Source organism: Amycolatopsis sp. NPDC043885 (assembly GCF_056435685.1).
The window spans coordinates 57,672-115,342 of record NZ_JBWKEA010000013.1 but is presented as its reverse complement, the minus strand read 5'-3'; the positions used below and the strand labels follow the sequence as shown (position 1 = coordinate 115,342).

Here is a 57,671-nt window from a genome sequence, read left to right as displayed (position 1 = left end):
TCCTATGTCCATTGTGGACACTGACGAATCGGAGACGGGCGCGGCGGTGGCGGCCGAGATCCGGCGGCCGTTCGCGCTGGACGCCGCGCCACCGCTGCGCGTGATCCTGTTCCGGCTCGCACCGGACCACCACGTGCTGACCCTTACCTGCCACCACATCGCCACCGACGCGGTCTCCCAACGGCTCCTGCTGTCCGAAGTGGACCAGTTCTACCGCACGGAACCCGACGACTGGCCGTCGCCACCGGCGATCCAGTACGCCGACCACGCCACGTGGGAACGCGAACAGGACCGGTCCGAGGGGCTCGACTGGTGGGAACGGCGGCTGGCGGACTTGCCCGCGTTGCGCCTGCCCGCCGACCGGCCCCGCCCCGCCATCGCCGACTGGACGGCGGACGAGGTCCCGATCCGGCTGTCCCCGGTCGTCACCGGCCGGGTCCGCACCCTGGCGAACGACGCCGGGACCACCCCGTTCACGATCCTGCTCGCGGCCTGGCAGCTGTTGCTCGCCCGGCTGGCCGGAGTACGGGACCTCGCGGTCGCGGTGCCGCACAGCGGCCGCCGCTCCGCCGACCTGGCCAGGATGGTCGGCTTCTTCGTCGACACCGTGGCCGTCCGTGCCGACCTCGGGGCCGACGCCCGGTCGGGCCTCGACCTCGTGGCCAGGACACGCGACGCGGTACTCGACGCGTTCGCGCACGCCGACGTGCCGTTCGACGAGGTCGTGCGGCGGCTCGCGCCCGAGCGGGACGCGGCGAGCACCCCGGTGTGCCAGGTGATGATGAACGTCCTCGACGAGCAGCCGACCGCGGCGCTCGGCGACCTGGCCGTGACGGTGCTGCCGCAACCGGTCGCCACCGCGTTGTACGACCTGAACCTGGACCTCGCCCGCACCGGCGACGGCTACACGGGCAGGCTCGTGTTCCGCACCGACCTGTTCGACCGGACCACGATCGAACGCTGGGCCCGCTGGTACGGCGCCCTGCTGGACCGGCTCACCGCCGATCCGGGCGCCGCACTGTCCACAATAGACATACTGGACGACGCGGACCGCGCCGAACTGCTCGCCTGGGGCACCGGTAAACCTTTGCCCGCCACGCGAACCGTGGTCGCCGACGTGCTCGCGCAACCACCCGGCGCGGTGGCGACGTCGTCGCCCGCCGGACGACTGTCCTATGCGGACCTGGCCACCTGGTCGGCACAGGGCGCCCGCGGTCTGCTCGCCGCGGGTGTCACCACCGGGGAGGTGGTCGGCGTGTGCCTGCCCCGCGACGAATACCTGCCCGCCGGGCTGCTCGCGGTGTGGCGGGCGGGTGGTGCGTATCTGCCACTGGATCCCGGCCATCCCGCGGACCGGATCGCGGCGCTCGCCGCCGACGCCGGAATCCGGGTCGTCGCCGCCCGCGGCCGTGCACTGGACGTGGCCCGCGCCGCACTTCCGCACCTGACCGTCGTGGACCTCGACTCCCCCGTCACGGACACTCGCCCGCTGCGGGAGCCGGACCAGGACGACCTCGCCTACGTCCTCTACACGTCCGGCTCGACCGGCAGGCCGAAGGGCGTCGCGGTCACGCACGGGAACCTCTCCGCGCTGGTCCACGCCTTCCGCGAAGTCACCGACGTGCGGCCTGCCGACACGTGGCTCGCGGTGGCGCCGCTCGTGTTCGACACGGCCACCGGCGAGATCTGGACGACGCTGACCGCTGGCGCGCACTGCGCGATCGCCGACCGGGACTGTGCCGTCGACGGACACGCGCTGGTACGGCGGCTCGTCGCGACCGGCGCGACCCGGTTCAACCCGACCCCGACCACCTTGCGGATGCTCGTCGCCGCCGGACTTCCCGATCTGCCGGGACTGCACGTGCTCTCCGGCGGTGAAGCCCTCGACGTCGCACTGGCGCGGCAGCTCACCGCCCGGGTCGCGAGCGTGCGCAACTGCTACGGCCCCACGGAGACCACCATCACCGCGACCACCCATCTCGTGACCACCACCGACCTGTCCGCCGACCGGCCGCTACCGATCGGCGGACCGATCGCCGGCACCCTGCTCACGGTCGTCGACCCGTTCGGCCAGGCCGCGCTTCCCGGCGCGGTCGGCGAGTTGTCCATCGGCGGCGCCGGCGTGACACCGGGCTACCGGGACCGCCCGGAGCAGACCGCGGCCGCTTTCGGCGTCGACCCGCTGCACGGGGTTCGCTCCTACCGCACCGGCGACCTGGTCCGCTGGCGCGCCGACGGCGTGCTGGAGTTCCACGGCCGCACCGACCACCAGGTGAAGATCCGCGGCAACCGGGTGGAACTCGGCGAGGTGGAGCATGTGCTGCGCACGGTCGCCGGAGTGACCGACGCGGTGGTCGTGGTGCGTGCCGGGGAAGGCGAACCACATCTCGTCGGCTACCTCACTCCGTCCATTGTGGACACCGACGCGGTGGCGGCCGTGCTGCGCGGACGACTCCCCGACTACGCGGTGCCGCACCGGTGGGTACCGCTCGACGCGTTCCCGGCCACGACGACCGGCAAGGTGGACCGCGCCGCGCTGCCCGCACCCACGGCACCGGCGCGACCGGACAGCCCACCGGCCTCGGCGGTCGAGGAGCTCGTCGCGGTGATCTGGGCCGAGGTGCTCGGCCGAGAGCGGGTCGGCGCGCTGGACGACTTCTTCGGCCTCGGCGGACATTCGCTCGCCGCGACCAAGGTCGTCGGCCGCCTCGGCGAGGCGCTCGGTTTCGCGGTCCCGGTGCGGTGTCTGTTCGACCGGCCGGTGCTGCGGGAGTTCGCCGCGGAACTGGAACGGATCGCGATGACCGCACTGGCGGAGGACGACGCCATCGATGTCCCGTCGGGGAGCACGGTATGACCGACTCGCTGGTCACCCCCGCACAGCGGCGCATGCGTGAGCTGCTCGCCGACCGCGCCACCGCCGCACTGCGTGGCGGCGCCCCCGCCGCGGAGCCGGCCATCCCCCGGCTCCCCCGCGACGGGTCGCCGGTGCCGCTGTCGCCCGCGCAGGCCAGGCTGTGGTTCCTGGCCCGCTTCGAACCCGGTGGCCACGCCTACAACCTGCCGCTCGTGCTCGAACTGACGGGACCAGCCGACGAGACCGCGCTGCTCGCCGCGGTCCGCGACGTCGCCGACCGCCACGACGTGCTCCGCGGCGTGTACCGGGAGATAGACGGCGAACCGATGCGGTGCGCCGGACCCACCGTCCCGGTGTCCACTGTGGACGTCACGGCGGCGGAGCTGGACGCCGCGGTGGCCGCCGAGGCCACCCGTCCGTTCGCGCTCGAAGACATGCCACCGATGCGGGCCGTGGTGTTCCGGGTCACCGCCGACCGGCGGGTACTGGCGTTGACGTTCCACCACATCGCGATGGACGCCCCGTCGGTCGCCGTCGTGCTCGACGACCTCGCCGCCTGCTACACGGCCCGCCTCGGCGTCCGCGACATGCCGCCGCCACCGGCTCTCCAGTACGCGGACCTGGTGGCGTGGAACGGTTCCAGGCCGGGCACCGCCGAGGCCGACCTGGACTGGTGGTCCGAGCGGCTCGCCGGGCTCCCGCCGGTGCTGGAGCTGCCGACCGACCGGCCCCGTCCGGCCGTGGCCGGGGACGAGGGCGCCGAGGTCGAAGTCGAAGTGCCCGCCGCGCTCACCGCGCGACTGCGGGAGATCGGCCGCACCACCGGCGCCACCCCGTTCATGGTGTTCCTGGCGTGCTGGCAGACCCTGCTCGCCAGGCTGGCCGGGACGACCGACGTGCCGGTGGGGGTACCGGAGTCGGGCCGGCGCCATCCGGACGCCGAACGGGTCGTCGGCTGCTTCGTCGACACGCTGGTGCTGCGCACCGACCTGGCCGGGGCGACCACCGGCCGTGAACTGCTCGCCGCCGCCCGGGACACGGTGCTCGACGCGTTCGCGCATACGGACGTGCCGTTCGAGCGGATCGTGGAGCGGGTCGCGCCCCGGCGCGGGCTCGACGCGTCGCCGGTCTTCCAGGTCATGCTCAACGTGCTCGACGAACCGTCGCGGGCACCCGAGCTGCCCGGTCTGGCCGCCCGGGTCACCGAACCGCCGGTGCGCAGCGTCAAGTACGACCTGAACCTCGCGCTGTCCCGGTCCGGCGATGGCTATTCGGGCGGGCTGGCCTACCGCACCGACCTGTTCGACCGGGGCACCGCGGAGCGGATCGCCCGCTGGTTCGTCTCGCTCGTCGACGGGATCACCGCGGACCTCGACCGACACGTGGCCGACGTGCCCCTCGAAGTCGTCACTACCCCGGCGCTGGCGGGCCCGGAACCGGAGTGGACCGGACTCCGCCCGGTGCACACGCTGATCGAGGACACCGCCGACCGGTACCCCGACCGCGTCGCCGTGGTCGGCGCGACCGGCACGCTCACCTACCGGCGGCTCGACGAACGCGCCAACCGGATCGCGCACCGGCTGCGAGCGCTCGGAGTCCATGCCGACGAGCCGGTCGGGCTGCTGCTCGAACAGGGCACGGACGTGGCGTGCGCGGTGCTGGGCATCATGAAGTCCGGCGGCGCCTACCTGCCGATGGACACCACCTATCCGCAGGCTCGGGTGGCCGCCATCCTCGCCACCGCGGGCGCGCGGATCCTGCTCGCCGAACCCGGCATCGACATCACCGTTCCCGGGGTCACGGTGCTGACCGTCGACGATGCGGTCGCTGCCCAGCCCAGCACCCGGCTGGACGTCCCGGTCGCGGGGCACGACCTGATCCACGTGATCTTCACGTCCGGTTCGACCGGTGCGCCGAAGGGGGTCGCGGTCGAGCACCGCAACGTCGCGCACTACCTGTCGGGCATGCTGCCCCGGCTCGGCGACGTGGCGGGCGCGTCGTTCGCGGTCGTCTCCACCCCGGCGGCCGACTTCGGTCTCACCTGCGTGTACGGCGCGCTGACCACCGGCGGCACCGTCCACCTGGTCGACCGGGACACCGCGATGGATCCGGAAGCCTTCGCCGGGTATCTGGCCGAGCATCCGGTCGACGTGCTCAAGTGCGTGCCCAGCCACCTGGAACTCCTTGCCCGGCATGGAGATCTGGCCTCCGTGCTGCCGAGGCGGCTGCTGATCCTCGCCGGCGAGGCGTGCCCGTGGTCGCTCGTCGAGCGGGTCGAGGCGGCCCGTCCCGGTCTGCGGGTGCAGAGCCACTACGGGCACACCGAGAGCACGATGATCTCGATGACGTGCGACGTGGCGGCCGTCCCGCCGCACGAGCGCACCGGATACGTGCCACTCGGCACGCCGCTGCCCGGGGTCGTCGGCCATCTCGTCGACGCGCGCGGCGAGGTCGTGCCCGACGGCATGACCGGCGAACTGGTGATCGGCGGGCCGCAGATCACCCGCGGCTACCTGGGCGACGACACGCAGACCGCGGCCCGGTTCGTACCCGATCCGCTGGGCACCGGCGTGCGGTGCTTCCGCAGCGGCGACCTGTTGCGTGTCCGTGCCGACGGCACCGTGCAGTTCCTCGGCCGCGCCGACGACCAGGTGAAGGTGCGCGGCCACCGGGTGGAACTGGGCGAGGTCACCGCCGCCCTCCGCGACGTCGACGGGGTGGCCGAGGCCGTGGTGCTGCCGGTCGGCGCCGGTCTGGACCGCAGGCTCGCGGCGTGGTTGGTGCCCGCGCCGGGTGCCGATCTCGCGGTCCCGGCCGTGCGGCGGGCGCTGCGTGACCGGTTGCCGGACTACATGGTGCCGGGCTCGCTCTCGGTCCTGGACCGCTTGCCGCTCAACGCGAACGGCAAGATCGACCGGGCGGCGCTACCCGACGCGGCCGAGCGGGAGCCTGCCGCGCGGCGGCCGGTGGCGACCCCGGCCGAGCGGCTCGTGGCGCGGGTCTGGGGCGACGTGCTCGGTGTCGCCGACATCGCCGCTGACGACGACTTCTTCGCCGTGGGCGGTCATTCCTTCGCCGCGGTGCGCGTGGCGGGACGGCTGGGAGAGGCGCTGCGCCGCGACGTCGCCGTGCGCACGGTGTTCGAGCACCCGGTGCTGGCCGACCTCGCCGCCGCGCTGGCCGCCGACCCGGGCGGCGTGTTCGGCGGGGCGCCCATCCCCGTGCGGCCGGACCCCGAAGCACCCGCGCCGCTGTCGTCCGCGCAGGCGCGGCTGTGGTTTCTCGAACTACTCGGCCCGGGGTCGGCCTATCACGCCGATCTCGTGCTGCGGCTGCGCGGGCCGCTGGACTCGACGGCGATGGCGCTCGCGGTCCGGGACGTCGCAGCACGGCACACCGTCCTGCGCAGCGTGATCGAGGAGCGGGACGGCACCCCGGTGGCCGTGCCAGTGCCCGCCGACCGCGTGCCCGTGTCCATTGTGGACATCGCGGCCGACCGGGTGGACGCGGCGTGCCGGGCCGAGCTGGCGCGGCCGTTCGCGCTGGACCGGCAGCCGCCGCTGCGGGCTTCGCTGTTCCGGATCGCCGCCGATGAGCACGTCCTCGCGCTCACCGTGCACCACATCGCGACGGACAACTGGTCGCGCGGCGTCATCGGCAAGGACCTCGCCGACGCGTACGCCGCCCGGCTCGCGGGATCGGCACCCGACGCGGCCCTGCCCGTCCAGTACGCGGACTACGCCGCCTGGCTGGCCGCCCGCGGGCGCGACGAGGACCTGGACTGGTGGTGCGACCGCCTGTCCGGGCTGCCGCCGCTGCTCGCGTTGCCGACCGACCGGCCCCGCCCGGCGGTGGCCGACTGGTCCGGCGGGCACGTACGGTTCGCCCTCCCCGCCGAGCTCACCGCACGCGTCCGGCAGGTCGCGGCCGAAGCGGGTGTGACGCCGTTCATGGTGCTGCTGGCCTGCTGGCAGGAACTGCTCGGCCGCCGCGCCGGGACCGACGACGTCGCGGTCGGCGTACCGGAGTCCGGACGGCATCACCCGGACGTCGAGTCGACGGTGGGCTGTTTCGTGAACACGCTCGTATTGCGCACGGACCTCGGCGGCGACCCGACCGTGCGCGAGTTGCTCGGCCGGTCCCGCGAGACCGTGCTCGGCGCGTTCGCGCACGCCGAGACGCCCCTCGAAGGGATCATCGAGCGGCTGCGGCCGGAGCGGTCCGTGGCCGCGACGCCGATCTTCCAGGTAGTGCTGAACGTCCTCGACCAGCCGGCGACACCGCCCGCCATCCCGGGTGTCGAAGTGACGGCCGTCCGCGACGCGGGCGAGCAGGTGAAGTTCGACCTCAGCATGGTGCTGGTCAACGACGGCGACACCTACCTCGGTGGCCTCGCCTACCGGGCCGACCTCTTCGACGCCGACACCGCGGAAGGGATCGTCGCCGACTTCCAGTCACTCCTGACCGGCTTGCTGTCCAATGTGGACCAGCCGGTCGCCGCGGTCGGCCCGGCCCGCGCCGGGTCCCGCCCGGTCACCGAGCCCACCGACAGGCCCCTTGCCGCGCCGGTGACCGGATCGGGCGCGCCGGAAACGCCGACCGAGCAACGCGTCGCTAAGGTGTGGGCACAGGTGCTCGATGTACCCGAGGTCCGTGCGGACGACGACTTCTTCGCCCTCGGCGGCCATTCGTTCACCGCGGTCCGCGCGGTCCGGCTGATCGACGAGCGGCTTCGGGTCATCGACCTGTTCCTGCACCCGACCGTCCGCGAACTGGCGGCTCATCTCGACGCCGGGCAGGAGACCGGCGACGGGCGCCTGCTGCACCGTCTCTCCCCCGCCCGCGCGGGCACACCGGACGTGACGCTCGTCTGCGTGCCCTACGGCGGCGGCTCGGCCGCGGTGTTCCAGCCTCTGGCCACCGAACTCGCTGCCGCCACACCGGACATCGACCTGCTCGCCGTCGAACTGCCCGGACACGACGTGGCCCGGCCCGACGAGGCGTTCCGCACCGTCGACGAGGTCGTGGACCTGCTGGCCGACGAGATCGGCCGGACCGTCACCGGCCCGGTCGCGGTGTACGGGCACTGCGTCGGCTCCGCGGTGGCCACCGCGCTCGCCGCCCGGCTCGAAGCCGACGGCCGCACCGTCGCCGGAGTGATCGTGGCGGGCAGCTTCCCCTCCGCACGCCTGCCGGGCAAGCTTTCCGCCTGGCTGCAGCGCCGGTTCCCGCGCGAACGCTGGGTGGCGGACCGGCTCTACCGGGACACGCTGCGGGCCACCGGCGGACTGCTGGACGACATGGACGAGGCCGCGAGCGCGGCGATGCTGCGTGCGCTGCGGCACGACGCCGGACAGGCGCAGGCGTGGTTCGGCGGCGCGCTCGACCCGGACGCCGGGCGGACGCCCCGGCTCACGGCGCCGATCCTGTGCGTGGTCGGGTCGAGCGACCCGGCGACCGAGCTGTACCAGGAGCGGTACCGCGAGTGGGGTGTGTTCGCCGACCGGGTCGAGCTGGCCGTGCTGCCCAGGGCCGGGCACTACTTCCTGCGCCACCAGGCCGCCGACGTCGCCGCACTGCTGCGGGACCGGCTGCCCCGCTGGGCCGCCGGTGACCTGCCGCCGGAAGTCGGCGACGTCCCGGTCGCCGCGACCGCGACCCGGCGCGGGCTCCGCGCGTTCTACACCGTGGCGGGCGGCCAAGCCGTGTCGATGATCGGCAACGAACTGAGCGCGTTCGCGCTCGGCGTGTGGGCCTACCAGCTCAGCGGACGCGTCATCGACCTCGCGCTGGTCGTGTTGCTCGCCCGCGTGCCGAGCATGCTCCTGACCCCGGTCGGCGGCGCGCTCGCCGACCGGGTGGACCGCAGGCGGATCATGCTGTGCTGCGACCTGACGAGCGGCGCGGCGATGGCCGCGCTCGCCATGCTGGTCGCCTTGGGACGGCTCGATCTCGTGGCCGTCTGCGTGATCGTCGGGGTCATGTCGGTGGCGTCGGCGTTCCACCGGCCCGCCTACCTGGCGGCGATCGCCCAGCTGGTGCCGAAGCCGTACCTGCCGCAGGCCAACGCGCTCGCCGACATGGGCGCCGGGCTCGGCACGATACTCGGGCCGGTCCTCGGCGGTGTCCTCATGGGACTGTCCGGACTGACCGCGGTCGTCGTGGCCGACGTCGCCACGTTCGCGATCGGGGTGACCACCCTGGTACTGGTGCGGTTCCCGAACCGGATGTTCTTCACCCAGGCCGAACCGTTCGCGAGGGCGGTCACCGGCGGATGGAAGTTCGTGCTGCGCCGCAAACCGCTGCTGGTGATGATCGGCTACTTCGCGGTGGTCAACTACTTCACCGCCGTGATGTGGGTGGGGCTCACCCCGCTGGTCCTGTCGATCGGCTCGACGGGCGAACTGGGTGTGGTCAGTGCCGTCGGCGGGATCGGCGCCGCGGTCGGCGCACTCGTCGTGGTCACCTGGGGCGGCACCACCCGCCGTGCCACCGGCATGATCGCGTTCGTCATCGGCTCCGGGCTCGGGGTGGCGCTGATGGGGGCGTGGCCGTCGGTGTTCGTGGTCGCCGCCGGCCTGTTCGTGCGGCTGGCGTGCATGAGCATCGGCAACGCGCACTGGCTGTCGATCATCCAGACGAAGGTCGGCCAGCAGCTGCAGGGCCGGGTGCTGGCGATCAACGTCATGCTGGCGACCGCCATGCAGCCGCTCGGGTTCCTGACCGCGGGACCGCTCGCCGACCGGCTCGGCGGCTTCGCCACGCTGATGGTGGTCTCCGGTGCCGTGCTGATGGTGTGGGGTGTGCTCGGGCTGCGGTACCGGCCGCTGCGCGACATCGAGGACCTGCTGCCGGACGCGGCGCCACCGGCGGAGATCGACGCCGATCTCGACCGGGTGCAGGCGCTCGCCGACCGGAATCTGGCGCGGTGACGGCGATGTCCTCTCTCGTCACCCCGGCCGACCTGCGCTCGGCCGCCGAGCGGATCCGGCACGCCGTGCACCGCACTCCCCTGCTCGGCCCGGTCGGCGACCTGTGGCTCAAACCGGAGCACCGGCAGCGCACCGGTTCGTTCAAGGCACGAGGCGCGCTCAACGCGGTCGCCCGGCTCTCCGCGAGCCACGTCCTCGCCCAGTCGTCCGGCAACCACGGTCGTGCGGTGGCCTACGCGGCGGCACAGCACGGCCTGCGCGCCACGGTCGTCCTTCCCGCCACCGCGCCCGCGTTGAAGGTGGACGCGGTGCGCGCGCTCGGCGCGCACGTCGTGGTCGTGCCACCCGCGCTGCGCGAACGGACCACGGCCGATCTGGCGGCGCGGACCGGCGCCACCGTCGTCGGTTCCGCCGACTTCGACGTGATCGCCGGGCACGGCACGGCCGGCACCGAGATCGTGGCGGATCTGCCGGAGGTGCGCACCGTCCTGGTGCCGGTGTGCAACGGCGGCCTGCTCGCCGGAGTAGCCGCCGCCGTGAAGGCCGTCTCCCCCGGCACCCGTGTCGTCGGTGTCGAGCCGGCGCTGGCCGGGGACGCGGCCGAGTCGCTGCGACTGGGCAGGCTGGTGCGGTGGCCGGTGGAGCGGACCTACCGCACGATCGCGGACGGGCTGCGCGCGCCGGTGCTCGGCGAGCTCGCCTGGCGGCATATCAAGGTGCTCGTGGACGACATCGTCACCGTCGACGAGGACGGCATCGTCGCCGCGCGGGAGTTCCTGTCCGACCGGTTCGGTGTGCTCGCGGAGCCGAGCGGCGCGGTGGCGACCGCCGCCCACCTGACCGGACGGTGGCGGGGCGCGACCGTGGCGATCGTGTCCGGCGGCAACGTCGCGGCCACGGTTCCGGTGGCCAGGGGAGAGTGGGTGTCCGTTGAGCACGGGTGACTTGAGCGGAGTGCTCGCGACGATCGGCGACACCCCACTGGTCGCACTGGAGCGGGTCGTGCCGATCGCGGACGTCCAGGTGTTCGCGAAGATGGAGAAGTTCAATCCGGGCGGCAGTGTCAAGGACCGCACCGCGCTGCACATGCTGCGCGGCAAGATCCAGGCCGGTGAGCTGGTACCGGGCCGGTCGGTGGTGGTGGAGTCGACCTCCGGCAACCTCGGCGTCGGCCTCGCCCAGCTGTGTGCCTACTTCGGGCTCGAGCTGATCTGCGTGGTCGACACCCGGACGACCGCGCAGTCCGTCGCGCTGTTGCGGGCCTACGGCGCGGAGGTGGAAGTCGTCTCCGCACCGGGCGGCGACCTGCTCGGCGCGCGGATCGCGCGGGTGCGGGAACTGGTGGCGCTGCTGCCGGACGCGTTCTGGCCCAACCAATACGAGAACCCGCTCAACGCGGCCGCGCACGAGCGGACGATGGCCGAGATCGTCACCGCGCTGGACGGACGGGTCGACTACCTGTTCTGCTCGGTCAGCACCGGCGGGACGCTGCGCGGCTGCGCCGACCACATCCGCGACCACGGCCTGGCCACGAAACTGGTCGCGGTCGACGCGGCGGGCAGCGCCATCTTCCACACTCCGACCGAGCACCGGCTGATCCCCGGGCACGGTGCCGGGTGGCGGCCACCGCTGGTCGGCTCGGTCGATTCCGCCGGTGCGGTCAGCGAAATCGTCCACGTGACGGACCTGGAATGCGTGCGTGCCTGCCGGCTGCTGGTGGCGCGTGAAGCGATCCTGGCAGGCGGGTCGTCGGGCGCGACCGTATCCGCGCTCGGCAAGCTGCGCCACCGCATCCCCGCCGGATCCCGTTGTGTGCTCGTCTTCCCCGACGACGGCAACCGCTACCTCGACACCATCTACTCGGACTCCTGGGTACTCGAGCACTTCGGCGAAGTACCCGAGGTCAAGACCCGGCCGTTGACCGCCGCCCGGTAAGGAGAAACCTTGCGCCACCTCATTTCGCTCGACGACCTCACCGACGAAGACCTGCGTTCCGTCGTCGCCCGGGCGACGCGACTGGCCGACGACCCGCGGCAAGCGGCCACGGCGCTGTCCGGTGAGGTCATCGGCATCTACTTCAGCAAGACCTCCACGCGCACTCGCACGGCGTTCTCGTCGGGCGCGCTGCGGCTCGGCGCGCGCATCGTCTCCTATGGGCCAGGAGATCTGCAGATCAACACCGGGGAGACCATCGCGGACACGGGCCGGGTGCTGTCCACCATGCTCGACGCGCTCGTGGTGCGCACCGCGGGCGATCCGGCGGAACTGCGGGCCATGGCCGACCAGAAGCGGATGTCGGTGGTCAACGCCATGACCGCGGACGAGCACCCCACCCAGGCGCTCGCGGATCTCACCACGCTGGTCCGCCGGTTCGGGCGCGTCGACGGGCTGCGGGTGCTGTATCTCGGCGAGGGCAACAACTCCGCGGCCGCGCTCGCGTTGGCGCTCACCCGTTTCCCCGGCACCGAACTGCACCTGCGCACCCCGCCCGGCTACGGCCTCGACCCCGGAGTGCTGACACGTGCGCGGTCGCACGCCGCGCGCCATCATGCGTCCATTGTGGAGCGTCACGACACGGACGACCTGCCCGTGTCCGACGTCGTGTACACCACGCGGTGGGAGACGACGGGGACGACCAAACCGGACCCCGACTGGCGCGAGGTTTTCGCGCCGTTCCAGGTGACGCGGGCGTTGTGGCGGACCAGCCCGGACGCGGTGTTCATGCACGACCTGCCCGCGCACCGCGGCGAAGAGGTCACCGCGGAGGTGCTGGACGGCGGGGACAGCCTCGCGTTCGCCCAGGCGGAGAACAAGATGTACAGCGCGATGGCGGCACTGGAATGGTGCCGCGGCAAGGATTCGGCATGAGCGAGCAGTGGTACGACCAGGCGGACACGGGACTGGCGGGCGCGGGCCGGGTGACCGTGCTGTCGCGCGCGGACGTCCGGCGCTGCCTGGCGAGCATCGACCCGGTCGAGGTCGTCCGGCGGACGCTGGCCGACCACGATCGCGGTGAGAGCCTGCTCCCCGCCGAGGCGTACCTGCGGTGGGAGAACTCGCGGGGCGCGTACACCCGGTCGATCGGCATGCCCGGCGCGGTGGGGCCGCACCACGGCATGAAGATCATCAACGCCAGCGTGTCCAATCCGGCGGCGGGCCTGGAACGCGCGGGCGGGCTGGGCCTGTGCTTCGACGCCGAGACCGCCCGGGTCACGTCGATCATGGAGGCGGGCCTGCTGAGCGCGGTGCGCACGGCGGCGGTGAGCGCGGTCGGCGTCGACGCCACGGGTTATGCCGGCGCCGGTTCGCTCGCGATCGTGGGCTGCGGGGCACAAGGACGGATGCACGCGGCGCTGCTGACCCGCAGGTTGACGGCCCTGCGCGCGGTGTCGCTGCACGACCGCGACCCGGCCGTCGCCCACCGTCTCGCGGACCTGCTCTCCCGCGACGGCCTCGATGTGACCGTGCACGGCAGTGCCCGCGACGCGGTCGCGGCCGGCGAGATCGCGGTCTTCACCACCACCGCCGACGAGGGCTACGTGACCCCCGACTGGGCGCGGCCCGGCGCGCTGCTGGTCAACGTGTCCTTGGGCGACCTCGCGGACGAGACGTTCCTCGACGCCGCGGCGCTGTACGTGGACGACCTCGACCTGGTGGCGGACAACCCCCGTCGCCCACTCGGCCGCCTGATGGGCGCCGGGCTGGTCACCCGCCCGTCGGACGGCACGGCGAAACCGATCGACGCCACCTTGGGCGGGCTGCTCACCGGCCGGTACACCGGCCGCGGCACCGCCAGGCCGCACGTCGTGCTCAACCCGTTCGGCATGGGTGTGCTGGACGTGGCGCTCTACGGCGCCATCGCCGCGAAAGCCCGTCACTGGGGCATCGGGTCGCTCGTCGATCTCGGCTGATGGCCGGTTCGGCGTTTTCGAACAACTTCGATCAAGGTCGTCGCCCAAGATCACTAGTCGGCTCCGCGCGGGGCCGATAATATTTGCCGTGACCAGGTAATCGGCTGATGGAAAATCACTTACGCGGCCGACCTATCGAATTACCAGAAAGAGATGAACGTTGAAGAAATGGACGACACGGGTCACGACCGGCCTGGTGGCCGCGGGCATGGTGCTCACCGCGCAGACCGCGCCGGCGGTGGCTGACGAGCAGGCGGACACCACCACGGTCACCGAATCGGAGGTCGACGACAGCACGGCCGCGGTCGAGCTCACCGAAGAGGCCGCGGAGAGCGGCGACGTCACCGCCGCCGACTGCGGCGACTGGCGTCGCGCCTTGGCCGGCTTCGGCGAGTGGAAGGTGAGCAAGGCGAGCTGTGGCTACATCAGCCCGGATTCGAAGAAGAACCCGCAGCACCGCCGCTACACGTGGAAGATCCCGGCAGGCAGCAACGGCCGGGTCTGCGTCCAGGCGGAGGGCCACTACTGGAGCACCAAGAAGAAGAAGAGCGTCACGACCTGGACGACGGCGGGCTGCGGAACCGGCGGCACCGTTGTCGTGCGCTGGTCGGGCCCGCCGAAGAAGGGCGGCGGTTATCTCGGCCTCGCCTCGACCCCCCGGGTGCGGGCGAAGGTCCAGCCGGGCTTCGGCGGCGCCGCGTACGTCTGGAAGTGAGCCGGTCACCACGGATCCGGACATCGCCACTCCCCCCTCGATGGCGGCCCCGGATCCGTGGTGCGGCGGCACCTAGCGCAAGCCGATCTCGGTGAGCAGGGCCCGCGCCTTCCGCCCGTGATCGTCGGCCACGCCGGTGTCGCCGGTGACGGCGGCGCCTTGTTCGATCCCCTTGTGCGCCCGTGCCTGCTCGTAGCGGTCGCCCAGTTTCTCGGCGACCGCAAGCGCTTCCCGGTGCCCGGCGATCGAGCCCGCGGCGTCACCCAGGTCGCCGAGTGCGATGCCGATGCCGTTGAGCGCCTTGATTTCGAACTCGCCCAAGCTGTTCCGGCGCGCGAGGTCCAGCGCCTCGGTCAGATGCGCCAGAGCGTCGTCGTACTCACCCAGCCGCGCGAGCAGCACTCCGATGTGGAGCAACGCCTCGGTCTCCGGGAACGGGTAGCCGAACTCGCGTGCGGTGACGAGCGCCCGCCGGTAGTGGTCGAGTGCCTCGGTGAGGTGCCCCTGCTGCTCGTGCACCGTGCCGAGGTTGCCGTAGGTCAGGCATTCCCCGACCCGGTCCCCCATCTCCAGCATGATCGCCAGTGCCTCGTCCAGGTACGTCGCGGCCTTGTCCCAGTCGCCGACGCGCATCGCGCTGTTCCCGAGGTTGCCCAGCGCGCGGCTCTCGCTGGTGCGGTTGCCGGTCGCCCGGTGCACGAGCAACGCCCGCCGGTAGCAGTCTTCGGCCGCCGCGAAGTCGCTGAGCCGGTCGAACGCGTTGCCAAGGTTGTTCAGCGCCCGCGCCCAGCTGGCCCGGTCCCCGCCCGCGTCGTACCGCGCGAGCGCCTGCTTGAACTGGTCGATGCTCTCCTGGTAGCGGTTGGACCGCAGATAGACCGCACCGAGGCTCATCCGCGCACTCGCCTGGACCAGCGGATCGGCGGCGCGGACCGCGATGCCGTGCACGATCTCCGCGTCGGCGAAGTGCAGCGCGTTGTACAGGTACCGGTTCAAGATCGGCGACATCGTGGCCGCGTCCTCGCGTCCGCCCTGCTCTTCGGCCAGCGCGGTGATGCCGACCAGGTTGTGCCGCTCGGCGTCCAGCCACTCGGTCGCCGCCGCGACGTCACCGAAGTCCGGCGACGGAACGTCCGAAGTGGACACTTCGGGCCGTCGGTCGCGTTCGTGCGGGGCGTAGCGGTCCATGGCGCGGGAGGCGGCGTGCCGGTAGTAGCCGAACAACCGGCCGAGCGCGGCCTGCCGCGCGGAGGCGGCGTCCACGTCCCGCGCCAGCCCCGCCGCGTAGAGGCGGACCACGTCGTGCAGGCCGAACCGATCCCGGACGGGCCGCTGCACCAGGCTGCCCGCGACCAGTTCCCCCAGAAGTGCCTCCGCCGTGCGCAGGTCCACCCCGGCGAGCGCGGCCGCCGCGCGCGTGTCGACGTCGCGGCCGGGATGGATCGCGAGAAGTCGCAGCAGCAGCGCGGCCTCGGCGGGCAGGTCGGCGTAGGACAGGCCGATGGCGTTCTCCAGCTCGTCCTCGACCCGCAGGCTGCCCCGGCGTTCCGCGAGCCGGGCGGCGTGGTCGCGCAACGTCCAGCCGCGCCGGTTCCGGATCCGGCCCGCCACCACCGTCAACGCGAGCGGCAGATGACCGACCAGCTCGGCGATCCTCGTGGCGGCCTCGGTGTCCTCGGCGATCTCGGTCGCGCCGACCAGCCTGCGCAACATGTCGAGTGACTCGGTCCCCTGAAACGCCTCCAAGTGCACGATCCGCGCACCGGCCAGGCCGGTCAGGCGCCGTCTGCTGGTGATCAGCACGACGCCGCCCGGCGAGTCCGGCAGCAGCGGGCGCACCTGGTCGGCGTCTGCCGCGTTGTCCAGCACCACGACCGGGCGCCGGTCCGCGAGCAGTTGCCGGTACGTCGCCAGCCTGCCCGCGGGGCCGAGGCGGTGGATCTCGCCGCCCGGCACCCCGAGCCGCCGGAGGAACTCGTCCAGCACCGCGAGCGGGTCGGCGGGCGCGCGGTCGGCGTCGTAGCCACGCAGGTCCGCCCACAACCGGACCGCGGCGCCGTCCCGCTGTGCCAGCCGGTGCGCGGCCCGGACGGCGAGACTGGTCTTGCCGACACCGGCCATCCCGTCGATCACCACCACCGGTGGCCGCGCCTCGTCGTCCCCGGTGATCGCGGCCAGCTCGGCGTGCCTGCCGACGAACTCCGTGCTGTCGGCGGGCAGCTCACCCGCCACGGTCACCCAGGACGAGTCGGCGGTGAGCCCGGCGATCACCTGGCACACCTGTCGCCACCGCGCCACCACCGCCTCGTCGGCGGTGAGCGCGCGCACGATATCCGCGACGAGATCCGCATCCATCCGCCGTCTGCCCGGCTGCAGACAGCGGTAGACCGTGTTGAACACCGGCAGATCGGAGTTCCCCGCCGTCCGCCTCCCCCGCACGACACGCCGGTGCAGCTCCCGGTAGGACACGCCGTACCGGCCGCGCAGCGCGTTCAGCCGGGCCGCCAGCTCGTCGAACGAACCGGCGCCCAGCGGCTCCGGTGTCCGGTCGGGATCCATGATCGAAAAGGGTAGACCGTTCGGCCGATCGAAATGGTCCGAACAGGAGAAACCGCCGATGCTGGACCTCCGTGAGGGTGAGCCAAGTCCGTGAAGGCCTCCTTGAGGGACTCTGGGTCCCTCAAGGAGGCCTTCACGGACACGGCAATCGCCACGTGCGCCCCACCGGCACCAGCGGTCGCCGAATCTCGTCTAAGGTCGGTCAGCATTCGGTCCGGGAGTCACCGCCGGACGGATCGGTTTCACGTGTCCAGGGGGTTCCCGTGACGGAGGAACAGCCGCCGAGTCCGGTCGGCGCTCGATCGTACGACGAGCTCTCCCAGCGGCTGAGGCAGGCGTTGGCCTGGGCGGGGTTGACCCACCGGGAACTGCACCGGCGGGTGCGGCGCTTGCGCACGGCCCGGGGGTCGGCCGACCTGCCCGCCTACAACACCGTGTATCGCTGCCTCCTGCCAGGACGCAAACGCTTGGACGTCGAACTGGTCGTCGACATCGCGGCCGTGCTGCTCGGTATGGACGTCGCGGCGGAATGGCGGCAGGCGCACCGGGTGATCACCGGACACGCCACCGAGGCGGCCGTGATCAGCGTGGCCGATCACCTGCCCGCCGGGGTCGGCAGGTTCGTCGGCAGGCAGGCACACCTGCGCCGGCTGCTGGAGGCCGGGCCGGACGACGCCGGGGTGTGGGCCATCTCCGGAATGGCCGGGGTCGGCAAGACCCGGTTCGCCAGCGAGGTCGCACGGCTGCTCGCCGAGCGCGGCCGGTTCGCCGACGTACGGCTGGTGGTGAATCTCCGCGGCTTCGACGCGGATCGGCCCGCGGCGGACCCGGCCGCGGTTCTCGAAGGCTTCCTGCGCCGGCTCGGGGCGTCCGGCAGCGAGATCGGCTGCCTCACCCTCGCCGACCGGAGTGCGCTCTTCCGCCGTCTGCTGGACGGACGGCGCGCGCTGATCCTGCTGGACAACGCGGAGTCGGTCGACCAGGTGCTGCCGTTGCTGCCCGCCCTTCCGACTTGCCTGGTGCTGGTCACCAGCAGGCGCCGCCTCGCCGGATTGGAGACGGCGCGGCACGTGGCGCTCGACGTGTTCACGCCGGAAGAGTCGGTCGAGTTGCTCCGCGACGGAATCGGCGACGAACGCGTCGACGCGGAGCAGGGCGAGGCCGCCGACATCATCGAGCTGGTCGGACGGCTACCGCTGGCCCTCGCGCTGGTGACCCGCCGGTTGGCCGCCTCGGACGAGTGGACGATGGCCGACCACCGCGACCGCCTCGCCGATCTGCGGACCATGCTGCGGCTGGACGACGGGGTCGAAGTCGCGTTGCGCACGTCGTACGACGAACTGGCCGAACCGGACCGGGTCCTGCTCGGCTTGCTCGCCGCCTATCCCGGCCGAGATATCGACGACCACGCGGCGGCGGCGCTGGCAGGCGTCGAGGTCGACGTCGTCCGTCGCCGGCTCGACGATCTGGTGGCGGCCAACATGGTCACCGCCCGCGGGTCCCGGTTCGAACTGCACGACCTGGTCCGGGTGTTCGCCGAGAAACGTGTCCGGGAGAGCGTCCAGGCCAGGGTGCGCCGGGCCGCGGCGGGCCGGCTGCTCGACTTCCAGCTGGCCACCACCCGTGCCGCGCTCGTCACCTGTTTCCCCCATGAGGCGGACCGGTGGGCGGGCCTGCCCACGCCCGCGGCACGGGCTCTCGTGTTCGACGAGGCGGACGAGGCGATGGCCTGGCTGGACGCAGAGCGGGTCAACCTCGTCGTCGCGTCCGGCTGGGCGCTGGGCGAGGGGCGGGACGAGCACGTGACGCGGCTCGCGTGCGTGATGACGAGCTATTTCGAGGCCCGCGTGCACGTGAGTGACGCACTCGCCCTGTTCGGCAACGCCGTCCGGGTCGCGTCCGGCGCCACCCGAGGGCACGTGCTGAACGGGCTGGCCATGACCCATTGGCAACGGGGGAACGCGGCCGAATCACTCGCCGTCCTGCAGGACGCGATCAAGGAGTTCGACGCCGCCGGTGAATCCGGCTATGTCTTCAACCTGTCGGGGAACGTCGGCCTGTTGCTGGCCGGTCTCGGTGACTATCGCGCCGCGTTGCCTTGTTTCCGGCGGGCCATGGAATTCGCCGTCGCGAGTAACAACGAGTCGTTCCGGGCCCGGCAGTTGTGCAATATCGGCGTCGCCGAAATGCGACTGGGAAATCATTCCGCCGCCGTCGACCATCTGTCCGAGGCCCTTGACGCGACCAGGGCGAGCGGTGACCACCTCTGCGAATGCCGGACGCTCGACGGTCTCGGCACCACGTTCTGGCGCATGGGAAAGGCCAGCGACGCCTGGGCCTGTTACGAACAGGCGCTCGCCGTGGCGAGGCAGGCGCACAACCGGGCCGACGAGGGCAAGGTCCTCAACCATCTCGGTGTCCTGCTCGTCGAGGCAGGACGGTTCGACGAGGCGTTGGCACATCACCGGCAAGCCATCGATCTGGCCAGGGAGATCGGCAGCAGGGAAGGAGTGCTGGCGGCGAACAACGACATGGCGGCGACCCTGCTCGCCGCCGGGCGGGCGGCCGACGCCGTGCACTGCCTGCGGCAGTCGATCGAGTCGGCGACGGCGGCGGACAGCCGCTACGAACTGGCCAGAGCCCAAAGTGGACTCGGCGACGCGCTGTTCGCCGCCGGGGATCCGGTCACCGCGCGGAAACACTGGCAAACCGCGCACGCCGCGTACACCGAGATGGGGGTGCCGGAGGCCGTCGAGGTCCGCGAGCGTCTCATGTCGGACGCGACGCGAGTTCGATAGCGGGAAGTCAGCCCTTCACGGATCCGGTCAGCCCACCGACGATGCGGCGTTCGGCGAGTACGAAGAACGCGAGGGCGGGGATCATCGACAACGCGGTGAACGCGAGCACGCGTGCGGTGTCCTGGGAGTACTGGGATTGGAAGGTCGCCACGCCGAGCGGCAGCGTGAAGTTCGCGGAGTCGTTGAACACCAGCAGCGGCAGCAGGTAGAAGTTCCAGCTCGTCACGAAAGCGAGCACGGCGACGGTGGTCAGCGCGGGCGCGGACAGCGGCAGCAGGATCCGCCAGAAGAACCCGAGCCTGCTCGCGCCGTCGAGCACGGCGGCGTCCTCGATCTCGCCGGGGATCGCCCGCATGAACGGCCGCAGGATCACGATGGTCACCGGGAGTGAGAACGCCGCTTCGGGGATCGCCACGCCCCAGAAGCTCTCCAGCATCCCCAGCTGACGCAACCACAGGTAGAGCGGCAAAGTCGCCACGCCGAGCGGGAACAGCAGACCGAGCGTGAACAAGGTGTAGAAACCCTCGCGGCCCTTGAAGGTGTAGCGGGACAAGGCATACGCGGCCATCGATCCGAACGCGACGGTCAGCGTCGTGGCGATGACCGCGATCAGCGCGCTGTTTCCCAAGAACGTCCAGAACGACGAGGAGCCGAGGATGGCCGCGTAGTTGTCCCAGACCCACGGGCCGGGCAGGCCGGCGGGCGAGGCGTTGATCTGCGCGGTGGTGCGGAACCCGCCCAGTACCACGAACAACAGCGGCACCACGGTGATCCCGAGGACGGCGATCGCGGCGACGTAACCGATCGGTGTCCCGGCGCGGCGCATCAGTCCACCATCCTGGTCAGCGCGCCGTCGGTGTCCCGGCGCAACGCGAACCGCTGATACAGCAACGCGAACACGAAACAGATCACGAACAGGATGACCGCGACCGCGCTGCCGAAACCGAATTCGTACCGTTTGAACCCGTGGTCGACCAGGTACGTCGCCATCGTCGCCGACGAGTTGGCCGGACCGCCGAGGGTCATGATCCACACCAGGTCGAACAGCTGCAGCGAGCCGATCACCGACAGGAACACCCAGATCCGGATGGTCGGTCCGAGCAAGGGCAGTACGACGTGCCGAGTGGTCTGCCAGGCCGACGCGCCGTCGAGCGCGGCCGCTTCCCGTAGTTCGGCGGGCACGCCCTGGAGCCCGGCGAGCAGCAGGATGATGCCGAAGCCGATGTACTTCCAGGTGATCACCGCGAACAGGGTGTAGAGCACGATCCCCGGGTCGGCGAGCCAGTGCTGGACCAGCCCGCCGAGGCCGACACCGCGCAGTATCTGGTCCACGAAGCCGTTCGGCTGCAACATCAGCAGCCAGATCACCGCGGTGATCGCCTCCGACAGCACGTAGGGCGCGAACACGAGCGCGCGGAGGACGGCGCGCCCGCGCAGTTTGCGATTGAGCAGCAGCGCGAGCCCGATGGACAGCGGCAGCTGGACCACAAGGGACAGTCCCGCGATGATCAGGTTGTGCCCGATGGCGCCCTGGAACACCGAGCCGGACAGGGCGTCGGCGTAGTTGCCGAGGCCGACGAAATCGTCGAGCGGCCCGAAACCGTTCCACTCGTAGAGGCTGTAGAACGCCGCGATCCCGATCGGGACCAGCACGAACCCGGCGAACAGCACCAGCGCCGGGCCGAGCAGGAAGGTCAGTTCCAGCTTCTTGCGCACTCCCGGCGTCCGCCCCCGGACAGCGGTGGGCGCGGACGGCCGCGCCGCCGCCCGCACCCGCGTGGCCGTCGCCGTCACTTGTCGCCCGCCGCGGCCTTGTTCACCGCTTCGACGATGCCTTCCGGCGTGCCTTGCCCGGCGAAGAAGTTCGCGACGGCGTCGTTGAGCGCGGCCCCCACCGCGGTCGGGAACGCCTTGTCGAAGTACATCTGCACGTACGGGGCCTTCTGCCCGTAGTCGAAGACGGTCTTCAGCGACTCGGTCTTGAGGGACTTGGCCGCCGACGCGGTCATCGGCAGCCCGGCGCCCTTCGCCGCGAGCTGGTTCTGCACCGGTTCGCTGCCGAGGTACCGCAGGAAGTCCGCGCACGCCTTGGCCGCGCGAGTGGTGCAGGAGAAGCCGTCGCCGCCGCCGAGCACCGCGGCGGGATCACCTTGACCACCGGGGACCGACGGGAACGGGAACCAGCCGACCTTCGAGTCGAGGTCCTTGTCCTCGGTGAGCGAGGACATCGTGCCGGGCTCCCAGTCGCCCTGCAGTTCCATCGCCGCCTTGCCGTTGGCCACCAGCCCGGCCGAACTGCCCGCGCCCTGTTGGGCGGGAGTGCCGGTGAAGCCGGGCTGGAACGGCTGGGTGGCCAGGAAAGCCTGCAGATCACGCCCGGCCTTGGTCCAGCAAGGATCCTCGAGTTTCACCGCTTTCACCGACTGCTTCAGCGTGTCCGCCGAGCAGGCCCGCAGCGCGAAGTAGTTCCAGTAGAACGCGTCCGGCCAGCGATCCTTGCCACCGACCGCGATCGGCGTGATCCCGGCCTGCTTGAGCTTGGCGACCGCGGCGTTGAGCTCGTCCAAAGTGGACGGCGGAGCGGTGACGCCCGCCTGCGCGAAAAGGTCCTTGCGGTACCAGAAACCGACGAAATGCTGCTCCCACGGGATCCCGTACTGCTTGCCGTCGACCTGCCAGCTCTCGGCGAGTTTGCCCACCGAGGAGAGCCAGTCCTTGACCGCGTCGGTCAGGTCCGCGACCTTGCCCGAGGTGGCCTGCGACGCCAGTTCGCCGCCGCCCCAGGACTGGTAGACGTCCGGCGGCTCGTTCGACTGCAGGGCGAGCGGGACCTTGGTGGTGAACTCCTCGTTCTGCAGCGGCTGCCCCTTGATCGTCACCTCGGGATGCGCCTTCTGGTAGTCGGCGACGACCTGGGCCCAGATCGATTTGATCGGGTCGGTGGTGCCGTTGTGCCACCAGGTGAGGGTGACCGGTCCGTTGGGCTCGGCCGCGGTCTCGGTGCCCCCGGAGCAGCCGGCGAGCGCGAGCGGGACGGCCGCCGCCAGCGCGGCGGCGGCGGGGATTCGGCGGTTCGAAAGCATGGTGAGTCCACTCCTGACGACTTCGGCCGAGTAGGACGGGGCGTGACCGCGCCCGGACTGGCGATGAGTTTGCGCGCCCGAAATTCCGATGTCAATCGTTGTCGATAACGTTTTACATGGCTAGTCTGACCGTATGCAGCCCAGTTCGAGGGTCACTATCCGTGACGTCGCGGCCCGCGCCGGCGTCTCCGTGGCCACGGTTTCCAAAGTGATCAACGACCGCTACGGCGTCGCCGCCGCGACGCTGGCCAAGGTCCGCGCGGTGATCGACGAACTCGGCTACGAGGCGAGCCTGGTCGCCCAGAGCCTGCGCAATCACAAGACCAACGTGATCGGGATCCTGGTCGCCGACCTCGAACCGTTCTCCACCGAATTGCTCAAGGGCGCGGCCGACGCCATCCGCGGCACCGGCTACGAACTCGTCGTCTACTCGGCGGGCGGCCGGGTCGGGGACGCGTCGGGCTGGGAGAAGCGTTATCTCTCAAGGCTTTCCGGCACTCTGGTCGACGGCGCGGTGCTGGTCACGCCGGTGGCTTCGCTGGAGGCCGTCCCCGGAACGCCGGTGGTCGCGGTCGACCCGCACACCGGTCCCTCGACGGTGCCCACCATCGATTCCGACAACCTGCGCGGCGCCCAGCTCGCGACCGAGCATCTGCTGGAGCTCGGTCACCGCCGCATCGGTTTCCTCGCCGGACGGCCCGATCTCGAATCGGCCGAACTGCGCAAGACCGGGTACCTGCGGGCACTCACCGCGGCGGGAGTGCCGATCGACGAGGACCTGATCCGGCTCGGCGCCTACGATCCGGAGATCTCCGCCCGGTCCGCCCGCGAGCTGCTGACCGGCGCGGACCGGCCGACGGCGGTGTTCGCCGCCAACGACATCTCGGCGATCGCGACCGTCGGGGCCGCCGCGGAACTCGGCTTGTCCGTCCCGGACGACCTGTCGGTGGTCGGTTTCGACAACGTCCCCGAATCCGCGCTCTGCACTCCGCCTCTGACGACGGTGGACCAGCCCATCCGCGAAATGGGCCACCGCGCCATCACCCTTCTGATCTCGCTGATCAGCGGGGAACCCGAAAAGGAAACCCACATCACCTTGTCCACGGGTCTCGTGGTGCGCCGCTCGACGCGGGCCCTCGGAGCCACGACGAAGGGCGGACGGCCTTGACCACCCAGCCCAGTGAGTCATCCCGGCCATGGCACGACACCACGGCGGATCCCGCCGATCGCGTCCGCGCGCTGATGGACCGGATGACCCTGCGGGAGAAGCTCGCCCAGCTCTACGGCGTCTGGGTCGGTATCGACTCCGGCGGCGAGATGGCCCCGCACCAGCACGACTTCGCCGACGCGGCACTGGACTGGGACGAACTGGTGCGGCACGGGATCGGCCAGCTGACGAGGGTGTACGGCACCCGGCCCGTCGATCCGGTGATCGGCGCGCACAGCCTGGCGCGCTCCCAGCGGGAGATCGTCGGAAGCGGCCGGTTCGGTATCCCGGCACTGGTCCACGAGGAGACGCTCACCGGTCTCGCCGCCTGGCAGGCCACCGTCTATCCGTCGCCGCTGTGCTGGGGAGCGAGTTTCGACCCGGACCTCGTGTACCGCATGGGCGCGCGGATCGGCGGCACGATGCGACGGCTGGGGGTCCACCAAGGACTCGCGCCGGTGCTGGACGTCGCACGCGACCTGCGTTGGGGCCGGGTCGAGGAGACCATCGGCGAGGATCCGCATCTGGTCGGCACGATCGGCGCGGCCTACGTGGCCGGGCTCGAATCCGCCGGAGTGATCGCGACGCTGAAGCATTTCGCCGGCTACTCGGCCTCGCGCGCCGGTCGCAACCTCGCACCGGTTTCGGTCGGCCCCAGGGAACTGGCCGACGTCCTGCTGCCGCCGTTCGAGATGGCGTTGCGCGCGGGCGCCCGGTCGGTGATGAACGCCTACATCGACAACGACGGCGTCCCCGCCGCCGCGGATCCGGCGTTGCTCACCGATCTGTTGCGTGACACCTACGGCTTCGAGGGAACCCTGGTCGCGGACTACTTCTCCGTGTCGTTCCTGCACACGCTGCACGGCGTCGCGGCCGATCGCGGTGAGGCCGCCGCGCAGGCGCTCGCCGCCGGAATCGACGTGGAACTGCCCACTGTGGACTGCTACGGCGAGCCGCTGCTCGCCGCGGTGGAACAGGGTGCGGTCGACGCCGCCGTCGTCGACCGCGCCCTCGAACGGGTGCTGCGGCAGAAATGCGAACTAGGCCTGCTCGACGAGGACTGGGCACCGGAAGTACCGGACGAGATCGACCTCGACGACCCGGACTCCCGTGCGCTCGCAAGGGAAATCGCCGAACGCTCGATCGTGCTGCTGCGGAACGACGGGGTCCTCCCCCTCTCCCCCGGCCGCCGGATCGCCGTGGTCGGCCCGCGGGCCGACGAACCCGGTGCGATGCTCGGCTGCTACTCGTTCCCGATGCACGTCGGCGTGCACCATCCCGACGTGCCCATCGGGATACCGGTTCCGACGGTGCTCGACGCGCTCGGCGAGGACCACGAGGTCACCTACGCCCTCGGCTGCCCCGTACTCGGCGGCGAGGACGCCGACATCGCCGCCGCCGTCACCGCGGCCGAAGAAGCGGAGATCTGCGTCGCGGTGCTCGGCGACCGCGCCGGCCTGTTCGGCGGTGGCACCTCGGGGGAAGGGTGCGACACTTCGGACCTCAAGTTGCCGGGACGACAGGAAGAACTCCTCGAAGCGCTCCTGTCGACCGGGACACCGGTGGTCCTGATCCTCCTCTGTGGACGCCCGTACGAACTGTCACGACAGGCCGATCGCCTCGCCGCGATCGTGTGCGGTTTCTACCCGGGCGAAGAGGGCGCCGCCGCGCTCGCCGGTGTCCTCAGTGGACGGATCGACCCTTCCGGCAGGCTCCCGGTCGGCTTCCCCGGCGACAAGGCCTCCCAGCCGTCGACCTACCTCACGGCTCCGCTCGGGCAGCGCAGTGAGGTCAGCACGGTCGACCCGACACCGCTTTTCCCGTTCGGGCACGGACTTTCCTACGGCGCCGTCAGCTGGGACGACGTCACGATGCCGGATCCCGCATGGCCCACGGACGGCCGCTGCCGGGTCCGGGTGACGCTGAGCAACACAGGCGATCGCACCACGACGGAGGTCGTCCAGATCTACCTGCACGACCCGGTGGCGGAGGTCGCCCGCCCGGTCCAGCAGCTGATCGCGGCGAAGCGGGTCGACCTGGCGCCCGGCGCGACCCAGGTGATCGAGATCGGGCTGCACGCCGATCTGACGTCCTACACCGGGCGGGCGGGCGAACGGATCGTCCAACCCGGCGACGTCGAACTGCGAATCGGGACGTCGAGCGCCCGGATCGTCACGACCCTCCCCTGCGCGTTGACCGGCCCACGCCGCGAAGTGGGCTTCGACCGCGTGCTGACCCCGGACTTCACGTGAACCGCCCGGCACGCGGATCCAGCCGCGTGCCGGGCGGGTCACCGGTCAGTCGTCGAGGGCGTCGAGTACGCGCTTGAGGTCGACGAACTTGAAGTTCGTGGCGTCCCGGCCCGGCTCCCCCGGCTTGTCGTCACCGTCCTGGACGACGAGCAGGCCGTTCGGGTACTTGCTGCCGAGTGGCTCGTTGAGGACGGCGGCGCCGTCGCTTTCCTCGGTGCCGTCGAGGGTCGCGGACGCGGCGATCACCCGGAAGCCGCCTTCGTACTCGTTGTCGTCACCGAGTTCGCGGTCGTAGGCGGCGAAGCTGTTGTCCCCCTGGCTGGACGCGAGGAGGTAGCCGTCACCGTCTTTCTGCTTGAGCAGGGTGAGACCTTCGACGTCGGCCGACAGGCGCGTGCCGCCGTAGCCCGGGTCGGATCCGGGTACGCACTCTTCGGTCGCCTCGTCGTAGGTCCCGGGGACGCCGTACTCGCGGACCTTGTCGATGAGCTTCGGCGTGCCTTCGAGGTCGGCGTCCACCCGCCAGATGCCCACGTCCTCCTGCCCGGCATAGAGAATGCCGTTCGCAGGATCGACGACCATCCCCTCGACCTGGGGCAATTCGCCCGGCTCGCCGCACGGGGTCCACGACTTGCCGTTCGGCAGCCTGAACTCGGACGGCAACGCGAGAGTGCGCACCTTGCGGTAGGAGACCGTGCCTCCGGCGCCCGCGGTCAGCTCCAGCAGGCTGAGAGCGGTGCGTTCCCGCTGGCTGACCACCGCGAACGAGCGGCCGCTGGAGGGATCGGTCCACGTCGCGAGACCGTAAGCGGTGCGCTGCTCGTTGATCTCCTCCTGCGACGAGGAGAAGATCGCCGGCACCGAGGGATCGGTGACGTCGGTGAGCGGGGCACCCACGTTGCCGCCGTCGATACGGTAGATCCGCAGCCGGTCACGGCCGCGATCACTGGCGACGGCCAGGTCGCTCACCCCGGAGCCGACCTTCATCCGGTGCACGAGGTCGACGTTGTTGAACCGGCCGGGGGCATCGTCCGGGCCGGGCGCTTTCGGCGCCGGTATCGACTGCACTTCGCGGCCGTCGAGGTTGTATACGCGCAGGCCACCTTCCTTGACCGTGGCGACGACGAGGCTGCGATCCGGAGCCGCCGCGTTACGCCAGATCGCCGGGTCGTCGGCGTCCGCGTTGCCGCCTGCTTCGTCGTCGTACACGGCAGGGGTTTCGGTCGTCGGCTTCACGCTCGGCAGTTCGTCGGCCGCGACGGCCGAAGGGGGCAAAGCCGCGACAACCGCCGCGACGAGCACGAGACCGCCGACGGTGACGCGGGCTCTGGAGGCCTGAGCCATCAAGGTGTTCCTTCCCTGGAGTGAATCGGACAGCCCACTATGAAGTCACGGCGTGACAAGTTACCCGAAAGTAACGGCACATCCAGATGACCAGGACATGAACACCGCCGACCGTTCCCGGCGATCCGCTCACACAACACTCCATTGTGGACATTTACCACCGAAGGTCATCTCGCCCTACAGTCGGCGGCATGGATGAAACCGAGACCGCTTGCGTGTTCTGTGAGATCGCGGCCGGCCGAGAGGGCGCCGGGCGCGTGCTGTTCGAGGACGAGCGGACGATCGCGTTCCTCGACCACACCGCCGTGATGCCGGGGCACACTCTGGTGATGCCGCGGGCCCACGCCGCGGACCTCTGGGAGATCTCCGCCGAGGACGCGGCCGCCGTCATGCGGACCGTCCATTCGATGGCCGCCCGGATCCATGAGGTACTGCGGCCGGACGGACTGACCTTGTTCCAGGCCAACCGATCCGCCGGCTGGCAGGACGTCTTCCACCTGCACGTCCACCTGGTGCCCAGATCGACAGGTGATCATCTGACCAGACCTTGGGTCGCCGCGGCGAAAGGCGACGAGGAGCTGGCGGCCATGCACACCCTGCTCGCGGCACCACCCGAACCTCGAGTTTTCCCTTGACAGCGGGACCATCGTGCCTGCATCCTTAATTAGGAAAGTTTCTTTACTATAACCGGCCGCGCCGTCGCGGATCCGGACGAACTGGGGGACAGTTCACGGCTTTGTCCTATATGGACACTGAAGGACTCCTCCTTTGTCATGCCCGCCAGCAGAGAAGGAAGTCCGCCGCTGTGACGCGTTCCGAGACCGCCGTTCGTCGCGCCAGAATGGCCGTGACGGGCGTTTTCGGGCTCTGCGGGCTGATCTGCGCCGTCTGGAGCGCGTCACTGCCGTCGATCAACACCCGGTTCGATCTCGGCGAGAGCCGGATCGGGCTGGTACTGCTGGTCACCGCGCTCGGCTCGATGGCCTGCATGCCGGTGGCCGGGCGGCTGGCCGACGCCTGGTCCAGCCGAGCGGTGTTACGGGTGATCGCGCCTGTCGCGGCGCTCGCGCTGCTCGGTCCCGCGCTGGCACCGAGTTTTCCGGTACTGCTGGCCACCGCGTTCGTGCTCGGCGGTGCGCTCGGTTCCTTGGACGTCGCTATGAACGGGCAGGCCGTCGAGGTGGAAGCCCGCTACGGACGCTCGATCATGTCGACGTTCCACGGGGTGTGGAGCCTGGGCGGGGTGGCCGGCGGCCTCACGATCACCGTCGGCTTGCATCTCGGCACGGGAGGCACGGCGCTGATGGTCGGCGCCGGCGTGGTCGCGGCAGTGCTGTTCCTCTTTCCCGGCAAGCATTTGCTGACCGGCGAGGCGCGGCACGGGGTGGCCGGTGACCCGGTCGTCTCTTCCGGTGGGCTGCCGACGAGCACCATCATGCTGCTCGGCCTGGTCGCGCTGGCCGGTTTCGTCAGCGAAGGCGCCGGTTACAGCTGGGCTTCCCTGCACGCACAAGGGATGCTCGGCGCGGATCCGGCGACGGCGTCGCTCGCGTACACGGCGTTCGCCGCCGCGCTGACCGTCTCCCGGCTCACCGCCGATCGGCTCCGGTCGAAGGTGAACCCGGCGAGCTGGATGCGGTACGCGGGATCGGTCGCCGTGCTGGGGTACGCGCTCGTTCTCGTCGCGCCACTGCTTCCCGGGGGACGGCTGGCTTTCGGCCTGGTCGGCTGGGTGGTCGTGGCGGCCGGTCTGGCGACCGTCGTACCGGCGATCTTCAGCGCCGTCGGCGCGGGTGGCGCGAACCCCGGGCGCGCGCTTTCCTGGGTGACCACCATGGCCTACGCCGGCCAGCTGGGCGGGCCCGCGGTCATCGGCCCGCTCGCCGACGTCACCTCGCTGGGCACCGCCATGGTGGTGCCCGGCCTGCTCGCGGCGGTGATCGCCATCGCCGGACCGATCGTCGTCCGGCGGGCGACCGTCAGGCATCTCACCACCGCACGACTGGATTGAGAGACACGCACCATGGGGGTAAATCGATGCTGTACGCCGGAATCGGCTGGACCGACGCGGGTTTCGAGATCGCGGTCCTCGACGGGAACGGGCACGGTGACCGGCCCGCCGTGCGGTTCGCCGCGGACCGCAGCAAGGAGATCGCGTCCTATCTGAACGGCCTCGGCGGCCCCGTGACCGCGGTCGTCGACAGCACCAACGGCATGCTCGACGGCGGTTTCATGGCCGCCGGCCTGGACATGTACCGCGCCGACCCGGCCATACTGCCGTCGAGGCCGGGCTTCGGCTCGGTGCCCGCCGTCGAGCTGGCACGCGCGGCCTGGCGAGATCCCGCTTCCGTGGTGCGCCTGGAGATCGAGTCGGGGTCGCTCACCGGGCGGCTGGACGAACATCATGCGGCGATGGCCTCCAGTGACGAAGCGCTGGCCGCGATGACGGCGGCCGGGCGCTCGCTGGAACACGGCGACCGGACGCGCGCGCAGATCGCGCTCACGTTCGACGACGGTCCGCATCCTCCCTACACCGGGCGGATTCTCGATATTCTCGAGTCTTACGGCGTCTGCGCCACCTTCTTCTGTGTCGGGCTGAACGCGGGCGCGCGCGGCGAAGAGCTGCGCCGGATGGCGGAACAAGGCCATGGCGTCGGCAATCACACGTGGTCCCATCCCTATCTGCCGGACCTCTCGGCGACCGAGCTCACCGACCAGCTCGACCGCACCGGTGACGTGATAGCGGACGCCTTCGGCACCGTGCCCGCGTTCTTCCGCCCGCCCTACGGATCACGGACCCCCGCGGTGCTCCGCTCGTTGACGAACCTCGGCGCGCGGCTCGCGCTGTGGGACGTCGACACCGAGGACTGGGCGATGCCCGGCCCGGACGTGATCGCGCGAACCGTGCTGCGGCAAACGATTCCCGGCTCGATCGTGCTCATGCACGACGGTGGCGGCGACCGTTCCCAGACCGTCACCGCCTTGCCGTCGGTGATCGAAGGACTGCTTGACCGCGGACTCGAGTTCGTCCGCGTCGAAGACCTGGTGACCTCGAACTTCGCGACAGGAGAGAGATGACGATGCATCCCATCGAGCTTGCGGAGACCCACGTCGGACCGAGCATGCTGCGCAGGCTGGCGGCGGCCTGGCCCAAGCGCGCGACCATCCGCACCGACATGGCCGGGGTGGTCAACCCCGGTGACTACGATCCCAGCCTGCTGGACTACCCGCTGCACCTCATGCCGTTCTCGGAGCACCCGCGGTTCCTCGAAGCGTCGGAGGAACAGCGGCTGCTCGTCAACACGCTGGCGTGGATCGCCTACAACGAGCGTGTCATCGCCGCCGAGGAACACGTGGCGAACCCGACCTTCGAGAAGCTCGCGCACGGCGTCTTCCCCGGCGTCGACCGCTACGAGGTCAAGGAAGTCGTCCAGCAGTCCCATATCGACGAGGTGTGGCACACCTACATGCACATGATGGCGATGCAGCGCACCCGCGAGGCACGCGAGATCAGCCTCGAGGAATCCTTTGTGGAGCCGGTGACGAACCGCAGGCTCTACGCGCTCGCGGAGAGCATGGACGAGCAGTGGCAGCGCGATCTGCTCTATCTCATGTGGACGGTCGTCGGCGAGGTCAGTATCAACGCCTTCCTCGACCTGCTGGCGGGCGACAAGTCCATCCAGCCGATGCACGCGCTCATCGCCCGGCTGCACGCCCGCGACGAGGCGGCGCACGGTCCCGTGCTGGCCGAGCTGATGAAGGAGATCTACCCGAAACTGGAGCCGGAGCGGCAGGAGTTCTTCATCCGGTACCTCCCGGAGGCGATCACCGCGTTCGGCGCCGAGGACTACGAACTGTGGCCGCAGGTGCTCCGGTTCGCCGGGATCGAGCACGTCGACGAGATCATCGCCGACTGCCGCGCCGAGGAGGACGGCGAGGTCATGATGAACGATTTCGCCACCGTGCAGAGGCTGCTGCGGGACCTCGGGATCGAAGACAAGGTGAAGTACCGCTTCGTGACGGCCAAGGGCGGGGTGAAATGATCCTGACCGGGCCGGAGATCACCGAATCGGTGACCGACGGCCGGATCGCGATCTCCCCGTTCAGCCCGGACCAGGTCAACCCGAACAGCTACAACGTCCGGCTCGGCGGCACCCTGATGTCCTATCGGGACAAGGTCGTCGACGCCTACCGGCCGAACCCGACCGAGACGATCCAGCTGCCCGAGGACGGGTATGTGCTCCAGCCCGATCAGCTCTACCTCGGGCACACCGAGGAGCGCATCGGCTCGGACATCTACGTGCCGCTGTTGTTCGGCCGGTCCTCGGTCGGCAGGCTCGGCCTGTTCGTCGAGATCACCGCACCGATCGGGGACATCGGATTCCACGGCCAGTGGACGCTCATGCTCTCCCCCGTGCAGCCGTTGCGCGTCTACCGCGGCATGAAGATCGGCCAGATCATGTTCTTCGTGTCCTCCGGCGAGATCGATCTCTACGCGGGGAAGTATCAGTCGGCGGTCGGCCCGCAGGAGTCCCGCTATTGGCGCGACACGATGGCGGTCACCTCGTGATCCTCACCCGCAAGGCGATCGGGAAGGCGCTGGAGAGCGGGGACATCGTGATCGACCCGTTCGAGCCGGACCGGCTGTCGCCCAACGCGTACGACTGGCGTCTCGGCGAGAAGATGCGCGTGTTCGACACGGAACTGGACGCCGCCAGGTCGACGCCGTACACCGAGCTCGTCATCCCGCCCGAGGGCATGGTGCTCGAACCGGGGCGGCTGTACCTCGGTGTCACCCACGAGCGGACCCATTCCGAGCGCTACGCGCAGATGATCAACGGCGACCACACGATCGGCGGGCTCGGCATCTGGGTCCATGTCTCGGCGCCGCTCGGCCACGTCGGTCACGCGATCAACTGGACGCTGGAGATCAGGGTGGCCAGGCCGGTCCGGGTCTATCCGCTGATGACCTTCGGCAAGATCATCTTCTTGGTGGCGCACGGATCGCTGGCGAGCTATCAGCGCGTCGGCGTGAAGTACACGAGTACGGCGGGCATCGACATTTCCCGGCTGTACGAGGAACTGTCATGAAGACGCTGACCGGGATCGACCTCCCGCCGGGCAGTCCCGGCGGGAGCGTCGAGCTCCTCAAGGACCTCTACCTCGCGCCGGACGCGCCGATCGAGGCGGATGTCTTCATGCTCGGCTCCGGCGCCGCACCTGGCGGGCCGGACCTGCTCGACGTGCCGGGAAAGCAGCTCGACGGGCCAGAATTCTGGTCCTATGTGGATACTCTCGCGACGGCGATCCGGCGCCGTTTCGACCCGGCCGATTTCGACGCGGTGCACTGGCAGCACCTGAGTTTCGGTGCCACGCCCGCGTTGCTCCGCGCGTTCCCCGACCATCCGCGGATCGCGCTCGTGCACGGCACCGATCTGCTCTTCGCGGCGGAGCATCCCACCCAGCGTGAGGTGCTGCGCGAGGCCGCGGCGGCGGCGGGCGCGGTCGTCGTGCCGACCTCGGCGATGGCCGACCTCCTGCGCACGGTCACGCCGGTCGAACCGAAGCGGATCGTCCACGTGCCATGGGGAATCCCCGATCGGCTGCTGCACTCGCCGCCGCCGCGGCCCGGGCCGCGGGACGGGTTCCGGGTGCTGTACGCCGGCCGGCTGACCGCGGAGAAGGGCGCGGCCGGGCTGATCGCGGACCTGACGGGGCTGCCCGGCGTGACCTTGTGCGTCGCGGCACCCGAGCACGAGTTCGCCGGACTCCCGGTGGACACGACGCGGGTCGACTACCTCGGCTGGTTCGACCGGCCCGCGTTGTGGCAGGCCTTCGCGCGGCACGACCTCCTCGTGATGCCGTCGACGACGTTGGAGGCGTTCGGGCTCGTCGCGGTCGAGGCGCAGGCCTGCGGGTTGCCGGTGGCGTATCAGCCGGTGCCGGGGCTGGCCGAGGTCCTGGGTGACTCGGCGATCCGGTTCACCCGGTCCACGCTCGCGGACACCATCCGGCTCCTGGCCAAGGACGACGGCGCGTTGACGGACCTGCGCGCGGCCGGACTGCGCAACGCGGCCCGGTTCCCGTTGTCCAGGACCGCGGCCGGGCTGGCTGCCGTGACCGCCGGGGTGCGCCGGTGATCGCGCAGCGCGGACTGTTCGCCGGGCCTGATCCCGTGATCGGCAAGGATCTCTACGCTCAGGTCGTCTCGGGCAGCGCTCGCCGCGAGCGGACCACACTCATCGTCGAGCCGGCGTCGAAGGTCTCCGGCAACACGTACTTCGGGCGGTTCCCGGCGAGCTACTGGCAGCGCTGGACCACGATCGGTGCCGTCGAGGTCGAACTGGAGGCCGGTGGTTCCGGCACGGTTTCCCTGCTGGCGTCGGATTTCGAGGGCGAGCCGCGAGTGGTGGCGGCGCGGATCGTCGACGGCGAGCCGATCTCGCTGACCGCTCCGCTCGACCGGTTCGTCGACGGCGGCGCGTTGTGGCTGGACTGGGAAACCGAGCCAGGCGAACGACTTGTCGTCCGTGACGTGCGCTGGACGGTTCCGTCGGCCGCGCGAGCACGGCCGACGGTGGTGACCATCTGCACGGTGGACCGCCCTGCCGACTGCCTCGCCACGCTCACCGCGATCGCCGACGACGACCTGGCGGCGGCCACGGTGCACGCCGTGTACGTCGTCGATCAGGGCACCGACCCTGTGCGGGCCGAGGGCGTTCTGCCGCCGGGCAAGCTGCGGTACCTGCGGCAGCCGAACCTGGGTGGCGCGGGCGGCTTCACGCGCGGCCTGTACGAGGTCGACGGCGAGAACGTGAACGTGCTGTTCATGGACGACGACATCGTGCTGGAACCCGACCTGCTCGTCCGGATGACGGCGTTTTCGGCGTCCACGGCGCAACCGCTGATCCTCGGCGGCCAGATGCTGAACCTGCTGCACCCCACCCGGCTGCACGCGGCGGCCGAGTACACCGACCTCGACGGCATCCGGCCGGGTATGCCGATCCGGCACGGCCTGCACGCGGTCGACCTGCTGGCCACGGATCCGGCCACCGGCAGGCCGTACCGGCAGGAGTTCCGCGTCGACGCGGGCTACAACGGCTGGTGGGCCTGCCTGATCCCGTACGAAGTGGTCAAGGAGGCCGGCTATCCGCTCCCCCTGTTCTTCCAGGGTGACGACGCCGAGTACTCCTACCGGGCAAGGGAGCACGGGTTCCCGACGGTGACGCTGCCGGGCGCGGGCCTGTGGCACACCGACTTCCCGTGGAAGGATTCCGACGAGCTCAACCGGTATTTCATCCTGCGCAACTACACGATCATCTCGGCACTGCACGGTGATTTCCCGGTGCTGAGGATCGCCGGAACCCTGCTCGCCGAGCTGATTCCCTCGCTGCTGGGCATGCGGTACGGCGCCGCGGCGACGGTGATCCAAGCGGTGTCGGACTTTCTCGACGGGCCGGACATCCTGCGCGACGGCGGAGTCGCGGCGCTCGCCCGGATCCGCGAGGTGCGTTCCCGCTATCCGGAGACCGTCGCGCATCCACCGGCGGCCGTACCGGGGCTCGCGTCGAACGACATCGCGATCAGCGAACCGAGTGTCTTCGATCGGCTGGCCCTCGGGCCGTTGCTCGGCGTGCACCGGCTCGCCCTGGGCTCCGTACCGGTTTCGGAGGCCGACTGGTGGCGTGTCGGCGCGCTGCGCACGGCGGTGGTGACCGACGCGTCGCAGCGAGGTGTCCGCGTCCGCACGTACGACCGGGAACACCTGGTCCGCCTGGCGTACCAGGGCGCGTGGGTGCTCACCCGGTTCATCCGCGACGGCGCCGCCGTCCGCGAGCAGTACCGCGCGGCGCTGCCGCGGCTGACCAGCCGGGACGCATGGACCGGATTGTTCTCGGACGGAGGATTGATGTCATGACGCCCTTGTTGGTGGCGACGGATCTCGACGGCACGGTGGTGCGCCCGGACGGCACGATCTCCGACCGCACGGTGTCGGCGTTCGCGCTCGTCGAGGAATCGGGCGCCGAATTCGTGGTCGCCACCGGCCGTCCGCCGCGGCTGGTGGCCGAGATCGCCGGGAGGTTCGGCGACCGGGGCCTCGCGATCTGCTCCAACGGCGCCTACCTGTACGACATGCACACCAGGACGGTCGTCGAGGAATACGCCATCACGACACCGGATCTGGCCGAAGCGGTCACCAGACTGCGGGCGGCGATCCCCGGCATCGGCATCGCCGTGGAGCACGCCGACCGGTTGGTCGCGGATCCGGTTTACGAGCCGTGGGAATGGGACCGCGGCGCCACGATCGAGCGCGCCGACGACGCGACGCTGCTGAGCCTGCCCGCGCCGAAGCTCCTCGGCAGGCACCCTTCGCTGTCCGCCGACGAACTCCTCGCGCTGGCCGGACCGGCTTTGGACGGGCTCGTCGCCGCGTACCACTCCAACGGCTCACGCCTGGTCGAAGCGATCGCGATCGGAGTGAACAAGGCGGCCGCGCTGGCCCGGCTGGCCGCGCGGAGCGGGGTGGCGGCCTCGGACGTGATCGCGTTCGGTGACATGCCCAACGACCTGCCGATGCTGTCCTGGGCAGGTACGGCCTACGGGGTGGCCAACGCGCACCCCGACGTGCTCGCACTGGTGGACCACGTGATCGGCGGCAACAGCGAAGACGGCGTCGCCGTCGTACTCGAACAGCTCTACGCGAAGGAGAACTCCGTTGTCGGTGAATGAGTTGGACCGGCTCGTCAACGCCTGCCTGCTGGCCGGGTACACCGGGGCCGAACCGCCGGCGTGGGTGCATTCGGCGCTCGGCGACGGGCTCGCCGGAGTCACCCTGTTCCCGGCCAATCTGGACGGTGGCAGGCAGGCGATCGTCCGGCACACCCGCGCGCTGCGGCGGACGGCGCCCGACGCGCTGATCGCGCTGGACGAGGAGGGCGGTGACGTCACCCGCCTCGACTACGAGACCGGCAGCGCGTATCCGGGTAACCTCGCGCTCGGCGAGATCGACGACCTGGCGTTGACCGCCGAAGTCGCCGCGGCCATCGCGGCGGATCTGAAGGCCTGCGGAGTCAACCTCAACCTGGCCCCGTCGATCGACGTCAACAGCGATCCGGACAACCCGATCATCGGCGTCCGGTCTTTCGGCGCGCGGCCGGATCTGGTCGCCGCACACGGCGCGGCGTTCATCGAGTCCATGCAGGACGGTGGTGTGTCCGTCTGTGCCAAGCACTTTCCCGGCCACGGCGCGACGGTGACCGACCCGCACCACGCACTGCCCATTGTGGACATTCCGGCCGCGACGTTCCGCGAGCGTGAGCTGGCGCCCTTCGTGTCGGCGATCAAGGCGGGCGTCCACGCGATGATGACCGCCCACGTGCTCTATCCCGCACTGGACCCGGACGACCCGGCGACGCTGAGCCGCCGCCTGCTCCACGACCTTGTCCGCGAAGAGCTGGGCTACGAAGGTGTGCTGCTGTCCAGCGCGATCGCCATCGAGGCAGGCCAAGGCAACCAGGACATCGGCGCGGTGGCCGTCCGTGCCCTGCGGGCGGGATCCGATCTGCTGCTGCTCGGCCCGGCCGAAGGTGCGGAGCTCTCCGCGGCCATCCGCGCGTCGGTCTCCGAAGCCGTCCGCGACGGCACACTTTCGTTGGAGACACTGGAAACCGCGGCCGCACGAGTGGCCGCTTTGCGTGCTCTGGCCGCTTCCCGCGCTCTCGGGCTCGAAGCCGCGCGGCGCGCTCTGCGCGTCGACGGACCGGTCGCCTTGACCGCGCCCGCCTTCGTGGTCGAACTGCGTGCCGGCGGCAACGCGCTGGGTGAAGCCCGCTGGAGCCTCGCCGACCGGCTGGCCGAGCTCGGTGCGGCCCACTCGACGGTGCTCGCCACCGAAGACGACCCGGTGGTCTTGCCGTCGACGGGCCCGGTGGTGCTGGTGGTCAGGGACGCCTACCGGACCCCTTGGCAAACGGCCCGGCTGGCCGAGGCCCTGGCCGCCCGGCCCGACGCGATCGTGGTCGCCGTCGGCATGCCGGACGACGTGACTCCGCGGGTCAAAGCCAGTATCCGCACTTACGGAGCCGGTGCGGTCAACATCGAGGCGGCGGTGGAACAGCTCACCGCCCAGTGGCCGTGAAGTCCAGGGGTCTTCACGGAGGATTCGCCGGCAGAGATGGATGCAGGTGCCCGCGGCGGGCGCACCGCTCAGGAGCGCGGCGATGCCGAGCGGGGTCACCTGCCCGGCCGAGTACAGCGGTACCAGCACCGCCGTGGTGATGCCGCACTTCGCCACGAAGATCGCGGTGCACACCTGATATCGGCGACGCCGGACCGGATCGCGCCGCCGGCCGAACCGATCGCCGCTTCGACGACGCGACCGGCCTGCGACTGTTTGCGCGATCCCGCCACCGCGGTCTATCTTCCTACCTGTCCGAATAGCGTACCAATGGTGTCCGAATATCGGACGCCGCGCCTGATCCGGCCGACTCGACGAGGAGCGAAAGTGACGAACGTGCCCGCCTCGCACGAAACGGCCGGTTCGAGGTCCGTCAGTGTCAGCCGGTCGGCGTTCAGGCGAGTGCTGGCGGGTAGTACGGCCGGCGCGGTGCTCGAGTGGTACGACTTCGCGCTCTACGGAATCCTGGCGGCCACCGTGCTCGGGCCGCTGTTCTTCCCCGGCGGTGACGGGTTCGCCCAGCTGCTGCTCGCGCTGGCGACACAGGGGCTCGGCTTCGTCGCGCGCCCGATCGGCGGCATCGTCTTCGGGCATCTCGGCGATCGCCTCGGGCGCAAACCCATGCTGGTGACCACTTTCCTGTTGCTCGGTCTGTCGACCTCCGCGATCGGGCTGCTCCCCACCTACTCCCAGGTCGGCATCGGGGCGACGATCTCGCTCGTCGTGCTGAGGCTGATCCAGGGGTTCGCCCTCGGCGGCGAGTTCGGCGCGGCGGTGCTGATGGTCAGCGAGTACGGAAGCCCGAAGCGGCGAGGCTTCTGGTCGGCGTGGCCGCAGGCGGGAGCGCCTCTGGGCACGGTGCTGGCCACGGCCGTGGTCGGCGGGATCGCCTTGGTACTCCCCGAAAACGCCTTCGACCAATGGGGGTGGCGCGTCGGTTTCCTGTTCGCGATCCCGCTTCTGGTCATCGGCTTCTGGATCCGGCGGCGCATCGACGAGTCGCCGGTGTTCCAGGAAGCACGGGCGCGGGCCACGGCATCCGCGGACGCCGTCAGGGAGCGGTCGAGCATCCTCGAGACACTCGCCCATCCCGGTCCCGTCCTCCGTGGTCTCGGCGTGCGGCTGGGCGAGAACGTGGCCTTCTACGTCTACACCGTCTTCGTGGTCGCGTACGCCACGAAGACCTTCGGCTACGACAAGTCCGACGTCCTCCTCGCCGTGGCCGTCGGGTCACTGCTGCAGTTCGCGGGGATGCTGGCCGGCGGCTACTGGTCGGACCTCGTCGGGCGGCGTATCGCCATGCTGGTCCCGGCGGCAGGCCTCGCGGTGTGGGCACCGGTCTTCTTCGCCGTCGTCCAAGCGGACAATCTGCCTCTGCTTTATCTCGGCATCGGCGTCGGCGCGGCCTTGCACGGACTCCTGGCCGGACCGGAAGCCGCCTGGATCGCCGAACTCTTCCCGACCCGCCGCCGTTTCGCCGGTGCTTCCCTGGTGTTCCAGGGATCCTCGATCATCGCCGGCGCGCCCGCTCCCCTCATCGCCGTGTGGCTGGCCGAAAAACAGGGCCCCACGGCGGTCGTGCTGTACCTCGTCGGCACGATCGCCGTCACCCTCGTCGCCCTGCTCCTCAGCGCCGAAACCCGGGGCACCGACCTGAATTCCGGCAGCAGGTGACGACGAGCACCGTGTGGCAGGCTGGTGTGGTGAAGGAGCCGCTGTACCGTCGCGTGAACACCCGGGCCAGGTTCGTCCACCACGACCACGGTGGGGACTACCGGCACCGACGCAACACGAAAACCGAACGAGTCTCCGACCTGATGCGCGGCTCCATGGGAGGGCGGGAACGCCGGGGCCTGGACTACACGCCGTTGTTCCGGTTCCTGCTCGGCAAGATCGGCGCGGACTGGGACGAGGTGCGCGACGAGGCCGCCGCCCGGCTCGACTCCACCGACCCGATCCATTGGCTGGTCGCCCGGCGGCCGCACGAACGGCGCGACTACGTGCGGATCGGCGAGGCCAGTTACTACAGCGGCCTCTACGTGGACGACGGCAACCGGTTGCAGGCCGTCAACCCCGAACTGGGTGCCGACGACCTGGAACCCGCATGCCCGTGCTGCACCCACACCTTCAACGGCGTCCGGTTCACCCGGAAGTACCGGCCACCGCTGTGATGGCCGCAGCCGGTTCACCGGCTGCGGCGGAGAACTCAGTGTCCACGGGCGATCCATTCGGCCAGGTGCAAGGCCGATGCCACAGCCGCCGCGGTACTCGCCGCCCTGCCCGCGCTCGGCACCAGGGCCCGCCGACTGGCCGCCGCGCACAGTGACGAAGTCGGCCAGCAGCTCGTGCATCGCGCCAGCCCGCCGAAACCGATGGCCCGGACTCACCCGATCACGGCCGCGCTCTCGCGGCCGCGATCACCACCGCCCTTGAACAGACACCCAGCCTGACCCGCACCGAGTTCACCCGGCCACCTGGTCCGTCACCGGCCGACAATCAGCGCCTCAGTCGGGCACGTCTGCGCAGCGCTAACAGCTAGCCGCGCCGCATCACCTCAGGCCCAAGCCCTGCGCTACGCGGCCATCGGTCACTCGTCGGCGTAGTCGCGCGCTACGGACTGCCAGCACTTGCCCACGCCAACCGCAGGTCATCTATGGCCGACTCCGCGGCGGTGTGAGGCGCGGCGTGAATCCGAGGTTCGACCATGGGAGAGGGTTCGCCCGGATTGGGCGTTGACGGGGGAAGGCCTTGGCGCCTCATGGGTGGTCTCGGCCTAGGAATTTAAACGGCCGCGTTGTCACGCTTTCCGCCGACTTCGGGTGGGCTCGTCGACGGTTTCGTCGACGACGGCGCCGGCCGGAACACCCCAGGACGTCCCGGATCGGGTTCACGTCGGCCAAGCTATTGCCGATGAACCCAGGGCAGAGCACGTCGCTGAGCAGTGGGCCACGTCGCAGTCCACCATCTGGTCTAGTGTGCCTCGATCCGGGAACCCGCCGACGTGCAGGACCCTCACTTCCCGGCCCGGTCAGATGGTCGGCTCGCCACGCAAATCAGGCCGTTGACGAACCGCATCGTGACTTGCCTTCTCTCGTTCCGGCAGCCTCGTCAGCAGCGGGATCACGCTGTGGCAGTCTTCGATCAGTTTCCTACGAAAGTCCGGGTCACCCGCCTCACGCGGTGAAACAACGGCCTTGGCACTGAGCGCCGGAATCACCAGCCTCTGAGGCGGGCGCCGACGTCGATCGGTGGCCGGCCTTGTCGTTCTCGCCGCGGACACCGTGCCGATGCGGTGGACAGCCCCGGATCCCGCGAAACCTGCCGTTCGGAACGCCCGCACCGTATCGGCTGGACCTGCGCGACTACGTCCACACCACGTGGACCCCGAAGTCGTCGCTGACATCGCCGACTCGCTCAGTACCCGGTGACGCGGATCTCCGGCGCGTCAGTTTGCTGTCGGGTTCACCTGGTCCGGTGTCAAGAACCTGTCAACGGCCTCGAACCGAAGAGTGGCAGGACCGCACGCTGACGGTGTGACCACGACTCTCACCCGCCCCGAGAGCGGTACCGACCGCTCCGAACGGCACCGGCTCTCCGTCGTCGGCGGGCTCGCCGCGCTGTCCTTGGACGCGATGGCGTCGGTCGCCTACGGACCCGAAGCCATCGTGATCGTGCTGGCCGTCGCGGGCGGAGCAGGCCTGGGCTTCACCCTGCCGGTCACGCTCGCGATCGCCGCACTGCTGGGTGTGCTGACGCTGTCCTACCGTCAGGTGATCGCCGCGTTCCCCGACGGTGGTGGCGCCTACGGGGTCAGCCGGACCTATCTCGGGCGGCGGGCCTCCCTGGTGGCCGCGGCGTCCCTGATCGTGGACTACGTGCTCAACGTAGCGGTCTCCGTGGCGGCGGGGGTCGCCGCGCTGACGTCGGCGTTTCCCGGATTGCTGCCGTACACACTGTGGTTGTGCCTCGGAGTCCTGGCCTTGGTCACCGGCGTGAACCTGCGCGGCATCGCCGAAAGCGCCCGGGTGTTCGTCGTGCCCACTGTGATCTACGTCGGCGCGATCCTGACCGTGATCGTCGCCGGCCTGATCCGTTCCGGCCCGGCCGCGGAGATCGCCGCACCGGAACACGCACAGAATCTGCAGACGGTCGGGATTCTGTTGCTGCTCAAGGCTTTCGCGAACGGTTGCGCCGCACTGACCGGGGTCGAGGCGATCGCCAACGCCGTGCCGTCGTTCCGCAGGCCGCGGGTTCGGCGCGCGCAGCGTGCGGAGATCGCGCTGGGCGGCCTGCTCGGCGTGATGCTCATCGGGATCGCCGTGCTGATCGGGAAGTTCGCCATCCACCCGGCGGACGGCGTCACCGTGCTCTCGCAGGTGACCACCGCGTCCTTGGGCGACGGCTTCGGCTTCTACCTGGTGCAGTTCTCGACCGTGATCCTGCTCGCCTTGGCCGCGAACACCTCCTTCGGTGGCCTGCCGGTGCTGGCGCAGTTGCTCGCGAAACACAACAAGCTGCCGCACGTGTTCGCCCTGCGCGCCGAACGCCAGGTGTATCGCCACGGCGTCGGTTTCCTCGCCATCACCGCCGCGCTCCTGCTCGTCATCACCGACGGCGACATGAACACCTTGGTCCCGTTGTTCGCGATCGGCGTGTTCGTCGGGTTCACGCTCTCCCAACTCGGAATGGTCCGGCACTGGCGACGAACCCGCCCGCCCCGCTGGCGTGCCAAGGCCGCGCTCAACGGCTTCGGCGCGCTGCTCACCGGAGCCGCCGCGATCGTGGTGACGACGACGAAATTCGGCGAAGGCGGCTGGCTGATCGTCATCACGCTTCCGCTGCTGGTGGCGGTCATGGAATGGGTCGAACGCAGCTACCGCCGCATCGGCGACCGGCTCGAACTCGGCGTCACCCCCGCTCCCCCTCGGCCGAACCGTTCACTCGTGATCGTCCCCGTCCACACCGTTTCCCGACTGACCCATGACGCCCTCGCCGCCGCACTTTCACTAGGCGACCATGTCCAGGCGGTCCACGTCACCCACCCCGACGACGAACAGTCGGCACGGGACTTCGTGACAGCCTGGGAAAAATGGCATCCCGAAGTGACACTGGTCCAGCTCCACGACGAACGCCACCGCCTCGGCGAACCACTGGTGGAACACCTCCACACCGTCGGCGACCGGCACGTCTTCGTGCTGATCGCCGAAGTCGAACCAGAACGCCGGTGGCAGCGGATCCTGCAGAACCAGCGCGGAGCCGTGCTGGCCCGCGCACTACGCCGCCGCTCGGACGCCGTCGTCTGCCGTCTGCGCTTCCGGTTGGGCGCCCGATGACCGGTCTGGCGTTCAGCACCGGCCTGATAGGTCTCTTCCTCGTCCTCGCGTTCGGCCTGCGCGCGCTGCGGCACTGGCTGGACCGCCACCCGCCCGCCTGAGGGCCTCACAGAAGGAATCCGTAAAACCGGATCAGCCGTTCTTGCTCCCGGGGGGCGGACACGTTTGGCTGGAGCCATGGGCAGAGGTGGCGTTCGCGGGCACGCGTGGGGCGTGCGCCACGACGACCGTCCACCTCATCCGGTGCCGGTCGGCGATACCCCCGATTCCGGCGATTCCCCGGCCGGCCGTCGACCTTCCGGCCCCGGCGCGATCGAACGCGCCCCTGAATCCTTTGTGGATGGACCCATGAACGAAAGCCCCACAGTCCTGCTCACCGGCGCATCGGACGGCATCGGTTTCGAAACCGCCCGGCTGCTCGTCGCTCAAGGGTGCACGGTGATCGCCCATGCCCGCACCCGCGAGGAGAGCGACGAATCGTGCGACCGGCTGGTGAAATCCGGCGTAGACGCACGAAAAATCCGGCCCGCCGTCGCCGACTTCACCGACCTGCGCCAGGTGATCGACCTCGCCCTCGCCGTCACCGAGACCCATTCCCGCCTTGACGTCCTGGTCAACAACGCCGGAATCACCGGCCCGCACGGGCGCGTGCTCACCAAGGACGGCCACGAACGGACCATCCAGGTCAACTATCTCGCCCCGTACCTGCTGACCCGGCTGCTCGAGGACGCGCTCGACCGCTCCGAGGTGAGCCGCGTGGTGAACGTGTCCTCATCGTTGCACCGCGGCGGGCGGATCAACTGGAACGACCTCAACTGGAAGCGCCGCTACAACCGCGGCGCCGCCTACGCGCAGTCCAAACTCGCCCTCACCATGATGACCACCGCGCTGACCGAGTTCCGGCCGAAGGTCCGGGAAGCCGTCAGCGTGCACCCGGGCATCATCGCCACCGGGATGCTGCCGGGATACAGCTACCGGGGCCGTCCGGTGACCGAAGGGGCCGAACCGGTCGCCCGGCTGGCCGATCCGGCGGCCAAAGTCCTCAACGGTGGCTACTACGACGGCAGGCTACCCGCGAAAGCCGCGGCCGCCGCCGTCGATCCCGACGACGTACGGAAGCTGTGGTCCCTCAGTGAACGCCTGACCCTCTTCGACAAGCGGAAAGCCTGAGGCCGCACCGGATGCCCGGGAACGTCGGTTCCCGGGCATCACCCCTTCGGTCACCAAAGCCCGAGAGATTGACGCTGCCTCACCTCAGTGGATGATCTCGGCGCGCACACGCTCGTTCGGCGTCCCGATGTCCCAGAAGCGGGCTGGTGCCTCTGGTCCAGATCGACTGCATGGTCACGGAGCCGCGATCGAGTTCCATCGTGATCACGCACTGCATCGTGACCTCGTCGCCTTCGACATGGATGGTCTGGCACGAGCCGCCGCCGCGTCCGGCCTTGCGTCCGTCCGTCGTCGACGCTGGTCAGCGTCTCGTCCGTGAGCAGCCAGCCGAGCGCGTCGGTGCGCAACCCGCTGGCTCTGGCCAGTTCGGGCACACCGAAACCGGCCGCCCAGACGGTGAGGTCACCTCGCTGAAGCACCGCCTCGGCCAGTCAGCCGACGCGACCAGCGAATTCGGCGATTTCCGGGCCCCAGCTCTCGCTCGACTTGCGGTACGGCTATCCGGCGGCTCGCTCGATACGGCCGAGGATGACGCCGGTCAATGCCGTGATGGCGTCGGCGGCGGTCGCGATGCCCCGGTTCAGTTCGGCGGCGATTGCCTCGGCGGCGCCGAGTACGCCGACACAGTGCAGTCGCAGTGCCGCCCGGTTCAGGCCGGAGTAGGGCGTCAGTGCGTCGGCCATCAGGTCGATGTAGCCGTCGTGCATCTCGTGCTGGGTTGCCTCCATTTCCGGATTGCCTTTCAACGCCGAGGAAACGGCGTTGAACTCCGGAATGTCGGTGGCGCAGGCGAAGTACGCGACACTGATGGCTCCGGCCACGTCCGCCGCGGTCGGCGGGGCTTGTTCCAGCGCCCGCGCGATGGCGGCCCGGTGCCGTTCGTCGAGTCTCCGATAGAGCGCGAGCAGCAGTCCTGGGCGCGAACCGAAGTGGTCGTACACGATGGGTCTGCTCACCCCGGCCGCCTCGGCGAGGGTGGGCAGCGTCAACCCGTCGGCACCGTGAGCACGCACGATCGCCAGGGCCACGTCGAGCAACTGCTCGCGCCGGGCCTGCTTGGACAGGCGGGTGGGTGTGGTGGTCATCGCCCTCCTCTCGCGTTGCACACCAGCTTAGCTACATCATGTAGGTTACAAAATGTAGGTTACTGGGATCGAGGAGGAACACATGGACCAGCGGGGATCGGTTCTGCTCTTGGGCGGGGCGGGACAGGCTGTTCGACCGGGCGCCACCTGTTGAGGCGATCGATGCAGCCAGCACCCGGAATTTTTGCGTTTTCTTGACGGTCGACCTGGGGTTCGGCCACTCAGCCGTCAAGACCGCGTTAGTAAGCGTTGCCGCGCACCGACAATTCGGGCACGTGTCACTAGGGTCCACGCGCGGAGGTCCTGGAGTATGCGTGGTCAGACACTGGTGGTCGGCTTCGGCGTGGCCGGCTCCAGCGCCGCGAGTTACCTGCTCGCCTACGGCACCAGACCCGTCGATCTCCTCGCCGTAGACGTCGCCCCGGATGCGGTACGGCTGGCTGGTGAACTCGGTGTCCCGTCGATCCTCGGGGACGGCACCGACCGGCAGGTGCTCACCCGCGCGGATTCCGGCCAAGTGCGGGAGAGTCCCCACCTTGACCTGGTTCGACGTCACGGCGCCGACCAAGCCGTGGTCACCGCCGAAGCCGCCGGCGAAGCTTTGGCCGAGGGCACTGCTCGATCATCGCGGACCGGCCTTTGCCCCGTGGACGCTCGATCAACGGCCTGCCCGATCGTCCGAGCTCGGGCAGCGGGTCGCCGAATGCGGTACGACCGCTGTCGGCCTGATCCAAAACGACCAGCGCTACTGGGGCCTCCACGCGACGCGACAACGCGTGGCCTCCGGCGACCACCTCGTCTTCCCTCTGTCCCCTCTCCCTCACGGAAACATAGGCCGCTCCCTCCATGCCCACATTCGCCTCCATAGCCAAACGCCTGCTCGTCGGCAGGCCGTTCCGCAGCGACCGCCTGTCGCACACCCTGCTGCCCAAACGGATCGCGCTGCCCGTCTTCGCCTCCGACCCGATGTCGAGCGTTGCCTACGCACCGGAGGAGATCCTTCTGGTGCTGTCGGTCGCGGGCGCGTCGGCGTTCGTGTTCAGCCCCTGGATCGCGGTGCTGGTCGCCGTGGTGATGATCTCGGTGGTCGCGTCCTATCGGCAGAACGTCCGCGCGTACACCTCCGGTGGCGGGGACTACGAAGTCGCGACCGTCAACCACGGCCCGCGCTGGGGCTTGGTCGTCGGCAGTGCCCTGCTCGTCGACTACGTGCTGACCGTGGCGGTGTCGATCGCCTCCGCGGCGGCCAACATCGGCTCGGCCGTGCCCTTCGTGGGGGAACACAAGGTCGAGTTCGCCGTCGGCGCCATCGTGGTGCTGACCGCCATGAACCTCCGGGGTGTGCGGGAATCGGGCACCGCCTTCGCCATCCCGACCTACGCCTTCGTGTTCGGCATCCTCGCCATGATCGTCTGGGCGGTGGTGCGGGTCTTCATCCTGGGCGAGGAGGTACGGGCCGAAAGCGCGGACTTCACGCTGGTCGAGGAGGGCGGACATCTCGCTGGGCTTGGGTTCGCTTTCCTGATCCTGCGCGCGTTCTCCTCCGGGAGCGCGGCGCTGACCGGCGTGGAGGCGATCAGCAACGGTGTTCCCGCGTTCCGCAAACCCAAGGGGCGCAACGCCGCGACCACGCTGCTGATGATGGGCGTGCTCGCGATCACCATGTTCCTCGGCTTGATCATGCTCGCCCGGCTCACCGGCGCGCAGGTTGCGGAAGACCCCGCGCATCAGCTGATCGGCGCCCCGGCAGGCTACGAGCAGAAGACACTGGTAGCCCAGCTCGGCAACGCGGTGTTCGCGGGCTTCCCGCCGGCGACCTGGTTCGTCATCTTCTTCACCGGACTGATCCTGGTGCTGGCGGCCAACACCGCCTTCAACGGATTTCCCGTGCTCGGCTCGATCCTCGCTCAGGACCGCTTCCTGCCGCGGCAGCTCTACACCCGCGGTGACCGGCTGGTGTTCTCCAACGGCATCGTCTTCCTCGCCGCGGCCGCGATCCTTCTCGTCGTGGCCTTCGACGCCGAGGTCACCCGCCTGATCCAGCTTTACATCGTCGGCGTGTTCATGTCCTTCGTGATCAGCCAGAGCGGGATGATCCGGCACTGGAACCGGTTGCTGCGCACCGAAACCGACCCCGCCGCGCGCCGCCGGATGCGCCGCTCCCAGTCGATCAACGCCTTCGGCTTCTCCATGACCGCCCTGGTGCTGGTGGTCATCCTCGTCACCAAGTTCACCCAGGGTGCCTGGATCTCGCTGGCCGCCATGGCCGCGATCTACCTGCTGATGACCGCGATCCGCCGTCACTATCAACGGGTCGGGGATGAACTCCACGACGCCGATGAGGACGAGCCGATCGTTCTCCCGTCGCGTAATCACGCGATCGTCCTGGTGTCGAAATTGCACCGGCCCACCCGCCGGGCGCTGGCCTACGCCAAAGCGGTCCGGCCTGACGTCCTCGAGGCGATAACCGTCAACGTCGACAACCAGGAAACCAACGAACTCCTCGACCGGTGGGCCAAACAGCCCTTCTCCATCCCGCTGAAGGTCATCGAGTCGCCCTACCGCGAGATCACCAAACCGATCCTCGACTACGTCAAACGCGTACGCACCAACAACCCGCGCGACGTGGTCACCGTGTTCATCCCCGAGTACGTCGTCGGCCATTGGTGGGAGAACGTCCTGCACAACCAGAGCGCGCTGCGGCTGAAAGGACGCCTCCTGTTCCAGCCCGGTGTCATGGTGACCAGCGTGCCCTGGCAACTCGCTTCTTCAGCCAAAGTCCGTCACCGCCCGGAACTGGCTCCTGGCTCAATCCGCCGGGGCCTGCAAGCCGAGAACACAGACCACCCTCCAAAGCGCAGCAACCGTGACCGAACGTGAAGCCGTCTAGCCGCGCGTTTCACCTTCATGCTGGTGAACGTCCGGGATGCCGTCGTGGTCGGAGTCGACCGACTCTTCGGCACAGATTCTGCGGTGCACCCGGTTGCGAATGCGCAGGATGATCGTGGCGACGAGACCGGCGAGCAGGGAGCCCACCAAGATCGCGATCTTCGCATGTTCGTCACTCTCGCTGCCTGCGCCGAAGGCGAGGTCACCGATGAGCAGGGACACGGTGAAGCCGATGCCGCCCAGCGCGGCCAGCCCGATCACGTCGGTCCAGGCGAGGTCGTCGTGGAGTTCCGCACGGGTGAACCGGGACACGAGGTAGGTGGCCCCGGTGATGCCGACGGTCTTGCCGAGCAAGAGCGCGAGGACGATACCCAGCGCCACAGGGTCGAGGAGTGAATCGGCCAGGCCGCCAAGGCCACCCACGGTGACACCGGCGGCGAAGAAAGCGAATACCGGGACCACCACGGCGGCCGAGATCGGCCGGAACCGGTGCTCGAAATGCTCGGCGAGCCCTGGCCCTTCGCCGTGCTTGCGGATCACGGGTACCGCGAACCCCAGCAGGACGCCGGCGACCGTCGCGTGAATTCCCGAAGCATGCACCAGCGCCCAGGTCGTCGCCGCGAGCGGAAGCAGCAGCCACCAAGATCGCACCCGGCGCTGAACCAGCACGGCGAACACGGCCAAGGGAAGCAGTGCCAGCAATAGCGGGCCGACCAGGAGCTCACGGGTGTAGAAAACGGCGATGATCACGATGGCGATCAGGTCGTCGACGACAGCCAACGTGAGCAAGAAGGTTCGCAGCGCGGACGGCAAGTGGTGCCCGATCACCGCCAAGACGGCCAAGGCGAACGCGATGTCCGTGGCTGTCGGGATCGCCCAGCCACCCAGCGCGGCCGAGTCACCGAGATTGATCGCGATGTAGATCAGAGCCGGTACGACGACGCCTCCGACAGCGGCGGCGACCGGGACCGCGGCCCGCCGGGGATCGCGCAGATCCCCGGCGACGAACTCGCGTTTGACCTCCAGGCCCGCGACGAAGAAGAAGATCGCGAGAAGCCCATCCGCGGCCCAGGTCGCCAAGCTGAGATCCAAATGCAGAGCCGCCGGTCCTACCCGGACCTCACGCAACGCCTCGTATGCGCCTGACCAAGGGGTGTTCGCCCACACCAAGGCGACGACGGCTCCGACCAGGAGCAGAACACCACCCACGGTCTCCTTGCGCAGGATCTCCGCGACGCGCTGCGCCTCCGGCCAGGACCCGCGGTCGAAAAGGCGGGCTCGCGGTGCGGCGCTCTCAGACATGGAACGCCGAGGTGCGCGATCCAGTGGCGGGAACAGTGCTCATGGGCTACTCCGGGTGCGGTTCGGCTCGGCTCGCCGACCAGTCTTCCCGGCACACCACGAGGCTGCGCCTCGACGCGGACACCATACCCACGCTTACGTATTCTTGACGAACTGAAAGCCAAGGACCGCTACCCGTGCCCTTGCCCGGCCCGCTCCCAGAGCCTGCCGAACCTGACGGTGATCTGGCGGCACAAGCGACTTGCTCTTCACCCAGGCCCGTTCGCCGTGGATTCCGCGGTGACTTCCATGGACTTCCTTCTCGTCCGTCAAGTGACGCGCTCGATGGCGCTGACCGCGGCTTCCAAACCGTTCTCCTCCCGGATCTCCCGCCCCAGGAGTTCGGCTCGCTCTCGCATCCCGGCATCACCGGTGGCTTGCCGCAGCGCCGCGGCGAGCCGATCGGAGGTGAGGTGCTGCTGCCGGATCGGCGGCGGAGCGACGCCGGCGGCGTGCATGCAGCGCGCCCAGTACGGCTGGTCGGCGACGAACGGGCACACCACCTGCGGCCTGCCCGCCGCGAGAGCGGCGCCGGTGGTGCCGCCGCCACCGTGATGCACGACCGCGCTCACCCGCGGGAACAGCCAATCGTGTGGCGCGTGCTCGATCACCAGGACGTCATCGTCGCCGACGTCACCGTCGATCCCGCCCCAGCCGGTCGCGACCACCGCGCGAACCCCGGCCTGCCGGACAGCGTTCTCGACCACTTCCCGCGTGCGCCGCGCGTCTCGGCCCGCCATGCTGCCGAATCCGATGTAGACAGGAGCCGTCCCAGCGTCGAGAAACTCCTGCAAGCGCGCGGGTGGCGACCACGTCGGCGCGGCGGGGAGATACCAGAAGCCGGTGGTGCGCACCGAATCCGGCCAATCGCCGGCGGCGGCTGTCACATGCCGGCTGAATGCCTGCAGCACCGGCCGGTCGCGGCCTTCCTTGTCGTGGAACAGGTCGTGGCTCCCCCGGCGACGCGGGAGCCCGAGTTCGGTGGTGCGCCAGGTGGTGGTGATCCCCGCGTACGTGCGCAGGATCGCGGACACCGCGAGGTAGCTGGCACGATTGAGGACCTTCGGCAGCCGCGGCAACGGCACCATCGGGCAGGGGAATTCGGAGGTGGGAACCCAGCCGGGTTGCAGGGCGACGACCACCGACGGGACGCCGAGCATCTCGGCGGCATGCTGGGCCGCCACCCCGGTCGTGTGCACGACGACGTCCGCGCGGGACGCCTTCGCCGCCACGCCGACGTCATGCAGGACCGCCACCATCCACGGCTTGAGGCGTTGCGCCGTCCGCACGGCGGTGATCTTGCCTCGTAGACCCCGGTAGCCGTTCTCCATTGCCTCCTTCACCACCGGGTCGTCCATCAACCGGTTCGGCCCCTCGTCCAGCGGCGCGAACTCGATCCCGTGCTCCGCCGCGGCGTCCCCGAACGATCCTGGCGCGGCCAGCACCGCTTCATGCCCTCGCTCCCGCAGGGCCACCGCGAGCGCCAGCATCGGCTGGACGTCGCCACGGGTGCCATGGGTGACGAGCAACGCCCTCATCGTCCCGCCTCCTGCTCTCCGATGGCCGAGTAGGCCTTCAGCCAGCGGTCGTCGGCGAACAGGCCGTCGGTGAGCATCTCCAAACCGGCCCGGGCGCCGCGTACCGCCGTCACGGTCTCCGCGGCATCGCCGTCGAGCAAGCGCCCCACGTGATCCCCGAGCACCAACGGTGCCAACAGCCACGACACATAGACGACCGCGCGCGCCCGCTTGTCCGCCGCGGCGCGCACCCAGCCTTCGCGCTCTCCTTCAGCGAGCCACTCCTCGGTGTGCTCCACGATCTCGTCGAACAGGGCGGACGCGGCACTCGTACCGTCCAGGAACGCCCGCGCGAGATAACGCCGCACTGGAGTGGCGGCCCGCAAAGCCTCCGCCAGAGCGGCGGTGCCGTCGTCTCCTCCGGAGCGGATGGCTTCGAGCACGTGATCGTCACATGCCTGCCGCAATCCCTCCTTCGAGCCGAAGTGATGCAGCACCAGCCCCGGCGACACGCCGGCGTCGGCGGCGACAGCGCGCACCGACGTCCCAGGTACACCGTCGGCACCGAACCTCGCCAAGGCCACATCCCGGATCCGAGCCCGGGCGGTCAGATCAGACACTGAACGCATGATCAGAGCATTGAACACTCGTTCAGTCACTGTCAAGCACACGAGGAGAACCCTCACCGCCGATAGCCTGGACAGCTAGACCGGCGGGGACAATTCGAGCACCCTACGTCACCATGCTGTGACCGGCTTCGCCGTCTCGCCGGTTCACGTGACGTCCCTGCGCAGGGGCACGGCGACGGCAATCACAGCCGCGACGACGGCGTAACCGAGAAGCACGAGCGCCGCGGCCGGCGCTGACAGCAGTACTGCCGCGGCGCCCCCGGTCTGGCTCGCGGTGGCCTCGGCGAGGTAGGTGAAGCCGGTCAGCGCGGCGGAGGCACCGCCGGGCAGGTAGGGGTAGACGGCGTTGACGCCGGGAATCAGCAGTAGCGCGAACTCGCCGAGATAGAAGTAGGCCCCGACGACGACCAGCGCGGCCACTTGATTGCGGAGCAGCGCTCCGAAGGCGACACCGAGAACGGTGTACACCGTCATCGCTACCGCGACGCGGAGCAGCGTGACGACGATTTCCCCGGCAGGCAGGCCGAGTTCCACATTGCGAAGGACCGCGACGGCGAACAGTCCGGCTCCTGCACACAGAACCACGAGGAGCGCGTAGACCAACCCTGCGATCGCATGGACGACCAGCTTCGCTGCCAGCACGCTCCATCGCCTCGGCGCGAAGAGGTAGGTGGAGGTGATCGTCTGGTGCCGGTACTCGGCGGTCACGGCGCTGGTGCCCAGCAACGCGGGCACGAAGGCCAGAATCCCGAGCATCCCCAGCAGCAGCCGAGTGCCGTCCTCGGTCGTGAGGCCCGGCATCGGAGGCTGAAAGTTCTCCGGCCCGACGAGTGCAAGCAGAGCGATGAAGCCACCACTTACCACCGCGGCGACCAGCCCCCACAGCCAGAACTTCGTTGTGAGCAGGCGACGGACTTCGGCCGAGAGCAAAGAGCGCACCATCACCGGAGACCTCCGGATTCTTTCGTGGTCAAGGAAAGGAACACTTCTTCCAGGTTGATCCGCTGAGGTGTGAGCTCGTTGAGCGCGACACCATGCCGGAGGGCGATATCGGCGATGCGTGCCGTGGACAAGCCCTCGATCCGCGCAACCCCGTCCCCTACCGGCACACAGTGAAATCCTTGCCCGGTAACCATTTCGGCGGTCAACGCGACCGTGAGCCGGTCCAGGTCCGGCGTCCTGACCAGCACGCCCTGCCGCCGGCCTTGGGCGAGGTCGGCCATCTCGCCGGAGAACGCCAACGCGCCGTCACGGATCACGACGACCCGGTCCGCCATCTGCTCGATCTCGCCCAGCAGGTGACTGGACACCAGCGCGGCTCCACCTTGTGCGGCGAACTCGCGAACGAACCGCCGCAGCCAGGCGATGCCCTCGGGATCCAGCCCGTTGCCGGGTTCGTCGAGCAGCAGGACCCGCGGATCACCAAGCAGGGCGGTGGCCAGGCTGAGCCGTTGCCGCATTCCGGTCGATAGGCCACGGGTCTTCCGATCGGCGTACGACGCCGCACCGGTGCGTTCGAGGACTTCCACAACCCGGGAATCCGGGTAGCCGCCCATCCGCGCGTACACCCGCAAGTGGTCGCGGCCGGTACGAGCGGGATGGAAACCCGAGCGGTCGAGCAGGGCGCCGACCGTCCCGGCCGGACGCGGAAGTTCCCGATAGCGCGCACCGCCGATGGTCGCCGTGCCGGAGGTCGGCGTCACCAAGCCGAGGATCATCCGCATCGTGGTGGTCTTACCCGCACCGTTCGGCCCCAGGAAGCCGGTCACACAACCGGCTTCCACCACGAAACTCAGGTCGTCGACGGCCGTGACCGGCCCGAATCGCTTCGTCAGGTGGGTTACGCGGATCGCGGCCTCGGTCATGCCTTCACCTCGGCGCCCAACCGCTGAACGAGTTCAGCCGCGTCGGACGTGCTGAGAATCAGCTCACGGAACCGGGGATCGCCTTCGACCTCCACCCGCGGTGCGGGCAGTCCCTTCTGTATCGACACGAGCCGCCTGCCAGACCAGACGCCGACCTTCTGCACACCGGTCACCTCCACTCCCCTACGGGTTCCGTTGACCGCCCACAACGGCCGCCTGAGGAGCAGGACGTGTCGGATCGCCGTCAACGGGACCCGTACCTCGCTCCGCCGGCTGATCAACCGCTCCCATGAGGTCAGCCGGACGCTGAGCTCGCGGCCCTGAATCATCACCTGAGCCATGACACCTCCAGTACTATTTGTTCTATTAGATGTATAGCAGATAGACTAAGTGGTGTGCGGCTGACGATGAACCTCGACAGCGATGTGCCGATCCATCAGCAGATCCGGGACAGGGTCGTCGAGGCGATAGCCCGCGGTGAAGCGAAGGCAGGCGACGCCCTGCCTTCGACACGGCAACTCGCCGCCGATTTCGGGATCAACTTCCACACCGCGAACAAGGCCTACGACCTGTTGCGGCAGCAAGGAATCATCGGGACTCGAGTACCGGCATCGGACTCGGGCTGAGCGTCGCCAAGGGTTTCACCGAGGCGATGGGCGGCACGATCGACGTCGAGCACACCCGGCCTCTTCCTCGAAGACGCCATCGGCGTGGGCCCGGTACGCCACCGGCTCAGAAGAACGGGGCAGCATCGAGTACACCCTCAGCGTGCTCAAGTGCCCACTGGTCGTGGTCCTCGGCCACGACCAGTGCGGCGCGGTCGCCGCCACAGGCACCGCGCTCGCCGAAGGCCTCGGCACCGACGGCTTCGTCCGCGACGACATCGAACGCGCCACCCCAGCCACCTCCGGCGGCTTCTTCCCCATGACGTCAATGGCGACGGGAACCGCGCCGAGCATCGTGATCGCGAGTGGGCTCAGTGTGCTCCTGGGGTGATCAGCCCGGTCTCGTAGGCGATCGCGACGAGCCGCGCGCGATCGCGGGCGCCGAGCTTGCCGAGCAGGCGGCCGACGTGGGTACGCGCGGTGGCCGGGCTCATGTGCAGGCTTCGCCCGATCTCGGCGTTCGACTGGCCAGCCCCGACCTTGGCGAGGACCTCGCGTTCCCGTGCGGTGAGCCTGTCGAGCCGCTCGGCCGAGCCTCTGCGCGGGCTCGCCGCCGCGGCCCGCATGACCCGGCGTGTCACGGAAGGTGAGAGCAAGGCGTCGCCGCGGGCGACGATCCGCACGGCTCCGCGCAGGTCGTCCGGGCTTGTGTCCTTCAGCAGGAACCCGGCCGCGCCCGCCCTGATCGCGTCGAGGATGTGCTCGTCGGTGTCGAAAGTGGTGAGCACGACGACCTGCACCTGCCGCAGCTCCGGGTCCGCGACGATCCGGCGGGTCGCCGCGATGCCGTCTTCGGCCGGCATCCGGATGTCCATCAGCACGACATCCGGACGCTCCCGCGCGATGAGCACGATGCCTGCGGCGGCGTCGCCCGCTTCTCCGACGACGGTGATGTCGTCGGCACGTTCCAGCAGAGACCGGAGCCCCTCCCGGACCAGCGGCTGGTCGTCCACGAGCACCACGCGGATCACGCGCGTCCTCGCACGGGGATCCGGGCCTGGACCACGAACGATTCGCCGGGTCGGGATCGGACGTCCAAGTCGCCGCCGAGCAGGACCAGCCGCTCGCGCATGCCGGCGATACCCCAGCCCGTGGAGGTGTCAGCGGGCGCTTCGCTGCCGCGGCCGTTGTCGGTCACGCTGATTCCCACGGAGTCGTTGTCGTAGTCCAGTTCGATGAGCACGGTACTGGCATCGGCGTGCCTCAGCACATTGCTCAGCGCCTCCTGGATCAACCGGTAGGCGGTCACGTCCGCGATCGCGGGCAGCGAGACCGGTGTACCGATGGTGCGCACCCGTACCTCAAGTCCGGCGTCGGTGGCGGTGCCGACGAGAACGTCCAACCGGTCGAGCCCGGGCACCGGGGATTCGTGGGCTCCCTCGGGTTCGCGCAGGGCGTGCAGCGTCGCCCGCAGCTCCTCGCCCACGTTCCGGCACGCCGCCCGAGCCGCCGCGAGCGAACGTCTCGCCGTCTCGGGGTCGTCGGCCAAAGTCTCCCTCGCCACGTCGGTGTGCAGTGAGATCACCGATACCGTATGCGCCATGAGATCGTGCAGGTCCCGCGCGATCCGCACGCGCTCTTGCTCGACCCGGGCCGCCGCCTCACGCTCTCGCTCCATCTGGGCGGCCTGGGCTTGTTTGACCAGTTCGGCCCGCCAGCCACGCCGGGAACGAAGACTGTCGCCCAGCGCGATGACCGTCGCCATCAGCGCGGCCGACGTCGGCACCTCCAGGCCGAGCACGAAACCGAGGTCGTCACCCTGGCCGACCCGCATCCCAGTGGAGATGGCCAGCAACCCCGCGGCAGTGCCGACGGCCCAGTACAGCCGGCCGTACTCGGTGGCCGAGAACAGTGCCGCGGCCACCGGCACGGCGAGACCGATCGGCGGGTAGGACAGCATGTAGTAGCCCAGCAGAGCGACTGCCGTGACGAGCAGCGTCGCGACCGGCCAGCGTCGACGCACCATCATCAACGAGCCGAACAACGCTCCGAACAAATAGGCGGCGAGACCCGGCGAGGACGGGCCGCCCACGTTCGCGGCGATAGCCGTGCCGACCGCGACCAGCACGAGTATGCCGAGACCGAGATCGACGAGGAACCGCCGTCTGCCGTCGGGGCCAGCCTCCCCTGTGGACTGTCCGATGGCCACGATCCTGCCCCTTCCGGTTCACTTCCGTTGGCGTAGTCCCGAAACCATCTTGGCCAACAGCCATCCGACGGCACCGCTCGCCGCGCCGGTGAGCATCCCGGTGAACAGACTGCTGCCGAACGCGAAGATCCGCAGCACCACTGCCTCCGTGGACGGCGGCAGTGTGCCGGTCAGGTTGCCGCCAAGACTCGGTGGCCCACCGGGGAATGCCTCGGTCCACAACAACTGGTGGGTGATGCCGAGCAGGACACCGTGGACCAAGCCCACCATGAGTAAGGTGAGGAACGGATTCGGCACCCGGCGCCACAGCACGATCGCGAGCCAGATGGCGAGCGGCACGAACACCAGCAGCGCGTTGCCCACCGGCCCCACCAGGCCGAGGTCGTGCGCGACCACCCTGGGTACGCCGAGAGCGGCGAGGCCGAGGATTCCCGGCAGGGAGATGCCGAGTGAGGGAAGATCCCTGCCCTTCACGCCTGACCTCCGCAAAGCGAGCGCGCCTGGTGGTAGCGCAGGAAACCGATGAAGGCCAGCGTCGCGGTGACCGCGCTGAACGTGAGCCGGAACCAGTGACCGGTCTCGAACTCGACCGCCGTCTGACGGAGGAACTCCACGGAATGCACAGCGAGCCCCTCCTCGAACATGATGTCGTTACGTGGCCAGAAATAGAACACAGAGAACAGAAATTCGCCGACCACCAGGGTCGCGAGGCTCCCGGTGATCCACCACCTCGCCTGCCGTGACCGGCGAAATAGCAGCAGGGTGACCACGGCCGCCACCACGGTGGCCGCGCCCATCGGAGGGAAGAAGTCGGCCGGTCCGGTGACCACGAAGAATTCCATTGACTTGGCCAAGGACGCTGGGGCGTCGTGGAAGACGTTCGGATAGATGACTATGGTTTCGACCGCGATACCTCCGAAAGCCACCATGGCTATCCAGACATAGGCGCCCGAAACGGCAAGGTAAATGCCATTGTGTCGCACGTGCTTCTCCGCTCGACGGGAAAGGAACCACTACCTCGTCGAAAGTATGTCCCTCCTCGGCTACTCACATCCGCATGCGGTCTCCATCCGAGTACGTAAATCGACGTAGTGACAACGACCAGAGCTCAGGTATTCGGATCCCGGCGGCGGTAGCCGATGCACCGAGCAATGCGGCGATCGGCGAGGTGTCCGTACGGTGTGAGGTAGGTC

43 protein-coding genes and 1 pseudogene (1 of these 44 only partly in view) are annotated in these 57,671 nt (G+C 69.8%); 28 read left to right on the top strand and 16 right to left on the bottom strand.

The features are described from left to right. The 7 genes from AC069I_RS30485 to AC069I_RS30455 form a co-directional block, all read left to right on the top strand. On the top strand, nucleotides 1–2,857 hold the final stretch of the coding sequence (locus AC069I_RS30485) for an amino acid adenylation domain-containing protein (protein WP_478266974.1). 5,243 nt of this gene lie to the left of the window's left edge; only the last 2,857 of its 8,100 coding nucleotides appear in the window; the start codon falls outside the window, past its left edge; the stop codon is at nucleotides 2,855–2,857. Next, on the top strand, nucleotides 2,854–9,789 hold the full coding sequence (locus tag AC069I_RS30480) for an amino acid adenylation domain-containing protein (RefSeq protein WP_478266973.1): 6,936 nt from the start codon (nucleotides 2,854–2,856) through the stop codon (nucleotides 9,787–9,789). Before AC069I_RS30485 ends, AC069I_RS30480 begins: the two co-directional genes overlap by 4 nt. 5 nt (nucleotides 9,790–9,794) lie before the next feature. Further along, nucleotides 9,795–10,733 carry a threonine ammonia-lyase gene (locus AC069I_RS30475; protein WP_478228058.1) on the top strand — a complete coding sequence of 313 codons (939 nt, stop codon included), beginning with the start codon at nucleotides 9,795–9,797 and terminating at the stop codon, nucleotides 10,731–10,733. Next, nucleotides 10,720–11,724, top strand: a complete 1,005-nt coding sequence (sbnA, locus tag AC069I_RS30470; protein ID WP_478233142.1) for a 2,3-diaminopropionate biosynthesis protein SbnA — start codon at nucleotides 10,720–10,722, stop codon at nucleotides 11,722–11,724. Before AC069I_RS30475 ends, sbnA begins: the two co-directional genes overlap by 14 nt. Nucleotides 11,725–11,733: 9 nt before the next feature. Next, entirely contained in the window at nucleotides 11,734–12,657 is a 924-nt protein-coding gene (locus tag AC069I_RS30465; protein WP_478266972.1) for an ornithine carbamoyltransferase, read from the top strand. After that, complete coding sequence (locus AC069I_RS30460) at nucleotides 12,654–13,700, top strand: ornithine cyclodeaminase (RefSeq protein ID WP_478266971.1); 1,047 nt, start codon at nucleotides 12,654–12,656, stop codon at nucleotides 13,698–13,700. Before AC069I_RS30465 ends, AC069I_RS30460 begins: the two co-directional genes overlap by 4 nt. A gap of 160 nt (nucleotides 13,701–13,860) precedes the next feature. Then, nucleotides 13,861–14,415 (top strand): hypothetical protein, encoded by a 555-nt coding sequence (locus AC069I_RS30455; RefSeq protein WP_478228062.1) that lies wholly within the window; start codon nucleotides 13,861–13,863, stop codon nucleotides 14,413–14,415. A gap of 72 nt (nucleotides 14,416–14,487) precedes the next feature. Here AC069I_RS30455 and AC069I_RS30450 read toward each other — a convergent pair whose 3' ends face one another. Next, on the bottom strand, nucleotides 14,488–16,974 hold the full coding sequence (locus AC069I_RS30450) for a tetratricopeptide repeat protein (protein ID WP_478228063.1): 2,487 nt from the start codon (nucleotides 16,972–16,974) through the stop codon (nucleotides 14,488–14,490). Nucleotides 16,975–17,237: 263 nt separating this feature from the next. On the opposite strand from AC069I_RS30450, the gene AC069I_RS30445 reads away from it, so the two are divergent. Beyond that, nucleotides 17,238–19,772, top strand: a complete 2,535-nt coding sequence (locus AC069I_RS30445; protein ID WP_478266970.1) for an ATP-binding protein — start codon at nucleotides 17,238–17,240, stop codon at nucleotides 19,770–19,772. Between the two features lie 7 nt (nucleotides 19,773–19,779). On the opposite strand, the gene AC069I_RS30440 is transcribed toward AC069I_RS30445, so the two are convergent. From AC069I_RS30440 to AC069I_RS30430, 3 genes are read right to left on the bottom strand one after another with little or no spacing between them, the layout of a single operon-like run. After that, complete coding sequence (locus tag AC069I_RS30440; RefSeq protein WP_478228065.1) at nucleotides 19,780–20,598, bottom strand: carbohydrate ABC transporter permease; 819 nt, start codon at nucleotides 20,596–20,598, stop codon at nucleotides 19,780–19,782. Next, the gene (locus AC069I_RS30435) at nucleotides 20,598–21,566 is read right to left on the bottom strand and encodes a carbohydrate ABC transporter permease (RefSeq protein ID WP_478228066.1); all 969 of its coding nucleotides are present in this window, start codon (nucleotides 21,564–21,566) and stop codon (nucleotides 20,598–20,600) included. Before AC069I_RS30435 ends, AC069I_RS30440 begins: the two co-directional genes overlap by 1 nt. Further along, a complete protein-coding gene (locus AC069I_RS30430) occupies nucleotides 21,563–22,855 on the bottom strand; it encodes an ABC transporter substrate-binding protein (protein ID WP_478228067.1) in 1,293 nt (430 codons plus the stop codon). Before AC069I_RS30430 ends, AC069I_RS30435 begins: the two co-directional genes overlap by 4 nt. 133 nt (nucleotides 22,856–22,988) lie before the next feature. Here AC069I_RS30430 and AC069I_RS30425 point away from each other — a divergent pair, with 133 nt between their 5' ends. Further along, the gene (locus AC069I_RS30425) at nucleotides 22,989–24,023 is read left to right on the top strand and encodes a LacI family DNA-binding transcriptional regulator (protein ID WP_478228068.1); all 1,035 of its coding nucleotides are present in this window, start codon (nucleotides 22,989–22,991) and stop codon (nucleotides 24,021–24,023) included. Beyond that, entirely contained in the window at nucleotides 24,020–26,314 is a 2,295-nt protein-coding gene (locus tag AC069I_RS30420) for a beta-xylosidase/alpha-l-arabinosidase (RefSeq protein ID WP_478228069.1), read from the top strand. Before AC069I_RS30425 ends, AC069I_RS30420 begins: the two co-directional genes overlap by 4 nt. A 45-nt stretch (nucleotides 26,315–26,359) precedes the next feature. Here the strand turns inward: AC069I_RS30420 and AC069I_RS30415 are convergent, their stop codons facing one another. Continuing rightward, the gene (locus AC069I_RS30415) at nucleotides 26,360–27,658 is read right to left on the bottom strand and encodes a phytase (protein ID WP_478228070.1); all 1,299 of its coding nucleotides are present in this window, start codon (nucleotides 27,656–27,658) and stop codon (nucleotides 26,360–26,362) included. Between the two features lie 191 nt (nucleotides 27,659–27,849). On the opposite strand from AC069I_RS30415, the gene AC069I_RS30410 reads away from it, so the two are divergent. The 14 genes from AC069I_RS30410 (at nucleotide 27,850) to AC069I_RS30345 (ending at nucleotide 44,338) form a co-directional block, all read left to right on the top strand. Then, nucleotides 27,850–28,293, top strand: coding sequence for an HIT family protein (locus AC069I_RS30410; protein WP_478266969.1), 444 nt, complete (start codon nucleotides 27,850–27,852; stop codon nucleotides 28,291–28,293). A gap of 170 nt (nucleotides 28,294–28,463) precedes the next feature. Beyond that, nucleotides 28,464–29,669, top strand: coding sequence for an MFS transporter (locus tag AC069I_RS30405; RefSeq protein ID WP_478266968.1), 1,206 nt, complete (start codon nucleotides 28,464–28,466; stop codon nucleotides 29,667–29,669). Nucleotides 29,670–29,695: 26 nt separating this feature from the next. Then, complete coding sequence (locus AC069I_RS30400) at nucleotides 29,696–30,736, top strand: polysaccharide deacetylase family protein (protein ID WP_478266967.1); 1,041 nt, start codon at nucleotides 29,696–29,698, stop codon at nucleotides 30,734–30,736. After that, nucleotides 30,733–31,701, top strand: coding sequence for a diiron oxygenase (locus tag AC069I_RS30395; RefSeq protein WP_478228074.1), 969 nt, complete (start codon nucleotides 30,733–30,735; stop codon nucleotides 31,699–31,701). Before AC069I_RS30400 ends, AC069I_RS30395 begins: the two co-directional genes overlap by 4 nt. Beyond that, entirely contained in the window at nucleotides 31,698–32,228 is a 531-nt protein-coding gene (gene dcd, locus AC069I_RS30390; protein ID WP_340688019.1) for a dCTP deaminase, read from the top strand. Before AC069I_RS30395 ends, dcd begins: the two co-directional genes overlap by 4 nt. Beyond that, a complete protein-coding gene (locus tag AC069I_RS30385; protein WP_478228075.1) occupies nucleotides 32,198–32,749 on the top strand; it encodes a dCTP deaminase in 552 nt (183 codons plus the stop codon). Before dcd ends, AC069I_RS30385 begins: the two co-directional genes overlap by 31 nt. Beyond that, nucleotides 32,746–33,798 (top strand): glycosyltransferase family 4 protein, encoded by a 1,053-nt coding sequence (locus tag AC069I_RS30380; protein ID WP_478266966.1) that lies wholly within the window; start codon nucleotides 32,746–32,748, stop codon nucleotides 33,796–33,798. Before AC069I_RS30385 ends, AC069I_RS30380 begins: the two co-directional genes overlap by 4 nt. Beyond that, nucleotides 33,795–35,576: a glycosyltransferase gene (locus tag AC069I_RS30375; protein WP_478228077.1), complete on the top strand. Its 1,782-nt coding sequence runs from the start codon at nucleotides 33,795–33,797 to the stop codon at nucleotides 35,574–35,576. Before AC069I_RS30380 ends, AC069I_RS30375 begins: the two co-directional genes overlap by 4 nt. Then, on the top strand, nucleotides 35,573–36,388 hold the full coding sequence (locus AC069I_RS30370; RefSeq protein WP_478228078.1) for an HAD family hydrolase: 816 nt from the start codon (nucleotides 35,573–35,575) through the stop codon (nucleotides 36,386–36,388). Before AC069I_RS30375 ends, AC069I_RS30370 begins: the two co-directional genes overlap by 4 nt. Then, nucleotides 36,381–37,796, top strand: a complete 1,416-nt coding sequence (locus AC069I_RS30365; RefSeq protein WP_478266965.1) for a glycoside hydrolase family 3 protein — start codon at nucleotides 36,381–36,383, stop codon at nucleotides 37,794–37,796. The genes AC069I_RS30370 and AC069I_RS30365 overlap by 8 nt, the downstream gene beginning before the upstream one ends. A 366-nt stretch (nucleotides 37,797–38,162) precedes the next feature. Next, the gene (locus AC069I_RS30360) at nucleotides 38,163–39,509 is read left to right on the top strand and encodes an MFS transporter (protein WP_478266964.1); all 1,347 of its coding nucleotides are present in this window, start codon (nucleotides 38,163–38,165) and stop codon (nucleotides 39,507–39,509) included. Between the two features lie 29 nt (nucleotides 39,510–39,538). Beyond that, a complete protein-coding gene (locus AC069I_RS30355; protein ID WP_478266963.1) occupies nucleotides 39,539–40,006 on the top strand; it encodes a hypothetical protein in 468 nt (155 codons plus the stop codon). 1,362 nt (nucleotides 40,007–41,368) lie between these two features. Next, on the top strand, nucleotides 41,369–43,168 hold the full coding sequence (locus AC069I_RS30350; RefSeq protein ID WP_478228082.1) for an APC family permease: 1,800 nt from the start codon (nucleotides 41,369–41,371) through the stop codon (nucleotides 43,166–43,168). A gap of 348 nt (nucleotides 43,169–43,516) precedes the next feature. Further along, nucleotides 43,517–44,338 carry an SDR family NAD(P)-dependent oxidoreductase gene (locus AC069I_RS30345; RefSeq protein ID WP_478228083.1) on the top strand — a complete coding sequence of 274 codons (822 nt, stop codon included), beginning with the start codon at nucleotides 43,517–43,519 and terminating at the stop codon, nucleotides 44,336–44,338. A 497-nt stretch (nucleotides 44,339–44,835) separates the two neighbouring features. Here AC069I_RS30345 and AC069I_RS30340 read toward each other — a convergent pair whose 3' ends face one another. Continuing rightward, nucleotides 44,836–45,423 carry a TetR/AcrR family transcriptional regulator gene (locus AC069I_RS30340; protein WP_478228084.1) on the bottom strand — a complete coding sequence of 196 codons (588 nt, stop codon included), beginning with the start codon at nucleotides 45,421–45,423 and terminating at the stop codon, nucleotides 44,836–44,838. Between the two features lie 310 nt (nucleotides 45,424–45,733). Here AC069I_RS30340 and AC069I_RS30335 point away from each other — a divergent pair, with 310 nt between their 5' ends. Further along, nucleotides 45,734–46,291, top strand: coding sequence for an NAD-binding protein (locus AC069I_RS30335; protein WP_478233170.1), 558 nt, complete (start codon nucleotides 45,734–45,736; stop codon nucleotides 46,289–46,291). After that, the gene (locus tag AC069I_RS30330) at nucleotides 46,270–48,303 is read left to right on the top strand and encodes an APC family permease (RefSeq protein WP_478233171.1); all 2,034 of its coding nucleotides are present in this window, start codon (nucleotides 46,270–46,272) and stop codon (nucleotides 48,301–48,303) included. The genes AC069I_RS30335 and AC069I_RS30330 overlap by 22 nt, the downstream gene beginning before the upstream one ends. 6 nt (nucleotides 48,304–48,309) lie before the next feature. On the opposite strand, the gene nhaA is transcribed toward AC069I_RS30330, so the two are convergent. From nhaA to AC069I_RS30300, 6 genes are all read right to left on the bottom strand, one after another. Beyond that, complete coding sequence (gene nhaA, locus AC069I_RS30325) at nucleotides 48,310–49,614, bottom strand: Na+/H+ antiporter NhaA (protein WP_478233172.1); 1,305 nt, start codon at nucleotides 49,612–49,614, stop codon at nucleotides 48,310–48,312. 308 nt (nucleotides 49,615–49,922) lie between these two features. Further along, nucleotides 49,923–51,191, bottom strand: a complete 1,269-nt coding sequence (locus AC069I_RS30320) for a glycosyltransferase (protein WP_478233173.1) — start codon at nucleotides 51,189–51,191, stop codon at nucleotides 49,923–49,925. Beyond that, nucleotides 51,188–51,799, bottom strand: coding sequence for a TetR/AcrR family transcriptional regulator (locus tag AC069I_RS30315; RefSeq protein ID WP_478266962.1), 612 nt, complete (start codon nucleotides 51,797–51,799; stop codon nucleotides 51,188–51,190). Before AC069I_RS30315 ends, AC069I_RS30320 begins: the two co-directional genes overlap by 4 nt. A gap of 144 nt (nucleotides 51,800–51,943) precedes the next feature. After that, nucleotides 51,944–52,741 (bottom strand): ABC transporter permease, encoded by a 798-nt coding sequence (locus AC069I_RS30310; RefSeq protein ID WP_478266961.1) that lies wholly within the window; start codon nucleotides 52,739–52,741, stop codon nucleotides 51,944–51,946. Then, nucleotides 52,741–53,664 (bottom strand): ABC transporter ATP-binding protein, encoded by a 924-nt coding sequence (locus AC069I_RS30305; RefSeq protein ID WP_478228091.1) that lies wholly within the window; start codon nucleotides 53,662–53,664, stop codon nucleotides 52,741–52,743. The genes AC069I_RS30310 and AC069I_RS30305 overlap by 1 nt, the downstream gene beginning before the upstream one ends. After that, nucleotides 53,661–54,005, bottom strand: coding sequence for a hypothetical protein (locus AC069I_RS30300; RefSeq protein WP_478228092.1), 345 nt, complete (start codon nucleotides 54,003–54,005; stop codon nucleotides 53,661–53,663). Before AC069I_RS30300 ends, AC069I_RS30305 begins: the two co-directional genes overlap by 4 nt. A 66-nt stretch (nucleotides 54,006–54,071) precedes the next feature. Between AC069I_RS30300 and AC069I_RS30295 the strand changes: the two genes are divergently transcribed. Both AC069I_RS30295 and AC069I_RS30290 read left to right on the top strand, forming a co-directional pair. Then, entirely contained in the window at nucleotides 54,072–54,290 is a 219-nt protein-coding gene (locus tag AC069I_RS30295; protein ID WP_478267033.1) for a GntR family transcriptional regulator, read from the top strand. Nucleotides 54,291–54,411: 121 nt separating this feature from the next. Then, a pseudogene (locus AC069I_RS30290) lies at nucleotides 54,412–54,660 on the top strand (carbonic anhydrase); the annotation flags it as partial. Here the strand turns inward: AC069I_RS30290 and AC069I_RS30285 are convergent. The 4 genes from AC069I_RS30285 to AC069I_RS30270 are packed head-to-tail and all read right to left on the bottom strand — an operon-like array spanning nucleotide 54,641 to nucleotide 57,461. Further along, entirely contained in the window at nucleotides 54,641–55,300 is a 660-nt protein-coding gene (locus tag AC069I_RS30285; protein WP_478228094.1) for a response regulator, read from the bottom strand. The pseudogene AC069I_RS30290 and the gene AC069I_RS30285 overlap by 20 nt on opposite strands. Beyond that, a complete protein-coding gene (locus AC069I_RS30280; RefSeq protein WP_478228095.1) occupies nucleotides 55,297–56,478 on the bottom strand; it encodes a sensor histidine kinase in 1,182 nt (393 codons plus the stop codon). Before AC069I_RS30280 ends, AC069I_RS30285 begins: the two co-directional genes overlap by 4 nt. Before the next feature lie 18 nt (nucleotides 56,479–56,496). Continuing rightward, a complete protein-coding gene (locus tag AC069I_RS30275; RefSeq protein WP_478228096.1) occupies nucleotides 56,497–56,952 on the bottom strand; it encodes a hypothetical protein in 456 nt (151 codons plus the stop codon). Beyond that, nucleotides 56,949–57,461 carry an anthrone oxygenase family protein gene (locus AC069I_RS30270; protein ID WP_478228097.1) on the bottom strand — a complete coding sequence of 171 codons (513 nt, stop codon included), beginning with the start codon at nucleotides 57,459–57,461 and terminating at the stop codon, nucleotides 56,949–56,951. The genes AC069I_RS30275 and AC069I_RS30270 overlap by 4 nt, the downstream gene beginning before the upstream one ends. Between the last annotated feature and the right edge of the window lie 210 nt (nucleotides 57,462–57,671).

What these genes read in the sequence shown, in the direction of transcription:
- AC069I_RS30480 (WP_478266973.1), top strand. Translation starts at nt 2,854, where the DNA reads ATGACCGACTCGCTGGTCACCCCCGCACAGCGGCGCATGCGTGAGCTG.
- AC069I_RS30475 (WP_478228058.1), top strand. Translation starts at nt 9,795, where the DNA reads ATGTCCTCTCTCGTCACCCCGGCCGACCTGCGCTCGGCCGCCGAGCGG.
- AC069I_RS30460 (WP_478266971.1), top strand. Translation starts at nt 12,654, where the DNA reads ATGAGCGAGCAGTGGTACGACCAGGCGGACACGGGACTGGCGGGCGCG.
- AC069I_RS30450 (WP_478228063.1), bottom strand. Translation starts at nt 16,974, where the DNA reads ATGGATCCCGACCGGACACCGGAGCCGCTGGGCGCCGGTTCGTTCGAC.
- AC069I_RS30440 (WP_478228065.1), bottom strand. Translation starts at nt 20,598, where the DNA reads ATGCGCCGCGCCGGGACACCGATCGGTTACGTCGCCGCGATCGCCGTC.
- AC069I_RS30430 (WP_478228067.1), bottom strand. Translation starts at nt 22,855, where the DNA reads ATGCTTTCGAACCGCCGAATCCCCGCCGCCGCCGCGCTGGCGGCGGCC.
- AC069I_RS30425 (WP_478228068.1), top strand. Translation starts at nt 22,989, where the DNA reads ATGCAGCCCAGTTCGAGGGTCACTATCCGTGACGTCGCGGCCCGCGCC.
- AC069I_RS30415 (WP_478228070.1), bottom strand. Translation starts at nt 27,658, where the DNA reads ATGGCTCAGGCCTCCAGAGCCCGCGTCACCGTCGGCGGTCTCGTGCTC.
- AC069I_RS30410 (WP_478266969.1), top strand. Translation starts at nt 27,850, where the DNA reads ATGGATGAAACCGAGACCGCTTGCGTGTTCTGTGAGATCGCGGCCGGC.
- AC069I_RS30400 (WP_478266967.1), top strand. Translation starts at nt 29,696, where the DNA reads ATGCTGTACGCCGGAATCGGCTGGACCGACGCGGGTTTCGAGATCGCG.
- AC069I_RS30395 (WP_478228074.1), top strand. Translation starts at nt 30,733, where the DNA reads ATGACGATGCATCCCATCGAGCTTGCGGAGACCCACGTCGGACCGAGC.
- dcd (WP_340688019.1), top strand. Translation starts at nt 31,698, where the DNA reads ATGATCCTGACCGGGCCGGAGATCACCGAATCGGTGACCGACGGCCGG.
- AC069I_RS30380 (WP_478266966.1), top strand. Translation starts at nt 32,746, where the DNA reads ATGAAGACGCTGACCGGGATCGACCTCCCGCCGGGCAGTCCCGGCGGG.
- AC069I_RS30370 (WP_478228078.1), top strand. Translation starts at nt 35,573, where the DNA reads ATGACGCCCTTGTTGGTGGCGACGGATCTCGACGGCACGGTGGTGCGC.
- AC069I_RS30345 (WP_478228083.1), top strand. Translation starts at nt 43,517, where the DNA reads ATGAACGAAAGCCCCACAGTCCTGCTCACCGGCGCATCGGACGGCATC.
- AC069I_RS30340 (WP_478228084.1), bottom strand. Translation starts at nt 45,423, where the DNA reads ATGACCACCACACCCACCCGCCTGTCCAAGCAGGCCCGGCGCGAGCAG.
- AC069I_RS30335 (WP_478233170.1), top strand. Translation starts at nt 45,734, where the DNA reads ATGCGTGGTCAGACACTGGTGGTCGGCTTCGGCGTGGCCGGCTCCAGC.
- AC069I_RS30330 (WP_478233171.1), top strand. Translation starts at nt 46,270, where the DNA reads ATGCCCACATTCGCCTCCATAGCCAAACGCCTGCTCGTCGGCAGGCCG.
- nhaA (WP_478233172.1), bottom strand. Translation starts at nt 49,614, where the DNA reads ATGTCTGAGAGCGCCGCACCGCGAGCCCGCCTTTTCGACCGCGGGTCC.
- AC069I_RS30320 (WP_478233173.1), bottom strand. Translation starts at nt 51,191, where the DNA reads ATGAGGGCGTTGCTCGTCACCCATGGCACCCGTGGCGACGTCCAGCCG.
- AC069I_RS30315 (WP_478266962.1), bottom strand. Translation starts at nt 51,799, where the DNA reads ATGCGTTCAGTGTCTGATCTGACCGCCCGGGCTCGGATCCGGGATGTG.
- AC069I_RS30310 (WP_478266961.1), bottom strand. Translation starts at nt 52,741, where the DNA reads ATGGTGCGCTCTTTGCTCTCGGCCGAAGTCCGTCGCCTGCTCACAACG.
- AC069I_RS30305 (WP_478228091.1), bottom strand. Translation starts at nt 53,664, where the DNA reads ATGACCGAGGCCGCGATCCGCGTAACCCACCTGACGAAGCGATTCGGG.
- AC069I_RS30300 (WP_478228092.1), bottom strand. Translation starts at nt 54,005, where the DNA reads ATGGCTCAGGTGATGATTCAGGGCCGCGAGCTCAGCGTCCGGCTGACC.
- AC069I_RS30295 (WP_478267033.1), top strand. Translation starts at nt 54,072, where the DNA reads ATGAACCTCGACAGCGATGTGCCGATCCATCAGCAGATCCGGGACAGG.